General features: G+C 72.3%; 55 protein-coding genes and 1 riboswitch (2 of these 56 running past the window's edge). Of the genes, 29 read left to right on the forward strand and 26 right to left on the reverse strand.

The window, feature by feature from the left end; translation table 11 throughout:
* Positions 1-604: the 5' portion of an ATP-binding cassette domain-containing protein gene (locus E1300_RS03565; RefSeq protein ID WP_131755408.1), read on the reverse strand. Its footprint begins 1781 nt before the window's first position; the window shows 604 of its 2385 coding nt (coding positions 1-604); it begins with the start codon at positions 602-604; its stop codon lies off the left edge, out of view.
* 177 nt (positions 605-781) lie between these two features.
* Positions 782-1714: an RNA polymerase sigma-70 factor gene (locus E1300_RS03570; protein ID WP_131755409.1), complete on the reverse strand. Its 933-nt coding sequence runs from the start codon at positions 1712-1714 to the stop codon at positions 782-784.
* A 370-nt stretch (positions 1715-2084) separates the two neighbouring features.
* On the opposite strand from E1300_RS03570, the gene E1300_RS03575 reads away from it, so the two are divergent.
* On the forward strand, positions 2085-2600 hold the full coding sequence (locus tag E1300_RS03575; protein ID WP_207399456.1) for a M15 family metallopeptidase: 516 nt from the start codon (positions 2085-2087) through the stop codon (positions 2598-2600).
* 72 nt (positions 2601-2672) lie between these two features.
* Complete coding sequence (locus E1300_RS03580; protein ID WP_131755411.1) at positions 2673-3353, forward strand: hypothetical protein; 681 nt, start codon at positions 2673-2675, stop codon at positions 3351-3353.
* Positions 3354-3453: 100 nt separating this feature from the next.
* Here E1300_RS03580 and E1300_RS03585 read toward each other — a convergent pair whose 3' ends face one another.
* Together E1300_RS03585 and E1300_RS03590 are read right to left on the reverse strand one after the other, a co-directional pair.
* Positions 3454-4728 (reverse strand): coiled-coil domain-containing protein, encoded by a 1275-nt coding sequence (locus E1300_RS03585; RefSeq protein ID WP_131755412.1) that lies wholly within the window; start codon positions 4726-4728, stop codon positions 3454-3456.
* A 791-nt stretch (positions 4729-5519) separates the two neighbouring features.
* Positions 5520-5894: a winged helix-turn-helix transcriptional regulator gene (locus E1300_RS03590; RefSeq protein ID WP_242618924.1), complete on the reverse strand. Its 375-nt coding sequence runs from the start codon at positions 5892-5894 to the stop codon at positions 5520-5522.
* Between the two features lie 107 nt (positions 5895-6001).
* Between E1300_RS03590 and E1300_RS03595 the strand changes: the two genes are divergently transcribed.
* Positions 6002-6871, forward strand: coding sequence for an MBL fold metallo-hydrolase (locus E1300_RS03595; protein ID WP_131755413.1), 870 nt, complete (start codon positions 6002-6004; stop codon positions 6869-6871).
* A gap of 29 nt (positions 6872-6900) precedes the next feature.
* On the opposite strand, the gene E1300_RS03600 is transcribed toward E1300_RS03595, so the two are convergent.
* Positions 6901-7167 carry a hypothetical protein gene (locus E1300_RS03600; RefSeq protein ID WP_131755414.1) on the reverse strand — a complete coding sequence of 89 codons (267 nt, stop codon included), beginning with the start codon at positions 7165-7167 and terminating at the stop codon, positions 6901-6903.
* A gap of 83 nt (positions 7168-7250) precedes the next feature.
* A complete protein-coding gene (locus E1300_RS03605; RefSeq protein ID WP_207399457.1) occupies positions 7251-7997 on the reverse strand; it encodes a TetR/AcrR family transcriptional regulator in 747 nt (248 codons plus the stop codon).
* Between the two features lie 125 nt (positions 7998-8122).
* Here E1300_RS03605 and E1300_RS03610 point away from each other — a divergent pair, with 125 nt between their 5' ends.
* From E1300_RS03610 to E1300_RS03620, 3 genes are all read left to right on the forward strand, one after another.
* Complete coding sequence (locus E1300_RS03610) at positions 8123-8686, forward strand: dihydrofolate reductase family protein (RefSeq protein WP_131755416.1); 564 nt, start codon at positions 8123-8125, stop codon at positions 8684-8686.
* 540 nt (positions 8687-9226) lie between these two features.
* A complete protein-coding gene (locus E1300_RS03615) occupies positions 9227-9766 on the forward strand; it encodes an RNA polymerase sigma factor (protein WP_131755417.1) in 540 nt (179 codons plus the stop codon).
* On the forward strand, positions 9763-10464 hold the full coding sequence (locus E1300_RS03620) for a hypothetical protein (protein ID WP_131755418.1): 702 nt from the start codon (positions 9763-9765) through the stop codon (positions 10462-10464). The genes E1300_RS03615 and E1300_RS03620 overlap by 4 nt, the downstream gene beginning before the upstream one ends.
* Positions 10465-11540: 1076 nt before the next feature.
* Here the strand turns inward: E1300_RS03620 and E1300_RS03630 are convergent.
* Positions 11541-12551 (reverse strand): PhzF family phenazine biosynthesis protein, encoded by a 1011-nt coding sequence (locus E1300_RS03630; protein ID WP_207399458.1) that lies wholly within the window; start codon positions 12549-12551, stop codon positions 11541-11543.
* Positions 12552-12748: 197 nt separating this feature from the next.
* Positions 12749-13042, reverse strand: a complete 294-nt coding sequence (locus E1300_RS03635) for a DUF1330 domain-containing protein (protein ID WP_131755419.1) — start codon at positions 13040-13042, stop codon at positions 12749-12751.
* Positions 13043-13229: 187 nt separating this feature from the next.
* Between E1300_RS03635 and E1300_RS03640 the strand changes: the two genes are divergently transcribed.
* Positions 13230-14132, forward strand: a complete 903-nt coding sequence (locus E1300_RS03640) for a LysR family transcriptional regulator (protein WP_131755420.1) — start codon at positions 13230-13232, stop codon at positions 14130-14132.
* Between the two features lie 155 nt (positions 14133-14287).
* On the opposite strand, the gene E1300_RS03645 is transcribed toward E1300_RS03640, so the two are convergent.
* Positions 14288-15487 carry an MFS transporter gene (locus tag E1300_RS03645; RefSeq protein WP_165502662.1) on the reverse strand — a complete coding sequence of 400 codons (1200 nt, stop codon included), beginning with the start codon at positions 15485-15487 and terminating at the stop codon, positions 14288-14290.
* A gap of 19 nt (positions 15488-15506) precedes the next feature.
* Complete coding sequence (locus tag E1300_RS03650) at positions 15507-16394, reverse strand: MBL fold metallo-hydrolase (protein WP_131755422.1); 888 nt, start codon at positions 16392-16394, stop codon at positions 15507-15509.
* A gap of 159 nt (positions 16395-16553) precedes the next feature.
* On the opposite strand from E1300_RS03650, the gene E1300_RS03655 reads away from it, so the two are divergent.
* The 3 genes from E1300_RS03655 to E1300_RS03665 all read left to right on the forward strand — a co-directional run bounded on the left by E1300_RS03655 (position 16554) and on the right by E1300_RS03665 (position 19848).
* On the forward strand, positions 16554-16982 hold the full coding sequence (locus tag E1300_RS03655; protein ID WP_131755423.1) for a MarR family winged helix-turn-helix transcriptional regulator: 429 nt from the start codon (positions 16554-16556) through the stop codon (positions 16980-16982).
* Between the two features lie 458 nt (positions 16983-17440).
* Positions 17441-18871: an MFS transporter gene (locus E1300_RS03660; RefSeq protein ID WP_165502663.1), complete on the forward strand. Its 1431-nt coding sequence runs from the start codon at positions 17441-17443 to the stop codon at positions 18869-18871.
* A gap of 245 nt (positions 18872-19116) precedes the next feature.
* Positions 19117-19848, forward strand: a complete 732-nt coding sequence (locus E1300_RS03665) for a dienelactone hydrolase family protein (RefSeq protein ID WP_131755424.1) — start codon at positions 19117-19119, stop codon at positions 19846-19848.
* Positions 19849-20032: 184 nt separating this feature from the next.
* Here the strand turns inward: E1300_RS03665 and E1300_RS03670 are convergent, their stop codons facing one another.
* Genes E1300_RS03670 through E1300_RS03680 form a run of 3 tightly spaced genes read right to left on the reverse strand, consistent with a single transcriptional unit; the run spans position 20033 to position 22106 of the window.
* The gene (locus tag E1300_RS03670) at positions 20033-21178 is read right to left on the reverse strand and encodes an RNA polymerase sigma factor (protein WP_131755425.1); all 1146 of its coding nucleotides are present in this window, start codon (positions 21176-21178) and stop codon (positions 20033-20035) included.
* Positions 21175-21582, reverse strand: coding sequence for a YciI family protein (locus E1300_RS03675; protein ID WP_131755426.1), 408 nt, complete (start codon positions 21580-21582; stop codon positions 21175-21177). Before E1300_RS03675 ends, E1300_RS03670 begins: the two co-directional genes overlap by 4 nt.
* Positions 21583-21608: 26 nt before the next feature.
* The gene (locus E1300_RS03680) at positions 21609-22106 is read right to left on the reverse strand and encodes a pyridoxamine 5'-phosphate oxidase family protein (protein WP_131755427.1); all 498 of its coding nucleotides are present in this window, start codon (positions 22104-22106) and stop codon (positions 21609-21611) included.
* A gap of 232 nt (positions 22107-22338) precedes the next feature.
* On the opposite strand from E1300_RS03680, the gene E1300_RS03685 reads away from it, so the two are divergent.
* Complete coding sequence (locus E1300_RS03685) at positions 22339-23604, forward strand: site-specific integrase (protein WP_131755428.1); 1266 nt, start codon at positions 22339-22341, stop codon at positions 23602-23604.
* A 111-nt stretch (positions 23605-23715) separates the two neighbouring features.
* Here the strand turns inward: E1300_RS03685 and E1300_RS03690 are convergent, their stop codons facing one another.
* The 3 genes from E1300_RS03690 to E1300_RS03700 form a co-directional block, all read right to left on the reverse strand.
* Positions 23716-24879, reverse strand: a complete 1164-nt coding sequence (locus E1300_RS03690) for a sensor histidine kinase (protein ID WP_207399459.1) — start codon at positions 24877-24879, stop codon at positions 23716-23718.
* 35 nt (positions 24880-24914) lie between these two features.
* On the reverse strand, positions 24915-25571 hold the full coding sequence (locus E1300_RS03695) for a response regulator transcription factor (RefSeq protein ID WP_131755430.1): 657 nt from the start codon (positions 25569-25571) through the stop codon (positions 24915-24917).
* Positions 25572-25662: 91 nt separating this feature from the next.
* Positions 25663-26232, reverse strand: a complete 570-nt coding sequence (locus E1300_RS03700; RefSeq protein WP_131755431.1) for a DUF4240 domain-containing protein — start codon at positions 26230-26232, stop codon at positions 25663-25665.
* 247 nt (positions 26233-26479) lie between these two features.
* On the opposite strand from E1300_RS03700, the gene E1300_RS03705 reads away from it, so the two are divergent.
* Positions 26480-26767, forward strand: coding sequence for a hypothetical protein (locus E1300_RS03705; protein ID WP_131755432.1), 288 nt, complete (start codon positions 26480-26482; stop codon positions 26765-26767).
* 164 nt (positions 26768-26931) lie between these two features.
* Positions 26932-27516: a TetR/AcrR family transcriptional regulator gene (locus E1300_RS03710; protein WP_131755433.1), complete on the forward strand. Its 585-nt coding sequence runs from the start codon at positions 26932-26934 to the stop codon at positions 27514-27516.
* 86 nt (positions 27517-27602) lie between these two features.
* Here E1300_RS03710 and E1300_RS03715 read toward each other — a convergent pair whose 3' ends face one another.
* Positions 27603-27986, reverse strand: a complete 384-nt coding sequence (locus tag E1300_RS03715) for a TIGR03618 family F420-dependent PPOX class oxidoreductase (RefSeq protein WP_131755434.1) — start codon at positions 27984-27986, stop codon at positions 27603-27605.
* Between the two features lie 89 nt (positions 27987-28075).
* Here E1300_RS03715 and E1300_RS03720 point away from each other — a divergent pair, with 89 nt between their 5' ends.
* The 10 genes from E1300_RS03720 (at position 28076) to E1300_RS03765 (ending at position 37940) form a co-directional block, all read left to right on the forward strand.
* The gene (locus E1300_RS03720) at positions 28076-28543 is read left to right on the forward strand and encodes a winged helix-turn-helix transcriptional regulator (protein WP_131755435.1); all 468 of its coding nucleotides are present in this window, start codon (positions 28076-28078) and stop codon (positions 28541-28543) included.
* A 541-nt stretch (positions 28544-29084) separates the two neighbouring features.
* A complete protein-coding gene (locus E1300_RS03725) occupies positions 29085-29975 on the forward strand; it encodes a Vgb family protein (protein WP_131755436.1) in 891 nt (296 codons plus the stop codon).
* A gap of 106 nt (positions 29976-30081) precedes the next feature.
* Positions 30082-30870, forward strand: coding sequence for an RNA ligase family protein (locus tag E1300_RS03730; protein ID WP_131755437.1), 789 nt, complete (start codon positions 30082-30084; stop codon positions 30868-30870).
* Positions 30854-31978, forward strand: a complete 1125-nt coding sequence (locus tag E1300_RS03735; RefSeq protein WP_131755438.1) for an AAA family ATPase — start codon at positions 30854-30856, stop codon at positions 31976-31978. The genes E1300_RS03730 and E1300_RS03735 overlap by 17 nt, the downstream gene beginning before the upstream one ends.
* A 111-nt stretch (positions 31979-32089) precedes the next feature.
* The gene (locus E1300_RS03740; RefSeq protein ID WP_131755439.1) at positions 32090-32860 is read left to right on the forward strand and encodes an SDR family oxidoreductase; all 771 of its coding nucleotides are present in this window, start codon (positions 32090-32092) and stop codon (positions 32858-32860) included.
* A gap of 96 nt (positions 32861-32956) precedes the next feature.
* Positions 32957-35050, forward strand: coding sequence for a sensor histidine kinase (locus E1300_RS03745; RefSeq protein WP_131755440.1), 2094 nt, complete (start codon positions 32957-32959; stop codon positions 35048-35050).
* A gap of 131 nt (positions 35051-35181) precedes the next feature.
* Positions 35182-35670, forward strand: a complete 489-nt coding sequence (locus tag E1300_RS03750; RefSeq protein WP_131755441.1) for a phage holin family protein — start codon at positions 35182-35184, stop codon at positions 35668-35670.
* On the forward strand, positions 35667-36203 hold the full coding sequence (locus tag E1300_RS03755) for a DUF3618 domain-containing protein (protein WP_131755442.1): 537 nt from the start codon (positions 35667-35669) through the stop codon (positions 36201-36203). Before E1300_RS03750 ends, E1300_RS03755 begins: the two co-directional genes overlap by 4 nt.
* 72 nt (positions 36204-36275) lie before the next feature.
* Positions 36276-37370: a YihY/virulence factor BrkB family protein gene (locus tag E1300_RS03760; RefSeq protein ID WP_131755443.1), complete on the forward strand. Its 1095-nt coding sequence runs from the start codon at positions 36276-36278 to the stop codon at positions 37368-37370.
* A gap of 9 nt (positions 37371-37379) precedes the next feature.
* Positions 37380-37940 carry a GNAT family N-acetyltransferase gene (locus E1300_RS03765; protein WP_131755444.1) on the forward strand — a complete coding sequence of 187 codons (561 nt, stop codon included), beginning with the start codon at positions 37380-37382 and terminating at the stop codon, positions 37938-37940.
* 15 nt (positions 37941-37955) lie between these two features.
* Here the strand turns inward: E1300_RS03765 and E1300_RS03770 are convergent, their stop codons facing one another.
* Positions 37956-38939 carry a helix-turn-helix transcriptional regulator gene (locus E1300_RS03770; protein WP_131755445.1) on the reverse strand — a complete coding sequence of 328 codons (984 nt, stop codon included), beginning with the start codon at positions 38937-38939 and terminating at the stop codon, positions 37956-37958.
* Between the two features lie 115 nt (positions 38940-39054).
* On the opposite strand from E1300_RS03770, the gene E1300_RS03775 reads away from it, so the two are divergent.
* Positions 39055-39795, forward strand: coding sequence for an alpha/beta fold hydrolase (locus E1300_RS03775; RefSeq protein WP_131755446.1), 741 nt, complete (start codon positions 39055-39057; stop codon positions 39793-39795).
* A 6-nt stretch (positions 39796-39801) separates the two neighbouring features.
* Here E1300_RS03775 and E1300_RS03780 read toward each other — a convergent pair whose 3' ends face one another.
* Complete coding sequence (locus tag E1300_RS03780) at positions 39802-41100, reverse strand: cytochrome P450 (RefSeq protein WP_131755447.1); 1299 nt, start codon at positions 41098-41100, stop codon at positions 39802-39804.
* Between the two features lie 236 nt (positions 41101-41336).
* Between E1300_RS03780 and E1300_RS03785 the strand changes: the two genes are divergently transcribed.
* Positions 41337-42371: an alpha/beta hydrolase gene (locus E1300_RS03785; protein WP_131755448.1), complete on the forward strand. Its 1035-nt coding sequence runs from the start codon at positions 41337-41339 to the stop codon at positions 42369-42371.
* A gap of 177 nt (positions 42372-42548) precedes the next feature.
* Here the strand turns inward: E1300_RS03785 and E1300_RS03790 are convergent, their stop codons facing one another.
* The 3 genes from E1300_RS03790 to E1300_RS03800 all read right to left on the reverse strand — a co-directional run bounded on the left by E1300_RS03790 (position 42549) and on the right by E1300_RS03800 (position 47026).
* Positions 42549-44414 (reverse strand): glycoside hydrolase family 3 protein, encoded by a 1866-nt coding sequence (locus E1300_RS03790; protein ID WP_131755449.1) that lies wholly within the window; start codon positions 44412-44414, stop codon positions 42549-42551.
* A gap of 87 nt (positions 44415-44501) precedes the next feature.
* A complete protein-coding gene (locus tag E1300_RS03795) occupies positions 44502-45728 on the reverse strand; it encodes an AI-2E family transporter (protein ID WP_131755450.1) in 1227 nt (408 codons plus the stop codon).
* Positions 45729-45841: 113 nt separating this feature from the next.
* On the reverse strand, positions 45842-47026 hold the full coding sequence (locus E1300_RS03800) for a hypothetical protein (RefSeq protein WP_131755451.1): 1185 nt from the start codon (positions 47024-47026) through the stop codon (positions 45842-45844).
* Positions 47027-47206: 180 nt separating this feature from the next.
* A riboswitch (S-adenosyl-L-homocysteine riboswitch) is annotated at positions 47207-47294 on the forward strand.
* Between the two features lie 15 nt (positions 47295-47309).
* On the opposite strand from E1300_RS03800, the gene metH reads away from it, so the two are divergent.
* On the forward strand, positions 47310-50945 hold the full coding sequence (metH, locus tag E1300_RS03805; RefSeq protein ID WP_131755452.1) for a methionine synthase: 3636 nt from the start codon (positions 47310-47312) through the stop codon (positions 50943-50945).
* A 54-nt stretch (positions 50946-50999) separates the two neighbouring features.
* On the opposite strand, the gene E1300_RS03810 is transcribed toward metH, so the two are convergent.
* On the reverse strand, positions 51000-51596 hold the full coding sequence (locus E1300_RS03810; RefSeq protein ID WP_131755453.1) for a TetR/AcrR family transcriptional regulator: 597 nt from the start codon (positions 51594-51596) through the stop codon (positions 51000-51002).
* Positions 51597-51729: 133 nt separating this feature from the next.
* Here E1300_RS03810 and E1300_RS03815 point away from each other — a divergent pair, with 133 nt between their 5' ends.
* On the forward strand, positions 51730-52467 hold the full coding sequence (locus tag E1300_RS03815) for an SDR family oxidoreductase (RefSeq protein WP_131755454.1): 738 nt from the start codon (positions 51730-51732) through the stop codon (positions 52465-52467).
* A 98-nt stretch (positions 52468-52565) separates the two neighbouring features.
* Here E1300_RS03815 and E1300_RS03820 read toward each other — a convergent pair whose 3' ends face one another.
* Positions 52566-52931, reverse strand: a complete 366-nt coding sequence (locus E1300_RS03820) for a YybH family protein (RefSeq protein ID WP_131755455.1) — start codon at positions 52929-52931, stop codon at positions 52566-52568.
* Between the two features lie 137 nt (positions 52932-53068).
* Between E1300_RS03820 and E1300_RS03825 the strand changes: the two genes are divergently transcribed.
* Positions 53069-53314, forward strand: a complete 246-nt coding sequence (locus E1300_RS03825; RefSeq protein WP_131755456.1) for a VOC family protein — start codon at positions 53069-53071, stop codon at positions 53312-53314.
* 29 nt (positions 53315-53343) lie between these two features.
* A complete protein-coding gene (locus E1300_RS03830; RefSeq protein WP_165502664.1) occupies positions 53344-53787 on the forward strand; it encodes an acyl-CoA thioesterase in 444 nt (147 codons plus the stop codon).
* A 196-nt stretch (positions 53788-53983) separates the two neighbouring features.
* Here the strand turns inward: E1300_RS03830 and E1300_RS03835 are convergent, their stop codons facing one another.
* Both E1300_RS03835 and E1300_RS03840 read right to left on the reverse strand, forming a co-directional pair.
* Entirely contained in the window at positions 53984-54943 is a 960-nt protein-coding gene (locus tag E1300_RS03835) for an ARPP-1 family domain-containing protein (RefSeq protein WP_131755458.1), read from the reverse strand.
* 170 nt (positions 54944-55113) lie between these two features.
* On the reverse strand, positions 55114-55668 hold the 3' end of the coding sequence (locus E1300_RS03840) for a VWA domain-containing protein (protein ID WP_131755459.1). It continues 780 nt past the right edge of the window; only the last 555 of its 1335 coding nucleotides appear in the window; the start codon falls outside the window, past its right edge; its stop codon occupies positions 55114-55116.

Raw genomic sequence — 55668 nt, forward strand, 5'->3', positions numbered from 1 at the left:
CGATCGACTTCGACTCGTCGTAGAGCTGGGTGAGGTCGATGTCGGAGACCGTCCCGCGGCCCTCGCAGCGCGGGCACATGCCGCCGGTGCGGGTGAACGTCGCCCGCTCGGCCTTGCGGTTGCCGCGCTCGACCGTGATCGCCCCGCTCGCCCGGACCGACGGCACGTTGAACGCGTACGCGCTCGGCGGCCCGATGTGCGGCCGCCCGAGGCGGCTGAACAGGATGCGCAGCATCGCGTTGACGTCGGTGGCGGTGCCGACGGTGGAGCGGGGGTCGGCGCCCAGCCGCTGCTGGTCGACGATGATCGCGGTGGTCAGCCCCTCCAGGACGTCCACCTCGGGCCGCGCGAGCGTCGGCATGAACCCCTGCACGAACGTGCTGTAGGTCTCGTTGATCAGCCGCTGCGACTCCGCCGCGATCGTGCTGAACACCAGCGAGGACTTGCCCGACCCGGAGACGCCGGTGAACACCGTGAGCCGCCGTTTGGGGATCTCGATGCTGACGTCCTTGAGGTTGTTCTCGCGCGCGCCGTGCACGCGGATCAGGTCGTGGCTGTCGGCGGCGTGCCCCGCGGGCCGCGCGTCGTCGGTGCTCTCGGCCATGCTCTCCGTGTCTCCATCCGCCGGGCGGAGCCGCTCTCGCGGTCCCCCTGCCGGCCTCGCCCGGTTTGGTCTCAGTGGCTCTGAGCAGTATGTCCGGTGTCGGTCGATGGAGATGAGGCTAGCCGCAGCCCGGTGACCAGCGCTTCTCGATTCCTGATCACTCGAAGCGGCGGGGGCTCAGCGGCTCAGCACGGTCTCCCGCTGGACGTGCGACAGCTTCTCGGGGTTGCGGACGAAGTAGCACCCGGTGATCAGGCCGTCCTCGATCCGCATCGCCACCACGGTGTCGACCTCCCCATCGATCCGCAGGACGAGCCCCGGGCGGCCGTTGACCTCGACCGCCTCGAACGTCGCCTGGGCGTCGAGCCTGCGCAGGCCGCCCGCGAGGAGGCGGGCCACCTTGCCGGCCCCGACGATCGGCCGCTGCACGGCCTGCTTGACCCCGCCGCCGTCGCTGAGCAGCACGACGTCCGGCGCGAGGACGTCCACCAGGCCCTGGAGGTCGCCCGTCTCGACCGCCCGCTGGAACGCCTCCATCGCCGCCCGGGTGTCGGCGGCGGAGGCGACGTCGTGCGGCCGCCGCGCGGCGACGTGGGCCCGGGCCCGGTGCGCGATCTGCCGGACCGCCGCCGGGTTCTTCCCGACGGCCTCGGCGATCTCGTCATAGCCCAGGTCGAACACCTCGCGCAGGACGAACACCGCGCGCTCGACCGGGCCCAGCGTCTCCAGCACCAGCAGCATCGCCATCGACACGCTGTCGGCGAGCTCCACGTCGTCGGCCACGTCCGGCGCGGTCAGCAGCGGCTCGGGCAGCCACGGCCCCACGTAGGACTCCCGGCGCCGCCCGAGGACGCGCAGCCGGGTCAGAGCCTGCCGGGTCGCGATCCGCACCAGGTAGGCGCGCTGGTCCCGCACGGTGTCGAGGTCGACCCCGACCCAGCGCAGCCAGGTCTCCTGAAGGACGTCCTCGGCGTCGGCGGCCGAACCGAGCATCTCGTAGGCGACGGTGAACAGCAGGTTGCGGTGAGTGACGAACGCCTCGGTGGCCCGATCCAGGCGGGGGCCGTCCGCCTCGGCCGCCTCCGCTGATCGTTCGCTGTGCTCGCTCATTCCCGGCTCCTGCTGATCGGCTTTCGACTGTGGCACACGCACAAGACGCCGCCTTCCACCGCCCTGTGACACCCGCGCCTGGGTGACACACGTCACAACCAGAGCCGGTCTTCACCTGCGGTCCCGCGATGGCTCCCGCTCCATATCGTCGGCATATCAAGAAGCGCATACGGGTCGGCAACAGCGCGCTGCCTTGACTGGCGGCATGACGCGAACTCCCTCACCAGCGCATACGAGGACCCGCCGGTTCCTTGGCGCCGGCCTGGCAGCCGTCGTAGCGGCGACCATCGCGATCTCCGGCTGCCTGCTGCACGGCTCCTCGTCCTCCTCGGCCGCACCACGCCTTAAGGCCTCGCTGCCCGCACCGTCCATGGAATCCCTCTCGGCCGCGCCTTCCTCGAAGACACCCCGTGCCCCGCGCCGCGGCGCGCTCGGCGAGGCCGACGGTGTCGTCCCCGACGGCGTGACGGTCTTCGATGACACGACCGCGGCCGTGACCAGGCTCAATCCGAAGCTGCTCACGAGCCTCCGCCGGGCCGCGTCGGACGCCGCCGATGACGGCGTCACGTTCTACGTCAACAGCGGCTGGCGCTCCCCGGAGTACCAGGAGCGGCTCCTGCGCGACGCGATCGCCAAGTACGGGTCCGAACACGAGGCCGCCCGTTGGGTGGCCACCCCGGCGACGTCCCCGCACGTGTCGGGGAACGCGGTCGACATCGGGCACTCCGACGCGTCGGCGTGGCTGTCCCGCAATGGCGCCAGGTACGGGCTCTGCCAGATCTACCGGAACGAACCCTGGCACTACGAACTGCGCGCCGACGCCGCCGATCGTGGCTGCCCGCCCATGTACGCCGACCCCACGCACGACCCGAGGATGCAGCGGTGACGAGTGTTCACGGTGATCCGTCCGCACCCCCTACAGTGCCGGTGGTACCGGCCGGCTCGCGTGAGGAGATCTGTGACGGGGAACGACGCCTGGGACCCTTTCGGCACGCTCCGCCGCGCCCTGTGGATCACCGGCGGGCAGTGGGCCGGCAAGTCCACCGTCGCCCGGACGCTGGCCGTCCGGTACGGGCTGACCGCCTACCACTACGACCACCACGACGCCCGCGGCCACAACGACCGCCGGATCGCGCGCCGAGCCCGGCTCGGGCAGCCTCTCGCCGACCCGGACCCCGACCAGACCTGGGTGAACACCACACCACAGGACATGGCCGCCGAGACGCTGGCCGGCTTCCCCGTCCGGTTCGAGTGGGCCTTGGACGATCTGCGCTGCCTGGTCTCCGGGCGTCCCATCATCGCCGAGGGCTGGGGGCTCCGCCCTGAGCTGGTCGCCCCGATCATCGACTCGCCCCGGCGGATGGTCGTCATGGTGCCCACCCCGTCCTTCCGCGAGCGCCAGTTCCGCGAACTCCCCCGCGCCGCCACCCTCGGCGCCCGCGTCAGCGACCCCGACCGAGCCGTGCGCAACCGGCTGGAACGGGACCGCCTCGTCGCCGACGACGCCGTCCGCTCCGCCGAGCGCCTCGGCATCCGCGTGATCGAGGTCGACGGATCCCACGACGCCGCAACCGTCGCGGACATCGTCGCCGACCATTTCCGCCCCTACCTGCCACCGGCGGAGCCCCACACCCCCTGATCGACCAGAACGTCCAGCCGCCCCCCGGGGTGGGCCGCCAGCCATAGAAGCACGCCAAAACGCACCATGCCGCGCGCTCCATAGGCCCCTCTCAGCGCTCTCAGCGAGGCTCCGGCGGTCTAGCCTGGCCATGGTCGGAGATGGTCTCGCCGCCGAGGCCAGTCTGCCGGGTGTCTGAGACATTGGCCGCGCGTTGTTCGGCCAGTGCAGCGCGTTCGCGCTGCTCAGCGGCTTCGGCGCGGGCGGCATCGCGCTCGCGTTCGAGGGCCTGGAACTGTGCGGTGCGGGCGGCGCGGTCAACCGCGAGATCGGTGCGTGCGTCGTCCCGTTCGTTGCGCAGTTCAGTGGCCTCCTCCTCGGCTCGACGACGCTGAGCCTCGGCTTGGGCAACGGCCTGTTCGGCCTGCGTCCGGACGGCGTCCATCTGTGCGGCGGCCTCCCGCAGGAGCCGTTCGCTTTCCTGCTCGTGCCGCTGCACCTGCGCGGTGAGGTCGGCGATGGTCGCGGTATCGGCGGCGTGCTGGCGGCGTGCTTCGGCCAGATCGGCGGTTACGGCTTCCAATCGGGCCGCTCGCTCATCGCGGTCGGCGCGGAGCGCGCGCAGTTCCTCGTCCAGTTCACGGAGGCGGGTTACGGCGATAGCAACCTCGCTGCGGGCGGTGTCACGCTCGCTGCGGGCCTCCTCTCGCGCAGCCACGGCCAGGTCGCGTTCGGTCTCGGCTGCGCCGCGCACGCGTTCGTGTTCGGCGATCCGCTCGGCCGCCTCGCGGTCGCGCCGGTCGGCTTCAGCGACCGCCCGGCGGGCGTCACGCTCGGCTTTCTCTCTGGCCTCGGTAGCGTCCCGGGCGGCGGCGCGGGCGCGGGCCTCGCTGCGCGCGGCGGTGTCGGCGGCCTGTTCGGCGGCTCTGGCCTCGGCGCGAGCGTCGGCCTCGGCGCGCTCGGCCGTCGCGACGCGCTCCAGCAGCCCGGTACGGATCTCAGTGCCGAGCTCCAGCAGCGCGGCGATCTCGGCGGCGGTGTCGCGCAGGCCGGGCACGAGCTGATCGAAGGCCTCCTGGAACCGGTGGAGCGCACCATCGGTGACGGTCGCGGCGGCGCGGCGCCGTAGCTGGGAGGCGCGGTCGGCGTGCGCCTTGGAGCAGTACTTGGGCGGCTTGCCCCCTTTGCGGCGGCCCTCAGCGTCCACCGCCGGTGGAGGCGCCGGACGGTCGCACGGCTCCCACTCGTTCAGCGCACAACGCCAGCCCTCCCCCGCCCCCACGCGAAGCCCGCCAGGAACGCCCTCCTCATCCTCACGTGAAGCCACGGCACCAGTGCGACCACTCTCGTCGCGGCCGCCGTCCTGGTCAGGGCTGGTACGCAGCTCATCACTCATGCCCGACAGTGTCTCACAATCGCGATCACGTTTCGCGATTATGTATCGCGATGTCGCGACCGATTTTCAGAGCCCAGCTCTGAACTAGAAGAAGGGATAGTTCTTCGCACCTTGACCACCCCACGGACGTTCGGCTCGCTCGGCTCACCTAGCGCGCTCAAGGCCCTGGCATGAGCACGAGTGGCAGCCGTACGGCACGTCTGCGACGCCCTGGCAGGTGTGTCCGCGTGCTCGCCGTCATCAGCACCGACGTGGACGCGTGGACGCCCCAGCCGACCCACCGTGGTCGACGCCGAGTTCCCCGACCACACGACGCGTCCTCGTCCCCCCGGTCAGGACCGTGAGTTCGAGAGAAGACGGCTGGCATACGCCAGAGAAAGATCGTCAGGACGCGTTGTAGCTAATTGGAGTGGGGATACAACGACGGCTGAGCGTTCGGCTCGGCCGTCGGTGGCGTAGCGGTGGTGCTTGGCGGCGGCCAGCCCTGGTCCGCGGCGTCGGCGGCCTGCGCGACGGTGCTCGGCTTGGCAGCCGGCGCACCACCCGTGCCAGTTTGGGTGCCTTTACCGGTTGAGATGGACAAGCTTGTCGAGCACTGGACTGCGCTTCAGGACGAGCTGAAAGCTCATGGCGGGCAAGCGCAGTCCGATGCTGACGCGGTGGCTGGCGGCTGAGCTTGCGCACGCCGAACGCCACCCGGATCGGGTGCGGGAGGAGTTACCGCCGCACTGCCGTGACGAGCGGATCGAGCGCTGAGCTCCGACTCGTGGGTCGCACCGCGGCACCACCGGTCATGGTTGCATCATGTCGCCTGCCGGTGGATCCATGTGCAGGTCGGCGGCGTGCTCGACGGCCCATCGGCCCAGTGCGGCGAGTTGCTCGCGCAGCGACGCCCCGACTCCGGTCAGCGCGTACTCCACGCGGCCCGCTCTGCCGGATGCCGGAGTCCGGCTCACCAGCCCCTCGGCCTCCAGCGCTCGCAGGGTGCGAGTGAGCACGCGGCGGCTGATCCCCTCGATGGCTCGGTCCAGTTCGTTGAAGCCGTGCGGCCGCTCGGCGAGCAGCCGGATCACTGCGGGACTCCACTTGTCGCCGACCCGCCGCAGGACGCCCGTCACCGGGCACGCGCCGTATTCGGCGGTGGTGACGACGGGCCGGCGCGTCACTGCGCCGTCCGTCGCTGCTCCGGTTGTCACCGGGCCAACGGCCGCCATGTCAGTGGACATGAAGGTGCCTTCTTTCGGTCCCGCCGGGTCGTCATGAGGATCAGCGTATGCACACGTTCGACATCGGCGCGGTCTCGGTGACCAGGATCCCGCACTTCGAGAATCTGCCTCTGCGCCCCGCCGCGCTGCTCCCCGGCACCGGCCCCGACCTTTGGGAGGCGAACCGTGCCTGGCTCGCTCCCGATCACTGGGACCCCGTCTCCGGCCGCGTCCGCATCTCCGTCCACAGTTGGCTGCTGCGCAGTGGCGGGCGCACGATCCTCATCGACACCGGTCTGGCCCCCGACCCGGGCCGGGAGGGCGTCCCCGTCGGCGCGGACCTGCCGGCGGCGCTGGCCGCCGCAGACGTGGCGCCCGGCGACATCGACCTCGTGGTGTGCACGCATCTGCACGCCGACCACGTCGGCTGGAACACCCGCGAGGACGACGGCGAGCACGTCCCGTTCTTCCCGCGGGCCCAGTATCTGTTCTCCGCGCCCGACCTCGCCTTCTTCGACCCCGAGACGCTGGTGGAGGAACCCGGGCGCAGCGCCGTTGTCCATGCCCGGTCGGTAGAGCCGGTGCTGCGTTCCGGGCAGGCGCTCATCTGGGACGACCATTGCCTCATCGACGAGAACCTGCGGCTCGACCCCGCACCCGGACACACGCCGGGACACGGCGTGCTCGCTCTGGAGTCCGAAGGTGAGCGTGCGCTCTTCGTCGGTGACCTGCTCCACACGCCCGTCCAAATTCTGGCACCGGACGCCTCCAGCTGCTTCTGCCACGACCCGTCGGCCGCCGCCCGAACCCGCCGCCGCATCCTCGAACGGGCCGCGGACACCGCCGCGCTGGTCCTGCCGGCTCATTTCTGCGGGCCGGGCGCCCTTGAGATCGGCCGCGACGGAACGCGGTTCACGGTCCGACGCTGGGCCGCCTGATCACCGTCTCCGGGCCCTTACCTGGCCCGTTAACGGCACCCGCAGTTGTGGGCCTGCGGGGCGGCGCCTTCCCACGCCGTCATCGGCTCCCCGCGCCCAGGCAAGGCCGCTTCCGCTCCCCATAGCCAGCGTGGCCGGACCGCCCGCAGCTCGTCGTCCTCGTCGCAGGGGTGCGGCTCGATGCGGTGGTCGGCCTCGGTCAGCACCTCGACGGCGCGCTCGCGCGCGGCCGGTTGCCAGGCGGGGTCGGTGAAGTCGTCGCAGAAGCCCACGGTGAGCGAGTCATGGCATTCCACCGAGAACCCGACGCAGGAGGGGAACTCCGTGCAGCCCGCGCCGCTGGGCGGATCGTGTTCGGGGACCCGCTGGTGGTTGCTGCTTACGGAAGATTTGAGCGCGGAGCCGTTGGGTCGTCGCCGTTGCTGTGGGTGCGTTGAGTGATGGTGCGTTCGAGGCCGTCAAGGAGGGCGAGGAGGCCGAACTCCCGGGTCGTGGTGGTCGAGGGGATGGCCACGGTGTTGGCCAGCAGCGGGAAACGGTCGGCGTTGAGGAGTAGCAGGTCGCGCATGACGCGAGCGGCGCTGCCGTCCGTCCAGGTCTGAGTGCCTTGGGTGGCGGGCGGGTGTGTGGCGCGGATGTGGTGGGACACCATCATGACCGCGTCGAGCCGTTCGCGTTCGGTCAGGGGGGTGTCGGTGAGGGCGCTGAGAGCTGTTTCGGACCATGCGGTCTCACGCGGGCCCATGACGCGGTCGCCCACGGTGACCGACGGCAGCCAGGGGTGGCGCCGCCAGGCGGCGGACAGTCCGCGGGCGTACTCCTCCAGCTTGGCCCGCCAGCCGGCCGCCCCGCTCAGGTCGGGGGGTGTCCCGACCGCCGCCTCGATCATGATGGCCATCAGCTCTGTCTTGCCGTTGACATAGCGGTACAGGGCCATCTTGGTGAGGCCGAGCTCGGCGGCGATGCGGTGCATGGAGACCGCCTCCAGGCCCTCGGTATCGGCGACCTCGACGGCGGTGTCTGCCAGCCGGGCGAGATCGAAGGCGGGCCTGGGGCCTCTGACGCGCGGCTTTCGCAGGCCCCACAACAGTTCCGCCAGTGTCCTCGGATCCTCGTTGACCGCCACGTCGCCTCCCTTGCCATCCCCCGAAACTGTATCTACCGTACACAGTGTCCTAGGGACACAGTTAATTCCAAGCCCGGGAGCAGGCGGCGGCCGAGGGGCCATCGCCGCGAGACAAGGAGTGGGCCATGTCCAAGTCAGTGCTCGACATGTCGATGTCCCTCGACGGGTACATCGCCGATCCCAACGACTTCCTTGGCGGCGACGATGGCGAGCGGCTGCACAAGTGGGCCGACTCGGACCAGCATCCCGAGCCGGTCAAGCAGTTCCAGGACGAATGGAACGGGGCTGGCGCGATCCTCGCGGGACGGCGGACCGCTGAGCTCATGGACCACTGGGGCGGCTCTCACGGCGGTCTTCCGATCTTCGTCCCCAGCCACCGGCCGCCCGGCCCGGCCGCCAGGTGGGGCTATCCGCTGGTGACCTACGTGAACGACGGGATCGAGAGCGCGATGGCGCAGGCGAAGGCCGCCGCCGGGGAACGGGACGTCCAGATTCGTGGCGGCGCGTACACGGTGCAGCAGGCTCTCAAGGCGGGAGTGCTGGACGAAGTGCAGATCCACCACATTCCAGTACTCCTGGGCGCAGGGCGCCGGTTGTTCGACACCCTGCCGTCGGAGATCGAGTTAGAGATCGTTCAAGTGCTCGACACGCCCGAGGCCACCCACATCCGCTACCGCGTCCGCCGCTGAGCCGATTCCGCGATCTGAAGGTGTGGATCACGGCATTCGCGAACGGAGTCTTGGTGCGATGCCCGCGCTGCGCCGGGTGCGCCGTGGTGTTCGCTCATCTGGGCGTTCCTGTGCATCGGCGCGTCCTTTGGAGTGGGGACGAGTTGAAACGCTGAGGCGGTCGCGCGGCTCAGATCGTGCGCTGGCCAACGACGAGTTCCAGTCGTCTTCGATTCTGCGCAACCACGGCGGTCGACCCGTACTTCGGCTCGCCCTTGTGGCACCAGGGCGGGTTTCGCGGTCACCTCTTGTGGGCGTACAACCTCCGACGCCCCGCTCGCCACGGCCTGAGCCAGGCCTGTTCGCCCCATCGCCTCTGACACCCTCGACCATCTCTCTGGACCGCTCACCTCGCTGACCCGTGATCAACACGCGGCCCGCTTCTGTCGTATGCCGGCGCGCACCCCTTCCTCGAATGACCGGGCGGCGCATCGGCGTGTAACGCTTCCCTGCGGTTCTCCCAAGGTGGGCAAAGCGACTTGGCAGGGAGGACGGCGATGCATGTTCGACATCGGCACTGACCCGGAGGCCTTCGACGCCTTCTACCGGCGGCACGTCCGGATGGTGACCGGCTTCGTGGCCCGCCGGGTGCTCGATCCGCATCTTGTGGACGACCTCACCACCGAGGTCTTCCTGGCCGCCATCGAGACGGCGGACCGGTACCAGGCCAAGCTCGGCAGCGAGACGGCCTGGCTGGTGGGCATCGCCCGCAATGTCCTGGCCGCCGAACGCCGCCGCGGTGCCCGGCAGCTCGACAAGGACCGCCGCGCCGGAGGCCGCAGGCCCTTGGGCCTCGACGACATCGAACGTCTGGAGGAGCGGATCGACGCCGAGCGCGCGGCCCGGCACCTCATGGCGGCCATCGCGGACCTGCCGGACGGGCTCCGGGCGGTCCTGGAACTCGTCGACGTGGACGGTCTGTCGGCCCCCGAGGCGGCGGCCATCTTGAAGATCCGGCCCGGCACCGCGCGGGTCCGGCTGCACCGTGCCCGCCGCCTGCTCAACCCGGCGGCTGTAGCGACCCTGGAGGGAGCATCATGACCGATCTGGACGCTCTCGAAGAACGCCGCCTGACCGAGCTCAAGCAGATCGTGGCGGCCCGCGCCGCAGCCACGCCGCCGCGCCGTAGCCGATCACGGATCCGGGCCTCGGTCGGGACGTGGGCTCCTACCTGGGGCGTTGCCGGACACCTCCGGCCGCGCTTGTGGGTCGCGGCCTCCGCGGTCGCGGTCGCCGCGGTCACGGCTACGCTGGTGACCTCGCTGGGCGGCACCGACCCGGCGTACGCCGTCACCAAGCACACCGACGGCACTGTCGACATCGACATCCGCGACTTCCACGACGCCGACGCGTTGTCTCGGCAGCTCAGCAAGCTCGGCGTCCCCGCCAGGGTCTTCTACATCGAGGGGCCCTACCTTTGCCGCCAGCCGTATGCCTACAAGATCGACGATATCCCGAAGGGCCTTTACAGCCAGCCCATCGACGTGCCCGGCGACCCGGAACTCATGCGGCTCCAGATCAACACCCGGCTGATGCGACCCGGCCAGTACTTCGTCTTCGTCCTCACCGTCACCAGGCACCAGGGCGGCACCGATCAGGGCGTCGGCGAGTACCTCGTGGCCGGACGGCTGATCCCGTGCCGGTTCTATCCGGCCCCCACCCCGGCCCGTCCGCCGGGCCTTCCGAAGAACGTCGTGGTCGGCGGCCCCATCGGAGACATCCTGTTCGCGGGCGACTAGCCCGGGCCTGATTCGTCGCTTGGACGGTCACCCGGTCGACGATCAGCTCCACCGTCGGCCGACGGTGACCGTCCGAGGCGGCGGCTCCGGTCCCGATCACCGCCACCCATTCGGGTCGGACGCTGCCGGACGTAGCGGCCGTCATCCGCCGATGTCGAACTCGGCTTCGACGTCAGCGGTAATGACGCCGAAGCGAGGTCACGCCAACGTCAGCCGAGAAACTCGTCCAACGCGGCCTATCGATCCGATCCTGGTCGACCCCCTGGGCCCGCATGGTCCACCTCACGCGCTCAAGGCGCTGGCATGTGCGCGGTTGGCAGCCGTACGGCACGTCTTCGACGCTCTGGCCGGGTTGCCGCCGCGTACTGGCCGTCATCGCACCGACGTGGAGCTCTGAACACCCGCGCTCGCAGCCGACTCACCGTGGTCGACGCCGAGTTCCCCGACCACACGACGCATCCTCCGAGGGTGTGCGAGGGGTGGCGGCCCAGGAGGCGAGTAGGCGGAGGCCTTCTTCGGAGGAGGAGCCGGGTTCGGAGGCTATTTCGAGACCCCTCGTAGGCGAGGGTGAGGTCGCCGACGGCCTGGTGGTGGAAGCGTTTGGTGCCGGTCCCGTGGTGGCGGACGTTATGTGCGCCTCAGCGGGTGCGGAACTCGTTGCTGCGGGTGGACACTTCGCCGACCAGGTCGTGCAGGTCCTTGTCTCAACCTCGACGCCGTCAAGTAGGTCGCCACCGCGTCGTTGACGCTTGCGTGGAGACGGCGCCGAGAGTGGAGCCGGTACCGCCGCGCAAGGGCAACTATTGGTGGCAGCACGAGACCGCGCGCATCTACTCTTCGCACCTGGACGACGATCGGTGGTATCCGTCCGGCACCTTCCTGGAGGAGCGAGTGGCGCGGGCGCGTCTACCGTCCGGACTGCGCTGGCCGCACGGGCTGGCCCTTCGCCTCACGCTTCACCTGCACGGATAGCCGCGCTCTCGACATCGCGTCCTGCTGACGGCCGCACCAAGTGCCAACACTTGACCGCAGCGGACGGCACCCGGTCCCATGTGCGGATCGCAGAAGAGGACGGTCTAGCCGGCGCCTCGGTGTCCGTCGCGGACTACCGCCAACCCGCCGACCCGGGTCGTGATACCCGCCGGCCCGCGTCGGGCCGAAGCGAGCACGCTGGCCGGTCGACCGAGTGTGTCGCCCTGCTCCACCTCGATCGCGATCGTCTGTGCCCCTGTCGTGCCGAGCAGGTGGGCGGCCAGGCAGCCGGTGCTGTTGGCGTTGGCGACGTCCTCGTCGACACCGATCGCCGGCGCGAACATCCGCGCCGCACCCGGTCGGTCGTCCACCGGCGGTGCGTACACGAAACAGCCGAGGAGCCCGTACCGTCGGCACGCCGCTGTCAGCCTGCCGAGGTGCGGACGGACTCGGAGCAGCGCCGACCGGTCGCAGACCGGCACCAGCATGCGCGGTGCGCCGGGCGCGGCGATCCGTGGCGCGTCGGTCGGATGCGGATCGTCCGCGGTGAGCCCGAGCGCGGCGATGATCGCGGCGCGCTCGTCCGGTGCCGGGCGACGCAGCGCGACGAGGCCCTGGTCGAACCACACCTCGATGCCAGCGGGGCGGCGGATCGCGACGGTGTCGAACGTGCGCCCGCCGGTGTGCTGGCGGTCGGTCAACTCGCCCAGCGTGGTGCGGGCCAGCCGGACCGCCTGCACGGCAACGGTGCCGTGACCGCAGCCGGAGAGTTCGGCGGTGGCGGTGAAGAACCGGACCGGCAGCCCACCGTCCGGCGTCCGCGCCGGGGCGAGGAACGCCGCGTGCGAGGTGCCAGCCGCGGCGGCAACCGCACGCCGGTCCGCGTCCGTCGCCGCCGGGTCGTCGTCGGTGACGGCCGTGGGGCTGCCGCCCCAGCCGTCGCGCCGTACGCACGCATCGACCACCGTGACATCCGGCCAGGACATCGGCCCACCTTCGACGCTCAACGAACCGGCGACCGCGAACGGCGTCCGCCGATAGGCGAACCGACCGCAACGACCGACCGAACGCGTGCCGGAGCCTACCTGCCTGCCTCGGCCGGTGCCGTCCTGCACCGGATCGTGGATGATGAGCGGACTGCCGGTGGTGCAAGTCGGCGACATCGGCGGTCAACCGCTGGCCTTGCGGCGCCGGGACGGCCAGGTCGTGGCCAGTCTCCCGCGCGCAAAGGCGACACGAGCACCCACGAACCCCGCCACACCAGCGAAGGCCGAAATGGTGGATCCTCAGTGAAGATCTGACTCGATTTGAATCAGTCGATGCCTTCGACGATGCGGAAGTCGCGCTCTACGCCGCCGGGGAGGACGGCCAGCGCCTTCTGGTACGCCTCGCTCTCGTATGCCAAGACGGCCTGTTCAAAGCTGTCGAACTCGACGAGAACGACGCGTTGCGGGATACCGGCCTCGTGGGCGACGACTCGACCGTCACGGGACAGGACGCGCCCGCCCCTAGCCTGGACAGCCGGACGGGCCAACTCGCCGTAGGCGGTCAGAGTCTCAGGGTCGGAAATGGCGGGGTAGACACTGACCCAGTAGCCCTTAGCCATGGAGACCTCCTGTGTTCGGCCGGACACGTCCGACCTCGAATTGGCACTCATATCGATCGATTCCGACGACGGGTACTGCGGTCAGTGGAATCGTCATATGCGCAGGTTAGGGCTTGATGGGCGGCCGAGGGAAAGACTGGTACGGCATAGACTCAGAACAGATCGTTATCAATCGGCAGGAGGGCACGTGGCGCCGGATACGGTGAGCCTGCGGTATTTCCTCGTGCTGGCGCAGGAGTTGAACTTCACCCGCGCGGCCGCACGAATCGGTATCGCACAGCCCGCGCTCAGCGCCCGGATGCGCCGATTGGAGGCGGAACTCGGTACAGCCCTGCTGGTCTGGAACACGCGTAGCGTCGTACTGACCACGGCCGGTGCGGCTTTGGCGGAGTCCGCGCCGCCCGCACTGGCGGCGCTGGACCGGGCATGGGACACCGCTCGGAGCGCGGCGGCCGGAGAACTGGGCACACTGCGCATCGGATACAGCCTCAGCACCGGGGCCGAGACGGCACCGGCCCTGGTGGACGAGCTGATGCGCGGCACCAGCGGACTTGAGGTCACCGCGGTCCCGATGGCGACACCGGAGATCTCCCCCGCGGTCGCCGACGGCCGCATCGATGCCGGGATCACCCGTGGTGAACAGCCGGGCCGTGGCGTGCGCCGGTATTTGCTGCGGCGTGAGCGCACCGGGGTCCAGCTGGCGCAGAACCATCCCCTGGCCGAACACCCGGAGATCGAGATCGCTGACGCGGCCGCGTATCCGCTGCGACTCCCGGACCGTGCGACCAACCCCGTGATCCACGATCAGCTGTCCGCGCTGTTCCGGGACACCCGACCACAGCCCCGATTCCACACGTCCGCGGTCTCCTTCGACATGGCTCAGCGCGACCTGCGCGACGGGGTCACCCTCGCCCCGTCCGGAGAAGCCGCGGTCACGGCACAGCCGGCCGGTCTCACCTGGCGACCGCTGCGGGGCGCGCCCAGCCTGACGATCCACCTGGTCCTCCCTCGCGAGCAGTCGCCACTGCACCGCCGCATCCGCGCCGTCGCCAAAACCCTGGCCGACGAGCTGCACTGGCTGCCGGACTGACGCATAGGAGGTCAAGCGGAACGGGCGCCCACGGTGGCGAGACCGAAGACCTTGCGCCCGGCAGGTTCCGCGCTGATGACGAGGACGGCGGTCTTGTGTGGGCTGGAGCGCGTCGGTCCTCGTCGCCGTACGGTCGAGCAGGCCGGCCTGCCTGGTCATCCTGCTCGCCGTAGCAGCAGCGTCCCGGTGGTCATCGCTGTTGCCGCAGCGACGGCGGCCACTGCGGCGGCGAGAACGGTGGCCGGGAATCCGTAGGCGCTGGAGAGGGCACCGAAGGTGAACGGCGCGATGGTGGCACCCGTGTAGACGCCGATCTGCACGGTGTGCCCGGCGTCCTCGGTACGGCCGGGTACCAGGCGCAGGGTGGTGGCGAGCAGGAGCCCGGTCCAGCCCCAGCCCGCGGAGAAGGCCAGAATTGCACCGAGGACGAACGTCGTCGGCGGCCCGATCGCGACCAGTGCCAGTCCGAGCCCACCGGTGAGCATCATCGCGACGATGACCGCGGGATTGCGGTGGGGAGCCCGGTCGGTGAGCGCCCCGGCGATGATCCGTACGGCGATGGCGAACACGGCGCTGAGCGACAGCAGGTGGCCCGTGACCGTGGTGCCCAGCCCGGAGTGGGTGCCCAGTTCGACGAAGTACGTGGCCACCGCGTTGTTGCCGGTCGCGGAGAGCGCCGCGGCCAGCGCCCAGAGCGCGAGGACCCGTCCGACCGTCCGTTGCTCGTCGCCGACTGCGCCGGCTTCCTTCCTTGGGGGCGGCGGGCTGCCGGGCGCCCGGGCCAGCGGGGCGAGCGCGGCCGGGACGAGCGCGGCGATACCCGCGACGAGCAGGGCGCTCCGCCAGCCGTACGCCGGGAGGACCAGGGCGACCAGCAGGCCGGGGACCAGGGCGCCCGCCCCCAGCGCCGCGCCGATCACGCCCGCGGCCAGCGAACGCCGATGCTCCGGGACGCGCACCGCGATCAGCCGGCCGGCCACCGGCTGGACGAGTGCGTTGCTCAGCCCGCCCACCAGCAGTGTTGCCGTCAGCATCCCCGGCCCGGTCGCCCGCGCCGCCACCAGCATGACCGTCGAAGCGACCAGCGCCGCGGCGGCGAGGACCGTGGGCACCGGCAACCGCGCCGCCGCCCGCTTGGCAACGGGAGAACCGAAGGCGGTGGCGGCGTAGAAGAGGCTCATCGCCAGCCCGACGGTGCTGCGGGCGGTGTGCAGGTCCGTCTCGATCGTCGAGGCCAGTGCTCCGACGGTGAAACCGGGCATCACCGCCGCGGTCGCGGTCAGCGCGGCCACGATGACTCCCGGCCAATGCCGTGCGGACGAGCAGCTGGGCAGGCTGCGGGTGGTCGTCGTCATGGTCAGTCTCGGGGGCGGGTCAGACGTCCAGGGCGCGCCAAGCGGGGCCGGCGCCGTCCCGGCGGACCTGGCCGAAGACCACATCGGCGAAGTGGATGCCGAAGCCGATCGTGTCAGGCTCCTCCAGCTCGGCGACGAGACGATGACGATGCTCGGCGGACTGAGCGGGATCATGGTCGTAGAGGCAGGACCAGTCGGGGTGGTCCACCTGGATCGGTGAATGCAGGGCATCGCCGAAGGCGATCAGCCGGGTACCGCCCCCGGTGATGACGTACTGCGCGTGCCCGGCCGTGTGTCCACCGGTGATCTGGACCCGCACGCCTGGGAAGACCTCCTGCCCGTCCGTCACCGTATGCACGCGCGGTGCCAGCGCGGTGGCCTCGTCCTCGCTGATGCCCTGCGCGAGCAGGTCGCGTTGGGCCCATTCGGGTTCGGCCACCAGATACTCGGCCTGGGTGAACGCGGGCTGGTCGCGGCCCGGGGCGGGATGCCAGGCCCAGCCGAGGTGATCGATGTGCAGGTGGGTGAAGGCCACTGCTTCGATCTCCTCTGGCCTGCGGCCGAGCTCGGCCAGGCTGTCCAGCAGTGCGCCACCGTGAACGGCGCCGTTCGGGCTTCCCGGCTCGGCAGGCAGCGACACCGGCCCCCACCCCGCGTCGATCAACAGTGCGCGGTCGCCGTTCTCCACCAGGAGGCCACCGGTACTCGCCACAAGATGGCCGGAGGCGTCCAGGTACTGCGGGTGGGCGGCCCAAACCTCATCGGTGGTGTCCGGCAGCCAGCTGCGCGGCCTCCCCTGGATAGCGCCGTCCGGCACGAAGGAAACCCTCGTGTCGCCGAGCCATACCGAGCGGATTCCCGCTGGCCGCCGCAGCCGTTCATCCTGGTCGACCGTGGAGTCCGCCATGGTCGCGCTCCCTTCCTCGGGTCGGGTCGTTGTCGCGTCCCTCGTCGACGCCACGTCACCATAAGCATCAAGCTTGAACTAGTCAAGCTTCAACTATGTTTGCTTGAACTAGTAAGGCTTCAAATATGCAGGCTTGATGGACTTGCTAGGATCGGACGCATGACCAAGTCCCCAGAACCGCAGGCCATCGCCGAGCGGGAGCTGTGCGGCCTGGTGAACGGACTGGCTCAGCAGATCGCCGCTCACGTACGCGAACGCGCGGTCACCTTGGGTCTCACCTCGGCCCAGGCGACCGCGCTGCGCGAGATGACCGGACCGATGACCATGCGGGAGCTGGCCGAACGCATGAGCTGCGAGCCCTCCAATGCCACCTTCATCGTCGACAAGCTGGAGAAACAGGGCGTCATCGAGCGCCGCGCGCACCCCACCGACCGTCGCGCCAAGCAACTCGTCCTCACCCCGGAGGGCAACGCTCTCCGGGAACGGCTCCTCGAACTCCTCGCCCAGGACTCGCCGCTGGCCGGTCTCACCACCCAGCAGCAGCGCGCCCTTCAGGACCTGCTCGAACAAGCCATCGTCCGTCCCTGAGTTGACGCCGACACACGCTTGTCAGCCCCACTCGGGTCTGCGGAATCAGTGCGGCCTCGCCACCTCGGACGAGCATCGAGATCTTTGACGGCGTCGGCCTGGCCGAGGAGCTGCTGCGGTACGACACCGCGCGCCGCATCGCCGCCACCGGCCGGGCCGGCAGCACGCCCACGCCCGCGAAACGGCGGTTCACGGGGGCGCGCCCGCCCTTCGCTACGCGCTCGTCAACGGTGCGCCCGCCATCCTCTTCGTGCTCGGCGGCCTGGTCATCGGTGCCGTGACGTTCGAACCGGGCACGCTGCCCATGACTCGATGGTGACCCGATGTCCCAGTGCTCGCGTCTCGCGAGTTCTCTGAAGAAAAGTTCGAGGGCTGTGTCGGATTGGGGCGGGGGTGTTCGTAGCAGGGGTGAGAGGCCGCCCAAGGGGGCGCCCAACGGCATAAGAAGGACGTTCCTCATGACTACCTTGATGGAGCCGGGCACGGTCGCCCCACATCGCTCCAGCCGCCGGATGTGGGCGATCCTCGGGCTGGTCCTGCTCGCCGACGCCCTCGACGTGATCGACGCGACGGTCACGAACATCGCCGCTCCCACCATCGCCGGCGATCTCCACGGCGGCGAGGGCCTGGTCAAGTGGCTGGGACCGGCGTACATGCTCGCCATGGGCGTCCTGCTCGTGGTCGCCGGACGGCTGGGCGACAAGTTCGGCCAGCGCAGGCTGTTCCTGCTCGGCGTCGGCGGGTTCACCGTGGCGTCGGCGGTCGCCGGGTTGTCGCCCGACCCGGGCCTGCTCATCGCCGCCCGGGTCGCGCAGGGGGCGTTCGGGGCCCTCCTCATCCCGCAGGGCATGGCGATCATGACGAAGGCGTTCGACCGCGACATGCTCGGCAAGGCGTTCGGGCTGTTCGGCCCGGTGCTCGGCCTCTCCAGTGTCGGCGGCCCGGTCCTCGCCGGGTTCGTCATCAGCGCCGACCTGTTCGGTCTGTCCTGGCGCCCGATCTTCCTCGTGAACGTCGTCCTCGGCATCGCCGGTCTGGTCATGGGCGCCAGGATCCTGCCGCGCGACGGTGACGGCGACCGGTCCACGGTCGTCGACGGCTGGGCCTCGGGCCTGCTCGCGGTGACGATGTTCGGGCTGCTGTTCGGCCTGATCGAGGGCTCGACCAACGGCTGGGGCGCCGTCCCGGTCGTCTCGATCGCCGTCGGGGTCCTGTTCTTCGCCGCCTTCGCCCGCCGCCAGCGCACCGCGGCGCACCCGCTGATCACGCCCTCGCTCATGAGGAACCGCGGTTTCACCTCCGGGCTGGTCGTGTGCCTGGTCGCCGTCGCCGCGGGCAGCGGCCTGCTGTTCGTGCTGTCGCTGTTCCTTCAGGAGGGGCTGCACGTCAGCCCGCGGGGCACCTCGCTCGGTCTGGTGCCGCTCACCCTGGGGCTCGTCGTCGCCGGGTTCGCCGCCATGGGCGGCCTGGTCGCCAAGCTCGGCCGCACCCTGGTCTTCATCGGCCTCGCCGTCGACCTCGTCGGCTGCGGCTGGGTCCTCGCTCTCGTTGAGCACTCCGGGACGGACGTCGGCCTCTGGGCGCTGGCCCCGGCGTTCTCCGTGATCGGCGTCGGCATCGGCCTCAGCTTCGCCGCGATCCCCACCGTCGCTCTCGGCGACGCCAAGCCGGACGAAGCCGGCAGCGCCAGCGGCTCGTTCAGCTCGATCCAGCAGCTCGCGTCAGCGATCGGCTCCGCGGCGGTCACGTCGGTCTTCTTCCAGGCCGCGACCTCCGGACTGGCCCACGCGATGGAGGTCAGCCTCATCGTCGTCCTGGCCGTCACCGCCCTCAGCCTCCCGGTCGTCGCCCTGATGCCCCGCACGGCACCAGCAGAGCCCGAGCAGTGAACGACCGGCCCGAACCATACGAGGACGGCCGACCGCGGGTGCCCCCAACCCGTCGGTCGGCCGTCTCCGTCTAAAAACCGTTGGCCGACGGCGGCGGCCACTGCTACGTTCTGCCGCAGGCCGTGCCGGAGAACGAGGAGGTGGTACCCGTGAACGTTTCGACATGGGTGCTCCCCTCAGGGGTCACGGTCGGACGGTAGGTCGTCCGGGAGCGCCGTTCCTGAGCACTCCCGAAAGGCACGACCATGCATTTCACCTCCGAGCGGCGCCTCGACGACGGCGTCCTCGAACGCGACTTCACCCTCGGCGAGATCCCCGGCGTCCTGTGGACGCCCGGATCCGCATCCGGACCCGCGCCGCTCGTCCTGATGGGCCACCCCGGCGGACTGCCCAGGATGCGCCCCCGGCTGGCGGCCCGCGCCCGGCACGCCGCGGCGGACGGCTTCGCCGCGGCGACCATCGAACTCCCCGGGAGCGGTGACCGGCCCCGCTCGGCAGACGCCGAGCAGGCCCGCGCCGACCTGCGCCGGGTCCTGGAGGCCGGGGAGCCGGTCAGCGAGGACATCATCGACCGGCTCGTCCTTCCGCTCGTTGAGAAGGCCGTCCCGGAATGGCGGACCACCCTGGATGCCCTCCTCGCGCTGCCCGAGATCGGCGGTCCGGTCGGGTTCTCGGGCGGAGTGATCGCCATCGGGGTCCGGCTGGCGGTGGTCGAACCGCGCATCTCGGCCGCCGTCCTGTTCGCCGGGAGCTTCGTGCCGCGCGCCACCTTCGAGGAGGCCCGGCAGGTCACCATCCCGCTGCACGTCCTGCTCCAGTGGGACGACGAAGGGAACGACCGGCAGGCGGCCCTGGACCTGTTCGACGCCTTCGGCTCCAAGGAGAAGGCGCTCAACGCGAACATGGGCGGGCACACCGGCGTCCCGGAGTACGCGGGGGACGCCGCGGCCCAGTTCCTCGCCCGGCACCTGCGCTAGCCGCCTGCCGCCTCCGTCGTCCGGCGGAGGCGGCAGGCGCTGCCGGCCATGACGCCGTTCATCCAGGTCGGGCTTCGGCTCGGCCGTGGTCGGCGGATGCACGACCGTCCCGGCCGCGCCGGTATCGGCCGGTCGGGGCGGCGCGTTCGGCCGCCAGCGCCTCCATCGGCCGTTGGCGTCGCGTTCAGGGGCGCAGCAGTTGCCGGACGCGTGCGGCTTCCCGGGTGAGGTGGACGCGTTCCGGCATGGTCGTGGCGGCGCGGGCGGCCTCGGCGTAGAGGGCGGCGGCCTGCTCCAGGTCGCCGGCGCGTTCGTGCAGGTAGGCCGTCACGGCGGTGTGGCGGGGCAGGGCGGGGTCCAAGTCCGCCAGCGCGGCGAGGCCGGCCCGCGGTCCGTCGGCCTCGCCGACCGCGACCGCGCGGTTGAGCCGGACCACCGGGCTGCCGGTGAGGAGCAGCAGCTCGTCGTACCACTCCACGATCTGGACCCAGTCGGTCTCGGCGGCGGTGCGGGCGTCGGCGTGCAGGGCGGCGATCGCGGCCTGCGCCTGGTACTCGCCCAGCCGGTCGCGGGCCAGCGCGGTCTGGAGGACCGCCACGCCCTCGCGGATCATGCCGGTGTCCCAGCGCGACCGGTCCTGCTCGCCGAGCGGGACCAGGCGGCCGCCCGCGCCGGTGCGGGACGCGCGGCGCGCATGGTGCAGCAGCATCAGCGCGAGCAGCCCCGCGACCTCGGGTTCGTCGGTCAGCGCGACGAGCTGGCGGGCGAGGCGGATCGCCTCGGCCGCCAGGTCGACGTCGCCGCCGTATCCTTCGTTGAAGACGAGGTAGAGCACGCGCAGCACCGTCGCGAGATCGCCCGGCCGGTCGAGCGGCAGCCCCGCGAGCCGCCGCTTGGCGCGGCTGATCCGCTGCGCCATCGTGGCCTCGGGGACGAGGTAGGCCGCCGCGATCTGCCGGGTGGTCAGGCCGCCGACCGCGCGCAGCGTCAGCGCGACGGCCGAGGCCTGCGGCAGGGTCGGGTGCGCGCACAGGAAGAAGAGCCGGAGCGTGTCGTCGGCGGCGGGCGCCGGACCGGCGGGCGGCTCGGTCTGCACGGCCAGTTCCCGTCCCCGCCGGGACGCCTCGGCGCGGGCGGAGTCGAGGAACTTGCGCCACCCGACCGCGACGAGCCATCCCTTCGGGTCGCGCGGCATCTCGTCCGGCCACGTGGCCAGCGCCCGGATCAGGGCCTCCTGCACGGCGTCCTCGGCCGAGGCGAAGTCGGCTCCGCGCCGGACGAGGACGCCGATCACCACGGGCACCAGCTCCCGCAGCAGCGGCTCGTTCATTCGGCGGTCGCGGGCGCTCCGCCGAGGAACGGCCGGACCTCCAGCCATTCGCGGATCGGCTCGCCGCCGGGCCCGGGAGCGGCCGACAGCTCCCCGGCCAGCTCGACCGCGCGCTCCCAGGACTCGACGTCGATGATGTACCAGCCGGCGATGAGGTCCTTGGTCTCGGCGAACGGGCCGTCGGTCACCGGCGGGCGCCCGTCGCCGTCGTACCGGACGAACGCGCCCTCGGGGGCCAGCGCCTGGGTGTCGACGAACTCGCCGGTCTCCTCCAGACGGGCGGCGAAGTCGCGCATGAACTGCACGTGCGCGTCGACCTCCTCCGGCGTCCACTGGTCCATGGGCGGCCAGTCGGCGGCGGGGGTGGGACCGCCCCGGTAGTGCTTGAGCAGCAGGTACTTCATGGTCGTCCTCCTGGGTGGGTGTCTGGTCAGGCCTGCCGGCGTTCGGCACGCTGCCGGACGAGTTCCTCGACCGCGCTGGGGAGGGTCGTGTCGAAGTCAATCAGCTTCGCCCAGGTCGGGGTCACCGCGATCCGGACCATGCCGTCGTAGAGGGAGCGGACCTCGGCCTCCCACTCGACCCGCTGCTCGTCCGTCATCTGATAGGTGCCGTTCATCTGGAGGTACTCGTCCGGGATGCCGTCGACGACCTCCAGCTCCGCCCGGCCGCGGATCAGCAGGATCTTCGGCGGGTGGACCTCGGTATCGATCGTCAGGGCCACCGCCGGGTTGCGTCGCAGCGCGGACAGCTTCGGCGCGTTCTTCGACGTGCACATGACGATCCGGGTGCCGTTCCAGGTGAACGCGATCGGGATCGCGCGCGGGGTTCCGTCCTCGGCGACGTAGGCCAGGCGGGTCAGGTCGCGGGAGAGGAGTTCCCGGCTGAGCGGACGGTCCAGGATGTCAGCGATCTCGTTCGGCTGCATGGTCGGCCTCTTCCTCGTTCAGGCGGCCCGTCGTGGCCGCTCGTGTCCCTGGGACGGAGCCGCCGCCACGTTCTCGACACCCGAGGCCCACTTTTCGGGAGACTTTTTCAGCTGCGGCCACGGTGCCGCGTAGTGCGTGTGCCGGGTGCCTCGCGAGCGGTGAACCTGGATCATGATGGTGACGGACGCGCCGACGGTCGGCGGAGTTGGCGGGAAGGTGTGGGTCACGGCGATGGATGCGCAGCACGTTGCCGAGGTCGACGGTGTCGTGCCGTCGTCCGGGGACGCCTCCATGGCGCCCGAGGCCGGGGAGGTTCCGCCAGTGGCAGCGGCGCTGAGCGGCGTCGTCGTCCCGGCGCACCGGCCTCCCGCGCCGTCCGTGCCGGGCGAGGCAGGGGATGAGGCCCAGCGGGAGGCGGACCTGTCCCTGTCGGCGGGGGCGGCCGAGCGGATCGAGCGGGCGCTCGCGGTCAGCAGCCGGACGGCCTACGCCAAGCACTGGCGGGGGTTCGCGCGCTGGTGCTGGCTGACGGGCCGCACGCCGATGCCGGCGACCGCGCAGACGCTGGCCACCTACCTGGACCACCTGTCCCGGACGCCGACCGGGCGCGGCACGCCGATCGCGCCCGGGACGCTGTCCAACGTCCTCGGCGCTCTGCAGGCGGTGCACAAGGCGGCGGGGCAGGTCGCCGACGTGCGGCTGGCCCGCTCGGTCCTCAAGGACTACCGCCGCGAGCGCGCCGCGGCCGGGCACCGCACCCGCAAGTCGCTGCCGATCACCACCGACGTCCTGCGGACGCTGGTCGAGGCGACCCTGGACGCGGTCGCCGCGCCGGACACCGCGCCGCCGGACGCGCGCCGCATCACGCCGCTGCGCGCGCTGCACACGCAGGTCACGCTGGTGCTCGGGCTGGCGCTGGCGGCCCGCTCCAGCGAGATCGCCGACCTCGACATCGCGGACGTCGCGTTCCCGGCACCGGGCCGGATGATCGTCACGATCGGCAGCTCCAAGACCGACCAGGAGGGCCGCGGCAGCGATCAGAGCATCCAGCACGGCGCGCACGTGGAGACGTGCCCCGTCCGGCTCACCCAGGCGTGGGTGGACACGCTCGCCGCCCACGGCATCACGGACGGGCCGCTGATCCGGGGCCTGGACCGGCACGGGCGCCTCGCGGGAACGCCCGGCTACGCGGGACGCCTGCCCGCCGACGGTGTCCCCCGGATCACCAACAACGCCCTCAACGCGCTGGTGCGGACCGCGGTCGCCCGCGCCAACGCCACGGCCGTCGCCCGCGGCCGGACGGCGCCGCTCGCCGACCCCGGGCAGTGGAGCTGGCACGGCGTCCGCGCCGGGCTGGCGACGAGCGGCGGCGAGGCCAACCTGCCGCCCACGACCATCGCCGAGCGCGGCCGGTGGAAGAGCCTCATCATGGTCATGCAGTACTGGCGCGACGGCGCCGCCTGGCGCCGCCAGATCGAGGCCGAGATCGGCCTCTGATCCGTTGCCTCGGCGCGAGTGACGGCCAGCGGCGGGCGGCGGGCGGCAGCGGTCATGATGCCCGGTCGGTGGCGAGGGTGGTGACGGGTCGTGGTGGTGTGCGCTCCGCCGTCAAGCCTGGCCGACGCCGTGTGCGGCCGGGAGGGCGGCGGGATGCGGAGCGGCCGGGAGGGCGGCCTGGACGACGAGGCCGCCGCCCGGGCGCGGGGACGCGTCCAGGGTGCCGCCGTGCGCGAGCGCGATCGCGTGCGCGATGGACAGGCCGAGCCCGTGGTGCCCGTCGCCGCGCGCGGACCGGTCCAGCCGCTGGAACGGTTCGAGCAGCCGCCCCACCTGCTCGGGCGGGACCATCGGGCCGGTGTTGCTCACACTGACCACCGCCCGCCCGTCCCGCGCCCCGGTCTCCACCTCGACGATCCCGCCGGGCACGTTGTACCGCATCGCGTTGTCCACGAGGTTGTCGACGAGACGCTCGACGAGGGCGGGGTCGCCGGCGGTCACGGCGGGTGCGATCCGCGAGGTGAGGCGGGGGCCACCGGCGGGTGCCTCCGGACGGGCCGCGAGCACCTGCTCCGTGAGCGCGGCGAGGTCCACCGGGACGCGGGCGTCCAGTCCCCGCTCGCTGGTCGCCAGCGTGAGCAGGGACTCCAGCAGCCGTCCCTGCTGGTCGCTGATCGCCAGGATCCGCTCGAAGGTCGCGCGGAACGCCTCCAGGGTCGGCCGCCGGTCCGTCAGCTTCTCCTCCAGCAGCGCGCGTTCGAGCGTGAGCGGGGTGCGGAGCTCGTGCGCGGCGTTGGCGACGAACCGCTTCTGCGCGTCGAGCGCCGCCTCCAGGCGTCCGAGCAGGCCGTCCACGGTGTCGGCGAGGTCCTTCAGCTCGTCGCGGGGACCGGTGAAGGCCAGGCGCTCGTGCACGTTGCGCGCCGAGATGCGCTGCACCGTGGTCGTCATCGTGCGCAGCGGCCGCAGCACCCGCCCCGCGACGAGCCAGCCGAGCACCAGCGAGACGACCAGCATGAACCCCATCGCGAACCCGGACTGGACGAGGAACTCGTGCTGGAGCACATGGTGCTGCCGCTCCAGCAGCGTGCGGATCGCGTCCGGCGAGTCGGCCTGCCGGCCGCGCTGCGGATACGGGCAGTCCTCGGCCCTGATGCCGTAGCACGGCACCAGCACCTTGAACACCGCGTTCCGCTGGACGAGCACGAACGTGATCGCCAGCAGGGCCGCGCCCGAGACGGCGAACAGCCCCCCGTACAGCAGCGTCAGGCGCATCCGGACCGTCCGCGGGACCCCGCGCGGCAGCCCCCTCATATCCGGTAGCCGCTCTGCGGGACGGTCTCGATGACCGGCGGGGGTCCCAGCTTGGTCCGCAGCCGGTTGACGGTCGCCTTGACCGTGGTGGTGAAGGGGTCCGCCGCCTCGTCCCAGACGCGTTCCAGCAGCTCCTCGGCCGACACGACGCGCCCGCCCGCGGCGAGCAGGTACTCCAGCACCGCCATCTCCTTCGGGCTGAGCGCCAGCCGCAGCCCGGAGCGCGTGACGACCCGCCGCGCCGGGTCGAGCAGCAGGTCGCCGTGCTCCAGGACCGGCGGCAGCGCCGGCTGCGCGCGCCGCCCGAGCGCCCGGATCCGCGCGACCAGCTCCGCGTACGCGAACGGCTTCGGCAGGTAGTCGTCGGCCCCCAGGCTCAGTCCCTCGACCCGGTCGGCGATCGTGCCCGACGCGGTGAGCATCAGGACCCGGGTCCGGCGGCGCGGCTCGGCCACCAGCGCGCGGCAGACGTCGTCGCCGTGCACCTCGGGCAGGTCGCGGTCCAGCACGACCACGTCGTAGTCGGTCAGGGCGGTGCGGTCGAGCGCGGCCCGGCCGTCGAGGGCGACGTCCACCGCCATCCCCTCGCGGTGCAGGACCCGGACGAGGGACTCCGCCAGCTCTTCGTGATCCTCGGCTACCAGCACTCTCATCACCGGTCAGGATGCCCAAGCCGCGGTCACAGCCAGGTCACAGCCCCCCAAGACCGTCATGGAGCACGGCCGCCGCGGCGGCGCACCGCGGTCAGAGGAACAGCGCGGACAGCCGAGGCAGGCGCCTCCTGGTCTCCTCATCGTCCTCGACGTCCCAGTCGTCGCCCGATGGCCCCTCGGGACGCCGCATCGCCCGCAGCACGTCCTCCACGGCCGCATCGAACGTCGCCGTCTCCCCCATGACCCGCGCATAAGCGTTCTTCGGCGCGTAGTGCAGGCCCTCGCAGCCGATCCACCCCTTGTCGTCCTGACCCATCCGCACCACGGTCGGGACGTCCGCGAGCGAATCGGGGTCGGCGACCGCACGGGCGAACACCGACCGACCGAGCAGCATCAACCCGGCACGGAAGTCCATGAAGCCGTCATCACCGCAGCCGCCCTCGATGAGATACGCGGCGTTCCAGAGCGGCCGCCGGTACGCCGAGTCGGCGACGCGCACCATCATCACCTCGAACGCGACGATCGCGGCCCCGTCCAGCTCGGCCAGCCGCCGGGTCACGATGTCCACCAGCGGATCGTCCGGAGAGTCCCGGTCGTCGGCGTGCCCGCCCGCCTCGGCACGCGCCTCCTCGATCAGACCCCACCACGCTTGTTCGTCCACCGCTCCCCTGCCGCAGGCCCGCCATCCGTCCCGCGCCAGTGTGACCGGCACGTCCGACAATCCCGCCCCGCCTCCACCGCACGCACCAACGGCATCCCCGAACAACGCCATCTCCGCGCCAACGCCGACCGTCTCACCCTGCCCTGACGGACGCCGATCCTTGGCCGCGACATTGCCTTATCGGCCGGTCGCCCGGGAAATGAGCCCGATGGGAAGCACACCGCGAGGCACTTGAGGAGAAGGCAGCATGGTCACATACCTGCGCAAGATGGGACTCTCGTCCAACGTCATGTACGCCATGGGATTCGGCTCGATCGCCCTGTCCGTGGCGTCATGGGCGACCTCGCTGAAGGCCGAGCCGGGCGCCGACATGGCCCGCGCGGACCGCTGGGGCATCTTCGTGGGCCAGTGGGCGCCCACCTTCTTCGCCCTCGGCGCGGCGATGCGCCTCGACGAGCAGTGGGGCGCCAAGGGCAAGCACAAGGAGATGGAGCACCACATGGACGACATGCGCGAGCCGATGCACGTCGGCTGAACCCGCGGCGGTACCGGCCGGCGGCCCCCACACCCGCACCCTGGCGGGCCGGCCGGACCGCCCGCAACCACTCGCGTCACCCCCCCCCGCGCCGCCGTCACGCCAGGTAGCCGCGTCCGGCGATAGGGTTCGTGCACAGCCCGACCGCCAGCACGGGAGGACCGGTGGCGCGCCCCCGCACGACCAGCGACGAGGACGTCCTCGCCGCCACCGCGCGGGCACTCGGACGCCTCGGACCCGGTCGCCTCACCCTCGGCGCCGTCGCCGAGGAGACCGGCCTGGCACCGGCCACCCTCGTCCAGCGCTTCGGATCGAAACGCGGCCTGCTCCTGGCCTTCGCCCAGCGCGCCGGAGACGGCGCCCGGCACCCCTTCGAGCAGGCCAGGCAGGACGGCGCCCCTCCCCTAACCGTTCTGCGTACGGCACTGACAGCCATGACCGCGGACGTCCGGGAACCCGAGCAGATGGCCAACCACCTGGGCTTCCTCCAGATGGACATCGCCGACCCCGACTTCCGCGAGCACGCGGCCGCCCACGCCCGGACCGTGGCCAGCGAGATCGAAACGCTGCTCCGCGAAGCCGTAAACACGGGCGACCTGGCCGCCGACGCCGACACCGGACGGCTCGCCCGCTCGATCCAGCTCGCCTACAACGGTGGCCTCGTCCTGTGGGCGATCTCGGGCGAGGGCGAACTCGTCGACGCGCTGCTCGCCGACATCGACGCCGTCCTGTCCCCCTACGTGACCTGAGCGTCGACACCCCTCGCTCAGGCACCGGAACGCCGACCAGTTACGGCACGCTCAACGCCGTCGGCTGCGGACGCCCATCCGGCGGCTCAACCGATGCCGACGGTCTGCCGCTCGGGCTCGACGACCGCGACGACGCGCTCCTGCTCGCGGGGATAGGGCTGCCCGGTGTACTTCCTCGCGATCTCGTCCACGACCTCCCAGGCAGCGTCCCCCTCAAGCCACTCGACGACCCGGCCGCGGACGACGACCGGCCGGGAGGGGTCCTCGGCGGGTGCCACCGACAGCGCCACCCGCGGATCACGGCGCAGGTTACGGGCCTTCCGCGAGCCCGGACCGGTGAGGAAGACGATGCGGTCGCCGCGCGTCCCGACCCACAGCGGGACGGTGTGCGGGGAGCCGTCCGGCAGGACGGTCGCGAGGTGGGCCAGCGAGGTGCCGTCGAGGACGCGGCGGACGTCGGAGTCGAGCATCGGAATCGCCTTCCGGAGTTCCTTGAAGAGACTCCGAGAGCGTAGCACCCAGAGTCTCTTCAAGGAACTCCGAGCGCTAGACTCCGTCCATGCAACGGACGAACTTCGGGGAGATGTCCTGCTCCATCGCACGCACCCTCGACGTCATCGGCGAACCGTGGTCGCCGCTCATCCTGCGCGACGTCTGGGTCGGCGTGACGCGGTTCGACCAGCTCTTGGCCGACCTCGGGATCTCGCGCAAGGTCCTGACCGAGCGGCTTAACCATCTGGTCGACCAAGGCGTGCTCGAACGCCGCCCCTACGACAGGCGCCCCCGCTACGAGTACCACCTGACGCCGAAGGGGATCGAGCTCGTCGATCTGCTCATGGTCATGGTCGCCTGGGGAGACAAGTGGCGCGCAGGTGAGGCCGGCCCGCCCGTGCTCTACCGCCACCACGCGTGCGGCGAGGTCAGCAGCGTCGACCTCCGCTGCTCCCGATGCGGCGAACCGATGCACGCGAACGACGTCGACCTGCTGCCGGGACCTGGTGCGTCGGTGGAACCCCGGCCGGTCTGACGCACTTGTCGGCGCCTCCAGCTCGGAGGGTCACCCTGCTGGGCACCAGCACTTCATCGGAAACGAGGACTCGATCACCCTGCGCGCACTACAGTGAGTACTGAGGCGATTGCTCTGCGAGAGCGTCCCCCCATGCTCCCTGGGCGCGAGGCGAAGGACTCACCCTGCGACTCCCCTGCTTGGTGATGGTTTTTGAGCTTTTTATTGATTAGGAAATATTCAACTTGCCCTCCGCCTTTACAAAGTAAGTTTCAGTGTGAGCACACTGGCAGGTAGCAATCCTCCTCGGGACTTCAAGCCCGACCATCAACGCCTTCGATCGTCAGTGTCGGCACGACTGCTTCTGCCCTCCCCTGCGAACTGTCTGGTCCGGCTCCGCTCAGGCACTCCCCTGCCCAGGGTGGCGTGCCGCCGGGTCGTCGGAGTCAGGGGCGAAGCTGCCTAGAGTGGGGTTCGGCCGGGCACGGGAAGGAGTCCCCTACCGGATGACGCCGGCCGACGGCTTGAAGGAAGACCCGGGCCGAGACGAGGGGGATGATCCATGCCGGAAGGTTCCTACGCCGCGATCAGGGAGATCAGGGTGTCCGGCCCCGAGGCGGGCCCCTACGGGATCACGGCCGGGCCTGACGGTGCGCTGTGGTTCACGCTGGTCCACGAGAAGCGCATCGGGCGCATGGCGCCGGACGGCGACCTCATCCTCCTCCCGGCCGACCCGCTCCACGGCGGACCGATGATCATCACGGTGGGACCGGACGGCGCGTTGTCGTTCACCGAGTTCCAGGGCGACCGCGTCGGGCGGATCGGTGTGGGCGGCGAGGTCACGGAGTTCGCGGCGCCCGGCGGGCCGGGCGGCATCGCGGCGGGTCCCGACGGCGCCCTGTGGTTCACGCTGATGCAGGCGGACCGCATCGGCCGCGTCACCACCGACGGGCAGGTCAGCGGGTTCGCTCTGCCCGGCGACGGCGCGATGCCGTCCATGATCGCCGCCGGGCCGGACGGTGCGCTGTGGTTCACCCTGAACCAGGGGAACGCGATCGGCAGGATCGGCCTGGGCGGGGACGTCGCCGTCCACGCGCTGCCGACCGAGGGCGCCGCGCCGGTGGGCATCACGACGGGGCCGGACGGTGCGCTCTGGTTCGTGGAGATCGGCGCCGGGCAGATCGGCCGGATCACCACGGACGGGAAGGTCACCGAGTTCCCGCTGCCGGACCGGGCGGCCCGGCCGCACGCGATCACGGCTGGTCCCGACGAGGCCCTCTGGTTCACCGAGTGGGGCACCGCCCACATCGGCCGCATCACGCTCGAAGGCCGTATCGACGAGCATCCGCTGCCCACGCCCGGGTCGGAGCCGCACGGCATCGCGCAAGGCCCGGACGGCGCCCTGTGGGCGGCCCTGGAGACCGGCGCACTGGCCCGTATCACCGTCACCTGACGTTTCGGATCGCCGTCGGGACATGGCTCGGGACGCTGCCGTCAAGGGGCGGCCCTGGCTGAAAACCGGTTGGCCGGAAGCAGGGGCGTTCGTTAGAACGGACGGCATGATCCGCAAGTACCCCCGGACCCGGCACATCGAGGGCTCCCGGCTCCAGCCGGGCGACCACGATCTCGCGTCCGTGCCCTTCGCCGAGATCGCCGGGCGGTACCTGGTGGTCGAGGAGAAGCTGGACGGCGCGAACGCCGGCATCAGCTTCTCCGCCTCCGGTGAGCTGCGGTTGCAGAGCCGCGGGCACTACCTGACGGGCGGTCCCCGGGAGCGCCAGTTCGGGCCGTTCAAGGCGTGGGCCGCGTCGGTGCAGCACACGCTGTGGGAACGCTTGGGCGATCGGTACGTCCTGTACGGGGAGTGGCTCTACGCCAAGCACACCGTCTTCTACGACGCGCTCCCCCACTACTTCTGCGAGTTCGACGTCCTCGACCAGCGGGACGGGACGTTCCTGTCCACCGAACGGCGGCGCGAGCTGCTGGACGGCGCGCCGGTGGTGTCGGTGCCCGTCCTGCACGAGGGTCCCCTGCCGGACGTGAAGGCGCTGACGGCGCTCGTCGGCGCGTCGACCTGCCGGACCCCGGGATGGCGGGACGCGCTGCGCGCCGCCGCGGCCGCGGGCGGCGCCGACCCGGACCGGGCCACAGCCGAGTCCGACACGTCCGACGAGATGGAGGGCCTCTACATCAAGGTGGAGGAGGACGGGCGGACGGTCGACCGCTACAAGTGGGTCCGGCCGAGCTTCCTGACCGCGATCCTGGACTCGGGGACGCACTGGCAGGAGCGTCCGATCATCGCCAACGGCCTGGCCGATCCGGAGGTGCTGTATGCGGGTGTTCGATGACCTGTGCCCGGCGCCGCCGGACTGGACGGTGCCGTGGGCGGAGATCCGCGAGGCGTTCGCGTGGGTGCGGGCGCTCGCGGGCGTCCCGCAGGACGCGGTGCATCACGCCGAGGGCGACGTCGAGGTCCACACGCGGATGGCGGTCGAGGCGCTGGCGTCGCTGGACGAGTGGCGGGAGCGCCCGCCCGAGGAGCGGGTGCGGCTGTTCACGACCGTGCTGATGCACGACATCGCCAAGCCCTACTGCACCAAGGTCGAGGACGGTGGGCGTATCACCGCGCACGGGCATTCGCGGCGCGGTGATCTGATGGTGCGCCGGATCCTGTGGGAGCTGGACGCGCCGGTCGCGTGGCGCGAGCACGTCGCGGCGCTCGTCCGCCACCACCAGGTGCCGTTCTGGGCGCTGGAGCGTCCCGATCTCCAGCGGATCGCGTTCCGGGTGAGCCTGCTGGCGCGGAACGACGACCTGGTGCTGCTCGCGACGGCCGACATCCTCGGGCGGATCTGCTCCGACACCGAGGAGGTCTTGGAGAACATCGCGCTGTATCGCGAGTACTGCGCGGAGCAGGGGTGCCTGGACGGGCCGCGGGAGTTCCCGTCCGACCATGCCCGGTTCTGGTACTTCCGCAAGGACGGGCGCGACCCCGACTACGCCGCCTACGACGACACCCGGCTCACCGCGACCGTGCTGTCGGGGCTGCCCGGCGCGGGCAAGGACCACTGGATCGCCGAGCACCGTCCGGACGTCCCCGTCGTGAGCCTGGACCGGCTGCGCGCCGAGATGGGCGTGTCCCCCGCCGGGGACCAGCGTCCGGTGGCGGCGGCCGCGCACGAGCTGGCGCGGGAGCATCTTCGCGCCGGCCGGTCGTTCGTGTGGAACGCGACCAACGTGTCGCGGCAGCTCCGCGACCAGTGCACGGGCTTGATCGCCGACTACCGGGGCCGTGTCGAGCTGGTCGCGCTGGAGGCGCCGCCGCGGGTGCTGCGCGACCGGAACCGGAGCCGCCGGTCGCCGGTCCCGGAGGCGGTGGTCGACCGGCTCGTCCGCCGATGGGAGACGCCCGACCTGACCGAGGGCCACCGCGTGGACTGGCTGAGCACCGTCTGACCCCGCTCCGGTGTCCGCGGAGTGTCGCGTCGCGGCGCGCCGCGGACCGGTTCATGATCGGACGGCGCCGGGCCGCGCCGGCGGACCCGGCACCGGACGAGGGAGGACGGCATGGACGCTTCGGGACGGGTGGCGCTGGTCACCGGCGCCGGGTCGGGCATCGGCGCGGCGGTCGCGGTCGCGCTGCTGGACGCCGGCTGGCACGTGACCCTGGCGGGCCGCCGCGCCGGGCGCCTGGACGAGACGGCGGACGGAGCGCGCGACGCGGGCGGCATCGGCGACCGGGCGCAGACCGTCACCGCCGACGTCACCTCCCCCGAGTCGGTCGGTGCGCTGTTCGGCGCCGTCCGGGACCGGTGGGGGCGGCTCGACCTGCTGGTCAACAACGCCGGCGTCTTCGGGGCGCCCGCACCCGTCGAGGACTACTCCCCCGACGAGTGGGGGACGGTCGTCGACACCAACCTCACCGGCGCGTTCCTGTGCGCGCAGCAGGCGTTCCGGCTGATGAGCGAGCAGGACCCGCGCGGTGGCCGGATCATCAACAACGGGTCGCTGTCGGCGCACACGCCGCGCCCGCACTCGGTGGCCTACACCGCCAGCAAGCACGGGATGACCGGGCTGACCAAGGCCCTGTCATTGGAGGGCCGCCGGTACGGGATCGCGTGCGGGCAGATCGACGTCGGCAACGCGGCCACCGACATGACCGGCGGGTTCGGGGCGGGCGCGCTCCAGGCCGACGGGTCGGTGCGGCCCGAGCCGATCATGGACGTCCGGCACGTCGTCGACGCCGTCCTGTACATGGCGGGGCTTCCGCTGGACGCCAACGTGCAGTCGCTGACGGTGATGGCGACGGCGATGCCCTCGTTCATCGGACGGGGCTGAGGCGCGCCGACCCGGGTGGGATGCCGCTCGGGTGTCCCGGCGCCCGGGGACCCAGCTCCCAGGTCGGCGGGACGGCGCCCGCGCCATGCTGACCAGGTGACCAGCGCCCTTCCGGCGCCTCGGGGCGAGCGGCTCCTGAGGCCGCTCGCCCTCACTCTGGCCGTGCTGTGCGCGGCGGCGACGGCCGCGTTGCAGCTGGACGTCCTGGCCGGTGGCCGCCCGCCGATCCCCCTTGATTCCCCGCATTGGGAGCCGCTGCTGCCCGGGCTGCTGTTCGTACTGGCCGGAGGCGTGCTCGCCACGCGGCTGCCGCGCCGTCCCCTGGCTTGGCTGATGCTGGCGAGCGGGACGATCACCGTGGTCGCCGGGGCCGGGTCGGCGTACGCGTCGCTGTCGATCTCCGAGCGCGGCGGGGAACTGCCCGGCACGGCCGTCGCGCTGTACGCCGGTGCCCGGCTCGGTCCGGTGATCGGCTTGCTCGTCCCAATGGCGCTGCTGTTCTTTCCCGACGGCCGGCTGCCGTCGAGCCGGTGGCGGTGGCCTGCCGCCGTCGCGGTCGCCGGGCAGGCGCTCGGGGCGGCCTGGCTGCTGACAGTGCCCTGGCGGGTGCTCGCCGGGGACGAGCCGATCGCGCCTGAACTGCGGGACGTCCAGCTGGACCCGATGACTCCGCCGCTGCCGGACGGGTTCTGGCCGCCGACCCCGGCGCTTTTCTGGTCGGCGTTCCTCGCCTCGTCCGGCCTGGCGGTGGCGGTGTGCGCCGCCCGCTGCCGCCTCTCGGACCTGGGACGCCGGGCGCGGTGGCGCCGGACACTGCCTGGCGCTGCCATCATCGCCCCACGCTGGCCTTACGACGTACGACGACTGCTGGGTCGGATTCTGCTGTACACGTCCCTCGCCACGGTGGTCGTCGTCGTGGACGTCGCCGTGTTCGCCGCGGCCGCGACGCTCGTCGCGGAACCGCTCGCCGCCGTCGCCGGTGCGGGCGTGGTCGCCGTCCTGTACACGCCGTTGCGGCTGCGGCTGGAGCGTTGGGTGAACCGGATGCTCGGCAGGCGCGACGAACCGCACGATGTCGTGTCGGTGCTGGCCCGCAGCCTGGACGCATCGGTGGGCCCGGACGAGCCGCTGCTGGAGGCGGCGCGGATGGTGGCGGCGACGTTCCGGTCCCCGTACGTGCGGGTGGAAGTGAACCGTGCCGACGGCTCACCCGCCGTCGCCGAGCACGGAGAGCGCCGCGAAGACGTGGTGGTCGTCCCGTTCAAAGGCCGGGGCACGGCCGGCGGGCGGCTGGTGCTCGTCCCGTGGCCGGGCCTGCGGCCGTCGGACGAGGATCAGCGGCTGGTCGCCGCCGTCGTCCGGCAGGCCGCCGCGGCGGTCGGGGAGGCGGCGGTGGCCGGGGCGTTGCGGCGCGGTCGCGAGCGGCTCGTCATGGAGGTCGCCGAGGAGCGCCGCCGGATCCGCCGCGACCTGCACGACGGGCTCGGCCCGGCGCTGGCCGCCGCCGCGCTGAAGATCGAGACCGCCCGCCGTCTCGCGCCCCGGACCGGCGAGCCCGCCGCCATGAGCGACACGGCCTCCGCGCCGGACCTGGCGGATGCGGCGGGCACCGTGGACGCGCCGGACCTGGCGGATACGGCGGAGCGGGCCGAGGCGGCGGGTGCGGCGGACGCGGCGCTGTGCTCGGCGCGTGGGGATCTCGTGGCGGTGCTCGCCGACGTGCGGCGGCTCGTCTCCGGCCTGCGGCCGCCTCCGCTCGACCAGTTCGGGCTGGCGGGCGCCGTCGAGCAGCTCGCCGCGCGGTTCCACGGCCGGTCGCTGCGGGTGGGGCTGCGCTGCGCGGGCGACCTGTCGGCGCTGCCGGCGGCGGCCGAGGAGGCCGCCTACCGGATCGTCGGGGAAGCGCTCGCGAACGTGTCCCGGCACGCGGGCGCCTCGGGCTGCGCCGTGCGGATCGCCGCCGGGGACGGCGCGCTGGAGGTCGAGGTCACCGACGACGGCTCGGGCGTCCGGCCCGGCGCGCCCGCCGGGGTCGGGCTGCTCGGGATGCGCGAGCGCGCCGAGGAGCTCGGCGGCACGTGCGCGGTGTCGGCCCGTCCCGAGGGCGGGACCCGTGTCCACGCCGTCCTGCCGTACGGGCCGCGCCCGGACGCGCCCGCGCCCCTCGCGTCCGCCGGGAGCCCGTCGTGACCGGCGGCGGACGCCGTCCGCGCGGCTGAGCGTTTGCCCCTCCCGTCACGGGTCCTGCACGTTTAGCGCACGAGCAGGGGGAACGGGCTATCCAGGCTGAGCGAAGACGGCACTGGAGGAGGCTCGGGACTATGAGCACCGTGCGGCCGACACAGGACGGCAGAACGGGTGCCGGGACGGTCGGGGCGTCCAGGCAGGACCTCGCCCGCCCGGCATCGGACGGGCAGGGCGAGCGGGACGAACAGGGCACCGGCGAGCTGGTGAGGCAGGCGACCCAGCAGGTCTCCGAGCTCGTGCGCGCCGAGATGCGGCTCGCCACGGCCGAGCTGAAGGAGAAGGGCCGCCACGCCGGGACGGGCGCCGGGCTGTTCGGCGGCGCCGGGCTGGTGGCGCTGTACGGGGTGGCCGTCCTGGTGGCGGCGGCGGTGGCCGCGCTCGCGCTGGTCCTCCCGGTGTGGGCGTCGGCGCTCATCATCGGCGCGGTGCTGATGGCGGTCGCCGGGGTCCTCGCCCTGATGGGCCGCAAGGAGACCGCGCGGGCCACGCCTCCGAAGCCGGAGCAGGCGATGGACACCAGCCGCGAGGCCGTGCAGGAGATCAAGGAGAAGGCGCACCGATGACGAGCCACGACAGGCACGGCGCCGACGCGCGACCCGGGACCGCCGGTACCGGCGCCGACGCGAAACCCGGCGAGGCCGATACCGAGGAGCTGCGCCAGGAGGTCGACCGGGCGCGCCACGATCTCGGCGAGACCGTCGAGGCGCTGGCGTCGAAGACCGACGTGAAGGGCATGGCGAAGGACAAGGCGGCGGAGGCCACGGCCAAGGCGAAGGAGAAGGCGTCGGCTGCCAAGGACGCGGCGGTCGCGAAGGCCGTGGAGGCCAAGGACGCCGCGGCGGCGAAGGCGTCCTCGGCGAAGGACGGCGCCGCGGCGCGGGCCTCCGGGGCCAAGGACGCGGCGACGTCCGACCAGGCGAAGGCGCGGGCCGGCAAGGGCGGGGTCGCGGTGGCGGCGTCGGCCGGCGCGGCCGCGCTGCTGGCCTTCTGGGTGCGGCGCCGCCGGCACCGGTCGTCCGGGCCCGTCCCCGCCGTCAAGGTGCGGTTGAAGCGCGCCCAGTCCGTCCCGGTGAAGGTCCGCCGCCGCTCGTCCTGACCCCGCCCGCCCCGGAGGCGGCCGCCGGACGGCGGCCGTCCCGTCGGCGACACCCCTTGGAAAGAGGCAGCCATGCGCAAGCCAAGCGCTCCCACCGACCTCCCCGCGACCTCGTGGGGTGGGGCGCTCAAGCGCGTCTACGGTGAGTTCAAGCACGACAACCTGTCCGACTGGGCGGCGGCGCTCACGTACTACTCCGTCCTGTCGATCTTCCCGGCGATGCTGGTGGTGGTCTCGCTCGTCGGGATGGCCGGGCAGTCCGTCACCCAGGACCTGATCAAGAACGTCGGCGACCTCGCGCCGGGCGCGGTGAAGGACCTGCTGATCAGCAGCCTGAACGAGTTGCAGCGCAGCCGCGGCGGCGCCGGCCTGGTGGCGCTGATCGGTCTGGCCACCGCGGTGTGGTCGGCGTCGGGCTATGTGGGGGCGTTCATGCGCGCCTCCAACGTCGTCTACGACATCCCCGAGGGCCGGCCGATCTGGAAGACGGTCCCGCTCCGCATCGGGGTCACGCTCGTCACGCTCGTGCTGCTGTCGGTCTCGGCGATCGCGGTGGTGGTCTCCGGGCCGCTCGCCCGCAAGGTCGGGGACGTCCTCGGGCTGGGCTCCGCCGCCGTCACCACGTGGAACATCGCCAAGTGGCCCGTCCTGCTGCTGATCGTGAGCTTCCTGTTCGCGCTGCTGTACTGGGCCGCGCCGAACGCCAAGCGCGGGTTCCGGTGGGTGACGCCGGGCGGGATCCTCGCGATCGTGCTGTGGCTGGTCGCCTCGGCGGTGTTCGCGCTGTACGTGGCGGGCTTCTCGTCCTACAACAAGACCTACGGCAGCCTCGCCGGTGTGATCATCTTCCTGGTCTGGCTCTGGATCAGCAATCTGGCGATCCTGTTCGGCGCCGAGCTGAACGCCGAGCTGGAGCGGAGCCGCGCGATCGCGGCCGGGCAGCCCAAGGAGGCGGAGCCGTACGTGGAGTTCCGCGACACCCGGGCCTTCGATGACGAGGAGCGGCGCGAGGTCGGGCTGGACGGCGGCTCCGGCGGCGGCTCCGGCGGCGCCGCGGCCAGCGAGTCGGGCGGCGCCGCGGCGGGCGCCTCCCGGGAAGAGGAAATCCCGGCAAACAGGAGCTTTCCGGGAAATCACGGGTCGCCGAAGAAGGAACACCGTGAATAGGATCATCGTGTGCTGCGTCCCACGTACCCCATCGAGACCGAGCGGCTGACCCTCCGGCCGTTCGGCGAGGACGACCTGGACGGCCTCTACGCCTACCAGTCGCTCCCGGAGGTGGCGCGCTTCCTGTACTGGGAACCCCGCGACCTGGAGGAGTCCAGGTCGTTCCTCAAGCAGAAGATGAGCGCGTCCACCGTCGAGAAGGAGGGCGACTGGCTGGTGCTCGCCGTCGTCTGGCGCGAGACCGGGGCGCTGATCGGCGAGGTCAACCTCCAGTGGCGCAGCCGGGAGCACCGCCAAGGGGAGATCGGCTTCATCCTCAACCCGGCCTACCACGGCCGGGGGTTCGCCACCGAGGCGGCCGAGGTCGTGCTGCGGCTCGGCTTCGAGGGCCTCGACCTGCACCGCGTGGTGGGACGGCTCGACGGCCGCAACAACGCCTCGGCGCGCGTCCTGAAGCGGCTGGGGATGCGGCGCGAGGCCCATCTGCGGGAGAACGAGCTGGTCAAGGGCGAGTGGACGGACGAGATCGTCTACGCCATGCTCCAGGACGAGTGGCGCGCCCGCGGCTGAGCCCCGCGCGCCAGGTCAGCCCGACGCCGGACCGGGTGGCCGGTCGGTCGCCGGACGTGCGGCTTGGGCGTCCAGGGCGGCGGCGAGGTCGCGGACGTGGGCGCGCAGCTCGTCAGGGCGGCGGATGACGAACGGCCAGCCGAGTCCGGCGAGCATGCGGGCCATCCCGTCCAGTCGCTCGGCGCGGGTGGTCATGACCACCCCCCCGGCGTCCCCGGTGAGCGTGGCGGTCGAGGCGGGGATGCGGCGGCGCGCCTCGGCGAGGGTGGTCTCCAGCAGGACCTCGACCTCGTGGGCGTACGGGACGCGGGCCAGTGACCGGGTGACCTGCTGGACGGGGTCGATGCCCTCGGGGACCTCGTAAGTGCCGGTGCCCGGTTCGGCCGACTCGACGCGGTCCACCCGGAAGGTGCGGACCTCGCCGCTGCGGTGGTCGTGGCCCGTGACGTACCAGCGGCCGGAGTGGAAGACCAGGCCGTAGGGGTCCAGGTCCCGTTCGCTGGGCTCGCCCTGCCAGGAGCGGTAGCGCAGGCGGACGCGGCGCCGCTCGCGGGTGGCGGCGGCGAGGGTGAGCAGGGCCTCGGTGGCGGGCGCGGCGGCGTCGCGCGCGGCGAGGGTGAACCCGAGCGTCTCCTCCAGAGCGTGGACCCTCTCGCGGAGCGCGGCGGGCAGGACGCGGCGCACCTTGGCAAGGGCGCTTTCGGTCCCCTGCCCCGGCAGCCCGATCCGCCGCCCGCCGAGCAGGCCGAGGACGACGGCGGTGGCCTCGTCGTCGGTGAGCATCAGCGGCGGGAGCTTGTAGCCGGGCATCAGCCGGTAGCCGCCGTGGCGTCCGCGCTCGGCGGCGACGGGGATGCCGAGCTCGCCGAGCCGCGCGGCGTACCGGCGGACGGTCCGCTCGTCCACGCCGAGGCGCCGGGCCAGGTCGGCCCCGGTCATGCGGTGGCCAGCCTGGAGCAGCTCCAGCATGGCCAGGACGCGGGTCGTGGGATGTGACACAGGCCACTCGCTTAATCCGGGCGGGTTCCGTCCGGTATCGATCCTACGGTGGAGGCACGGCTCCGCGGGAGGCATCGGCCCGCGGGGCACCACGATCACGAGGAAGGACGCTGCCATGGCGACGTTCGTACTGGTCCCCGGTTTCTGGCTCGGCGGCTGGGCCTGGGACGAGGTGGCGGCCGAACTGCGGTCCGCGGGGCACGAGGCGCACGCCGTGACGCTCCCGGGCCTGGCGGAGCGGGCGGACGAGGCGAACCCGGGAATCACCCTGGACACCCACATCGAGGACATCGTCCGGCTCGTCGAGGACGGCGGGCTGCGCGACGTCGTCCTCGTCGCGCACAGCGGCGCGAACATGGCGGTGACGGGCGCGGCCGACCGGATCCCGGAGCGGGTCGCGCGGGTCGTCTACGTCGACAGCGGTCCGATGCCCTCGGGCCTCGCGGGCATCGACTTCCACGACCCGGAGGCGCGCGCCGCGCTGGAGAAGCAGGTCGAGACCGAGGGCGGGGGCTGGCTGATCCCGGTGCCGCCGTTCGACCCGGAGGCCGACCCGGTGAACCTCGCCGGGCTCAGCGCCGGGCACCTCGCGGCGCTCCGCGAGCGCGGGACGCCGCAGCCGTTCGCGGTGGCGGCGCAGCCGCTCGGCCGGCCGGAGCCGCTGCCCGACGTGCCGCGGACGCTGATCCTGTCCACGATCCCGCTCGCGGCGGTGCGGCGAATGGCCGAGAGCGGGAACCCGGTGTTCGCGGCGATGGCCGGGCCGGGATGGACCCACCACGAGCTGCCCACCGGCCACTGGCCGATGCTCTCCAAGCCGCGGGAGCTGGCGGAGCTGCTGGCGCGCTCCGCCTGAGCGCGGTCAGGGGGCGGTGAAGGTGCAGGGCAGGCGCTTGTAGCCGTTGATGAAGCTGGACATCAGCCGGTCGGGCTCGCCGGCGGCGCGGATGTCGGGGACGCGGGAGAACAGCTCGCGGAACATCACGGTGATCTCGCGGCGGGCGAGGTTGGCGCCGAGGCAGAAGTGCGGGCCGGGCCCGCCGAAGCCGACGTGCGGGTTCGGCGAACGGGTGATGTCGAAGACGTCCGGGTCGGTGAAGACGCTCTCGTCGCGGTTGGCGGAGTTGTAGAACAGGATCACCTTGTCGCCCTTGGCGTAGGCGTGCCCGTTCATCTCGTAGTCGCGGGTCAGGTTGCGGCGGAAGCAGATCACCGGGGTGGAGTAGCGGACGATCTCCTCGACGGCGCCCGCGATGCGCCCGTCGAAGTCCTCCAGCAGGAGCTCGCGCTGGTCGGGGTTGTCGGTGAACAGCTTGAGGCCGTGGGCGATCGCGGTGCGGGTCGTCTCGTTCCCGGCGACGACGAGCAGCAGGAAGAACGTCCCGAACTCGCGGGTGGTCAGCTTCTCGCCGTCCACGTTGGCGTTGACGAGCGCGGAGGTCAGGTCGCCGGTCGGCGCGGTGACGCGCTCCTTGCCGAGCTTGGCGGCGATCACGTGCAGCTCCCGGCCGGCGCGCGCGACCTTCGCCAGGCCGAGGCCGGTGCGGAGCCGTCCCATGTCGGGGGTGATGCCGGTGTACTCGGCGTCGGAGTTGCCGAGCACGATGTTGGTCAGCCGGACGACGCGCGGGTAGAGCTCGGCGGGGATGCCGAGCATGTCGCAGATGACCTCCACCGGGAGGCGGAGCGCGACGCGCTCGACGAAGTCCGGGCGGTCCGCTCCCCCGGCCGCGATCAGCTCGTCGACGATGCGGGCGGCGCGGGCCTGGATGTCGTCCTCGGTCTTGGCGAGCATCCGCGGGCTGAACGCGCGGGAGACGATCCGCCGGATCTTGGCGTGCCGGGGGTCGTCCATGTTGATCATCGAGTTGACGTACCGGTCGAGCCAGCCGGGCGAGTCGACGACGCTGGTGGCGTTGGGCTCGCTGCTGAACACCTCCGGGTTGCGGCTGGCCTCGGTCACGTCGGCGTGGCGCACCAGCGCCCAGTAGCCCGTGCCCCGCCCGGTGAAGGGGATCGCCGGGTCGGCGAAGAACCGCGGCGCCCCCGCGGCGCGCAGCTCGGCGAACGCCGCCGCGCGCTCCTCCAGCGGGCGGCCCCAGAACCGCAGGTCGCTCAGGTCGATGCCGCCCGTCGGGGCGTCCGCGTCCCGGACCGTCATCGCCGCCTCCTCGCGCTCGGATCGTTCCCATGCTCAAGTAACCGATCGATTACCGTCAATGGACGGGTGTGCCGTGTGATCCAGGACACGTCCGGAGCGTTACACGATCACTCACTTCCCGACAGTACGGAATCACTTTCTTGTCATCCCCCTTCGTAGATCATTTGGCCGCGTTCCACGACACTCGGCGGCAGTCGCGCGGCCACGGGGGTCGGGCAGTTCCGCGAGGTGACCTTATGACACCCTCTGTCCGCCGCCGGGCACTCCCGGTCGTCCGCTGGCGCCGCTCGGTGACCGCCGGCACGATCGTCTCCGCCCTCGCGCTCTCCGCCGCGGCGGTGAGCACCGGCACCGCGCACGCCGCGGCGCCGGTCAAGGCGGACGACGGCGCCACGATCACCGCCGAGACCAAGATCGCCGCGAACGAGGTCGACATCACGATCGACTCCCCGGCGCTCGGCAAGTCGGTCAAGACGCGCATCCTGCTGCCCAAGGGCTGGCAGCGCGGCGCAAAGACGACCTGGCCGGTGCTGTACGCCTTCCACGGCGGCCAGGACAACTACACGTCCTGGACGAAGAACACCGACATCGAGGCGTGGGCGGCGAAGTACAACGCCATCGTCGTCATGCCGGAGGGCGCGGACGGCTCGTACACCGACTGGTACAACTACGGCAAGGGCGGCACTCCCAAGTGGGAGACCTTCCACACCGCCGAGGTGCGCCAGCTGCTGGAGCGCAACTACGGCGCGGGCGCGGTCCGCGCGGCGATCGGCAACTCCTCGGGCGGCGAGGGCGCCATCGGGTACGCCGCGCGGCACCCGGGGATGTTCAAGTACGCGGCGTCCCTGAGCGGGATCCTGTCGATGCGCTCGCCGGGCATACCCGCGATGCTGATGTTCCTGAACGCCGGCAACGGGCAGGACCCGTTCGCCATCTGGGGCATCCCGTACGCCGACGACGCCAACTGGGCGGCGCACGACCCGGCGGCGCTCGCCGAGAAGCTGCGCGGCACCGGCCTGTTCTTCTCGGCCGGGACGACCGGCAGGCCCGGCCCCGGCGACCCGGACGTGGCGCCCTGGGACATCGGCCTGCTGAGCGAGATCGCCGTCGGCGCGAACAACAAGGACTTCAAGAAGCGGCTGGACGAGCTGAAGATCCCGTACACGGCGCACATCTACGGCGACGGCCGGCACAACTGGCCCGCGTGGATCCGCGAGGCGAGCGGCATCTGGCCGACGCTGATGAAGTCGATCGGCGCCAAGCAGGTCTGATCTGCGGGCAGGTCTGACCGGCGGGCGGGTCCGGCCCGCGCCGGCCTGACACGGACGAACCCGGCCCGGTTCCGGAGCGGCTGCGGCTGTCGCTCCGGAACCGGGCCGCCGCATGTGCGGGGCCGGTACGGCCCCCCCGGTACGGTCCCCCGAGACGGCCCCGAGGAGCCGGAGGCGTCAGCGACGGTAGCCGAGCCCGTGACCGAAGGGGTAGAGGGCGGTGCCGGGCTCGTCGCTGGCGGGGATGGCGACCGGCAGCCGTCCGCGCGGGTTCAGCTCGCCGAACAGGACCTTGACCGCCGAGCGCAGCGCCTCGGCGGTGTAGGAGTAGGTGGCCAGGTAGGTGCGGGCCTCGGTGAAGTAGGCGATGTCGTAGGGGTCGCGGGCCGCGATGACGACGACGGGCTTGCCGGTGGCGACGAGCGCCTTGACGAGGTTCGCCTGCCCGGGCCCCTGGTGCGGGGGCTCGGTCTGGACGTCCCAGGCGCGGTTGGTGACGGCGACGACGAGGTCCTGCTCGCGGGCGGCGGCCACGGCCTGGTCGATGCGGGCCTGGGCCGGGCTGAGGCCCGTCTCCCGGACGGTCGTGGTGGCACCGCGCTTGGCGATCTCGGCGGCGAGGGTGGCGGTGGTGGTGACGCCCCAGCCGGTGACGAGGACGTTGCGGGCGCCGGGGCGCAGCGGCAGCACGCCGGCGTCGTTCCTGACGAGTGTGGTGGTGCGGTCGGCGGCGCGCTGCGCGGCGGCGAGGTGGGCGGGGGTGCCGACGACCCGGTCGATCGCGGACTCGTCGGCGTAGGGGTCGCGGAACAGGCCGCGCCGCTTCTTCAGCTCCAGGATCCGGTAGACGGACGCGTCGATGCGGCTCTCGGTGAGCTCGCCGCTCCTCACGGCGCCGACGACGGCGGCGAGCTGGCGGGCGAACACGCCGTTGCCGGACGCGTCGGCGGGCGGCTTGAGCAGCACGTCCACGCCCGCCTTGAGCGCGAGGACGGGAATGCGCTCGTCGCCGTACTTGTCGCGGACGCCCTGCATGTCGAGCGCGTCGGTGACGACGACGCCGCGGTAGTGGAGCCGGTCGCGCAGGATGCCGGTGATGATCGGCCGCGAGAGGGTCGCCGGGTCCTCGGACGGGTCCAGCGCCGGGACGATGATGTGCGCGGTCATGATCGAGTCGGCGCCGCGGGCGATCGCGGCGCGGAACGGCGGCAGGTCGAGCCGCTCCCACTCCTCGCGGGTGTGGCCGATGCGCGGGACGCCGGTGTGGCTGTCGGTGGTGGTGTCGCCGTGCCCGGGGAAGTGCTTGACGGTCGCGGTGACGTTCCCGGCGCGGTAGCCGTCGAGCTGCGCGGTCACCATGCGGGACACCAGGCCCGGGTCGGACCCGAAGGAGCGGACGCCGATGACCGGGTTGGCGGGGTTGACGTTGACGTCGGCGTCCGGCGCGTAGTCCTGGTTGACGCCGATGGCGCGGAGCTCCTGCCCGGTGATGCGGGCGAGGGCCTTCGCGTCGCCGGTGCGGCGTCCCGCGGCGAGGGCCATGCTGCCCGCCGACTGGGTCGCGGGCGGCTGGACGCGGGCGACGATGCCGCCCTCCTGGTCGATGGCGATCGTCGCGGGGACCGGGACGCGCTGGGCCGTCGCCGCGCGCTGGACGCCGTTGGAGAACGCGGCGAGCTGCCGTGGGCTCTCGACGTTGGCGGGGCTCGCGGAGTAGTAGATGAACCCGCCCGGGTGGTAGCGGGCCACGACCTGCGCGGCGTTGTCCACGCCGTACAGCCTGCGGTTGGCGGCGACGTCGGCGGGATCGGCGGTGTCGGCGCTCTTGCCGTGGACCTGGAGCACGAACAGCTGCGCGGCCTTCTCCTCCAGCGTCATCGAGCGCAGGACGCGCAGCAGCGCCGGGTCCTTCCCCGGTGCGGCGCCGCCGGGCGCGGCGGAGGCGCCGGGGGCGCCGAGCGCGGTCACGGCGAGGACCCCGGCGGCGAGGCCGCCGGCGAGGCCGGTGAGGCGCCCGCGGCGGCGCGTGCGGGATCGGTACATGTCGGCTCCCTCCGCCCCCGAGCGGCCCGTGAGAAATGATCAAGCACTGCTGGCACGCTAACCCGGCGCGACGTCCCCGTCCACCGGTCAGCGGCGGGGCCTGCGGAAGAGGCGGCGGAGGCGGGCGCCCGGCCGGGGGCGGGCGGGGTCGGGCGCGGTGAGGGGGTGCTCCTCGACGTCGTAGCGGCGGACGTAGGCGCCGGCGAACGCCTGGACGCTCGCGCCGAGCGGCAGCGCCAGCAGCGCTCCGACGGGCCCGACGACGGCGGCGCCCGCGAGCACCAGGCCGAACGCGACGGCGGGGTGCATGTCCAGGGTCCGCGCGGTGATGCGCGGCTGGAGCAGGTAGTTCTCCAGCTGCTGATAGGCGGTGATGAACAGCAGCATCCACAGCGCGGTCGAGGGAGCCTCGGTCAGCGCGATCAGCACCGGCACCGCGCCCGCGAGATAGGTGCCGACGGCGGGGATGAACTGCGACACCACCCCCACCCACACGGCGAGGGTGAGCGCGTAGGGGACGCCGAGGCCGGCCATGGCGATGTAGTGCGCCACCGCGGAGATCACCGCGAGCAGCGCGCGCGAGTAGATGTAGCCGCCGGTCTTCTCGATGGCGATCTCCCAGGCCCACAACGCCACGCGCTGGCGGTGCGGCGGCAGCACCGAGCAGACCGTCCGGCGGAACCGCGGGCCCTCCGCGGACAGGTAGAAGGTGAACAGCAGCACGCCGAGGAACTTGAAGACCACTTCCAGCGCGGTGGCACCGATGCCCCAGACGTTGCCCGCGAGCGCGGACAGGTGCCTCGACAGCTGGTCGGTGACGGTCGGCAGCCGCTGGAACAGCGTGTCCCGCGACAGGCGGGTCCCGAACGTCCCGTTGACCCAGTCGATGGACTGGCGGACGTACTCGGGGAACCCGGCGATGAGGTGGGTGGTCTGGGTGGCCAGCAGCGAGCCGATCCCGCCGACGAACCCGCCGACCAGCAGGGCGATCACCACGAACATCAGGCCGGTGGCGAGGCCGCGCCGCCAGCCGCGCGCGGCCAGCCAGTTGACGGCGGGCTCGATCGCGAACGCCAGGAACAGCGAGATGAGCAGCAACAGCAGCAGCTCGCGCAGCCGCTCGGCCAGCCACAGCCCGACCACGAACAGCAGGACGGTGGCGCCGGCCAGCAGGAACGCCCTGGGAAGCCAGGGCGGCATCCGCCGCGGATCGGGCCGCCCGTCCGCGGCCGCCACCGCGGCTCCGCCGCCCTCGCCGCCGTCTCCCCGGCCGTCCTCCCGGCCGCTCCCGGCGTCGTGGGGCGTCTGCGGCATGTCCGCACGCTAACCGCGCCGACCGGCCGCGCCCGTCCGTCGGGCCACTCCCCTGCCGAACCTTTGCCGAGCCCATGCCGCCGCACCGCAGGAGGGGCGTCCGGCAGAGCCGATCAGTTCGCGGGCGGCGAGGCGGACAGGACCGCGCCGCGCTCGTCGTCCATGCCCGCGACGAGGAACCGCCCGGTGCCCGGCACGCGCGCGAAGGCACGGACCTCGAACGTGCCGAAACGGGGAGCGCGGACGGCGGCCCGGGTCCAGGCGCCCGCGGGGGTCCGGTAGGCGAGGGCGGACTCGTAGGCGTTGACGTCGAGGGAGCCGATGAGCCAGACGCCGCCGTCCGCGTCGGTCACGGGCGCGGCGGCCTCGTTCAGCCGTCCCGCCTTGGTCGTGACGTTCTCGGCCGTCCAGCGCGAACCCGCCGGATCCCCGCGCAGGAGGTAGGACGACAGGACCGGCCCGACCGCGCCCCGTGGCCCGGCAGGCCCGCCGTTCGGCTCGGCGGGCGGGGCGTCCTGGCCGCTCGGGATCGAGCGCGGCGGCTCGTCGCCGGTGACCTCGGCCGTGAGCCAGACGCCGCGCGCGGTCGCGGTGACCTGCATGAGCTGGTGCCGTCCGCCGGGCGGCAGAGCGCGGCCCAGCGACACGGGGCGCCACCGGGCGCCGTCGTGGTGGAACAGCCGCTGGTCGAACGAGATGGCCCAGACGTCGCGGGCCGACCGGGCGCTGACCTCGGTCGGCGGGAAGGGCAGGGCGGCTCGCGACCATCCGGCGGCGGTCCGGGTCCATGCCACGCCGTGGGCGGGCCCCGTGACGCCGTAGACGCGGACGTCCTGCGGGGAGAGCACCTCGATGTCGGTCACGCTGAAGCCGGGAAGGCGCCGATCGACCGTCCAGCGGGCGCCGTCCCAGTGCAGGACGGTCGCACCGGAACCGGAGCCGCCACCGGTCACCGCCCACACGTCGGACGCCGAGGACGCTCCGGCCGCGAGGACGGCGCCGACGCGTCCGCCCGACGGGTCCGACCTCGTCCAGTCGCGGCCGTTCCAGTGCCAGGCCGCGGGCCAACCGGCCGCGTCCTCGGGGCGGCGCCCGCCGAACACCCAGACGTCGTCGGGTCCAAGGGCCACGATGCGGGGGTCGGTCCGCACGGCCGTGTCCTCGAACGCGGTCGTCCACGTGACGCCGGGACGCGTCCGTGCGACCCCGGCGGCGGCCGGGCCTCCTCCCTTCTGCTCCCCGCAGCCCGCCGCGAGGAGGAGCAGCGTGGCCCAAGCGGTCAGTGATCGGAATCTCATGACATCCTCCTAGTGGAACGATCGGTTCATCGTGGCGGCGTGGGGCGGCGGCGCGGATGAGTACGCGCACCTAGACGGCCCGCGGCCGGGTACTCATCCGGGGCGCGGCGGCGGGGCGCGGTCGCGGCGATCGCGGTGGAAACCGACGGCCACCCCGGCGGGCACGGTAAGATCAGGCCTCAAGCCGAGAGGCGCTGCAACGGGCCGCCGGGACTCGCCGGCCCGCCACGCTCGGCCTGGATGACGGAAACAAGGGCGCCTCCCGAGCAGAGGGAGGTGTCGGATGCAGGAAGCACAGGCCGTCCGGGAGTCGCGCGAGGAGCGCACGCGGAAGCTGCGGGCCGTCCTGGACGAGCGGATCGCGGTGCTCGACGGCGCGTGGGGCACGATGCTCCAGGGCGCCGACCTCAAGCCCGAGGACTACCGGGGCGACCGGTTCGCCGACCACCCGATGGACGTCACCGGCGACCCCGACCTGCTGAACCTCACCCGCCCGGACGTCATCCTCGACGTGCACCGGCAGTACCTGGCGGCGGGCGCCGACATCACCACCACCAACACCTTCACCGCCACGAGCATCGCGCAGGCCGACTACGGCCTCCAGGAGTACGTGCGCGAGATGAACCTGGCGGGCGCGCGGCTGGCGCGGCAGGCCGCCGACGAGGCCGGCGGCAGGTTCGTCGCCGGGTCCGTCGGGCCGCTGAACGTGACGCTGTCGCTGTCGCCCCGGGTCGAGGACCCGTCCTACCGCGCCGTCACCTTCGACCAGGTCAAAGCCGCGTACGCGGAGCAGATCGAGGCGCTCGCCGAGGGCGGCGTCGACCTGCTGCTGATCGAGACGATCTTCGACACGCTGAACGTGAAGGCCGCGATCTCCGCCGCCCGGGAGGTCGCGCCGGACCTGCCGCTGTGGATCTCGGTGACGATCGTCGACCTGTCCGGCCGGACGCTGTCGGGGCAGACCGTCGAGGCGTTCTGGAACTCGGTGAAGCACGCCGACCCGCTGGTCGTCGGCGTGAACTGCTCGCTGGGCGCCACCGAGATGCGCCCGCACGTGGAGGAGCTGGCCCGGCTGGCCGGCACCTACACCGCCTCGCACCCGAACGCCGGGCTGCCCAACGCGTTCGGCGGCTACGACCAGACCCCGCAGGAGACCGGGCGGCTGCTCGGCGACTTCGCGTCCGAGGGCCTGGTCAACATCGCGGGCGGCTGCTGCGGGACGTCCCCCGAGCACATCGCGAAGATCGCCGAGGCCGTCGCCGGGAAGGCGCCGCGCACCGTCGCCGACCCGCCGAAGCGCAGCCGGTTCTCCGGGCTGGAGACGTTCGAGATCGGCCCCGACACCGGCTTCGTCATGATCGGCGAGCGGACCAACGTCACCGGCTCCGCGCGGTTCCGCAAGCTGATCGAGGCCGGGGACTTCGCCGCGGCCGCCGAGGTGGCGCTGGAGCAGGTCCGCGGCGGCGCGAACCTCCTCGACGTCAACATGGACGCCGACCTGCTCGACAGCGAGCAGGCCATGACGTCCTTCCTCAACCTCATCGCGACCGAGCCGGAGATCGCCCGCATCCCGGTCATGATCGACAGCTCGCGGTGGAGCGTGCTGGAGGCCGGGCTCAAGTGCGTGCAGGGCAACGGCGTGGTCAACTCCATCAGCCTCAAGGAGGGCGAGGAGCAGTTCCTCGAACAGGCCCGCAAGGTCCGGAGCTTCGGCGCCGGGGTCGTCGTGATGGCCTTCGACGAGCAGGGCCAGGCCGAGACCGCCGACCGCAAGGTCGAGATATGCGGCCGCGCCTACGACCTGCTGACCCAGCAAGCGGGGTTCGCGCCCGAGGACATCATCTTCGACCCGAACGTGCTGGCCGTCGCGACCGGCATGAGCGAGCACAACGGTTACGCCAAAGAGTTCATCGAGGCGCTGCCGCGGATCAAGGAGCGCTGCCCGGGTGCGCTGACCTCCGGCGGCATCTCCAACCTGTCGTTCGCGTTCCGCGGCAACAACGTCGTCCGCGAGGCGATGCACTCGGCGTTCCTGCTGCACGCCGTCCGCGCGGGCCTCGACATGGGCATCGTCAACGCCGGGCAGCTCGCCGTCTACGCCGACATCCCCGCGGACCTGCTGGAGCACGTCGAGGACGTCCTGTTCGACCGCCGCGAGGACGCCACCGACCGGCTCATCGAGTTCGCGCGGACGGTGTCGGGCAGCGGCACCAAGCGCGAGGTCGACCTGTCCTGGCGCGAGCAGCCCGTCGAGGAGCGCCTCGCGCACGCCCTCGTCCACGGCATCACCGACTTCGTCGAGGACGACACCGAGGAGGCCCGGCAGGCCGCCGCGCGCCCGCTCGACGTGATCGAGGGCCCGCTGATGGACGGCATGAAGATCGTCGGCGACCTGTTCGGCTCCGGCAAGATGTTCCTGCCGCAGGTCGTCAAGAGCGCCCGCGTGATGAAGCGGTCGGTGGCCTACCTCGAACCGTTCATGGAGGCCGAGAAGGAGCAGGCCCGCCTGGAGGGCCGCCTCGACACCCGCCGCGGCCAGGGCAAGGTCGTGCTGGCGACGGTGAAGGGCGACGTCCACGACATCGGCAAGAACATCGTCGGGGTCGTCCTCGGCTGCAACAACTACGAGGTCGTCGACCTCGGCGTCATGGTCCCCGCCGGGAAGATCCTCGACACGGCCGTGGCGGAGGGCGCCGACGCCGTCGGGCTGTCCGGGCTGATCACCCCGTCGCTGGACGAGATGGTCGCGGTCGCCGCCGAGATGGACCGGCGCGGGCTGAAGATGCCGCTGCTCATCGGCGGCGCCACCACGTCCCGGCAGCACACGGCGGTGCGGATCGCGCCCGCCTACGCGAACACGGTCGTGCACGTCCTGGACGCGTCCCGGGTCGTCGGCGTCGTGTCGGACCTGCTGGACCCCGACCGGGCCGGCGTCCTCGACACCGCCAACCGGGCGGAGCAGGAGGCGCTGCGCGAGGCGCACGAGAACCGCCGCCAGCAGCCGATGCTCACCCTGGAGCAGGCCCGCGCGAACGCCGAGCGCCCCTCGTTCGACGAGCTGCCCGTCCCGGAGTTCACCGGCCTGAAGACCGTCACGCCGTCCCTCACCGAGCTCCGCGAGATGATCGACTGGCAGTTCTTCTTCCTCGCCTGGGAGCTGAAGGGCAAGTTCCCGGCGATCCTGGACCAGCCCGTCGCCCGCGAGCTGTACGACGACGGCCAGGTGCTGCTCGACCAGATCATCGCCGACGGCTCGCTGCGCGCCGAGGGCGTCTACGGGTTCTGGCCGGCGCACTCCGAGGGCGACGACCTCGTGCTGGACGACGGCACCCGGATCCCGATGCTGCGCCAGCAGACGGCGAAGCCCGACGGGCGCCCGAACCGCTGCCTCGCCGACTTCGTGGCCCCGTCCGGCGACCACCTCGGCGGGTTCGCGGTGGCCGTGCACGGCGCCGACGAGCTGGCCGCCGCCTACGAGGCGGAGCACGACGACTACCGCGCCATCATGGTGAAGGCCCTCGCGGACCGGCTCGCCGAGGCGTTCGCCGAGTTCGTCCACCTCGAAGCCCGCCGCGCCTGGTTCGAGCCGGACGCCAAGCCCGAGCTGGAGGACCTGCACGCCGAGCGGTTCCGCGGCATCCGCCCGGCGCTCGGCTACCCGGCCTGCCCCGACCACAGCCGCAAGCGGATCCTGTTCGACCTGCTCGGCGCGGACGCGCACGGCATGGCCCTCACCGAGTCGTTCGCGACGACCCCGGCGGCGGCCGTCAGCGGCCTGATCTTCGCGCACCCCGACGCGCGGTACTTCACCGTCGGACGTCTCGGCCGCGACCAGATCGAGGACTACGCGGCCCGTGCCGGGATGACCGTCGAGGAGACCGAGCGCTGGCTGCGCCCGAACCTGTCCTACGAGCCCTGATCCGCCGGGCGCCCCGCGCCCGTCCCGCGGCGTGTGACAGCGGTGTCCTGAGCGTCAGCCTGCCTGCGTCGGTTCCCCTCGTGGACCGGCCTGCAAGCCGTCCAGGGTGAGGTCGAGCAGGCGTTCTGCCTGCTGCCGCCGTTCGGGACCCGCCGACGTGAGGGCGATGCCTTCGAGAGCGGTGGCGATGTCGGCGGGGCCGATGTCGGTGCGGATCTCGCCGGCGGCGGCGCACGCGTCCATGAGGACGGTCAGGGCGGCGTGGATCATCTCCCGGCTGTGGCCGTAGGGGTTGCCTCCCGTCGCGGCGATGGCCCGCAGGGCGTCGATCATGCCGTACTTGGCGGTCACGTAGTCCAGGAAGAGCCGCGTCCAGGCGCGCAGGGCCGCGAAGGGCGGGTCGGCCGCCAGCAGCGCGGGGGCCGCGTCGCACAGCTGGGCGACCTCGTTGCGGTAGACCGCCTCGACCAGCGCCTCGCGGGTGGGGAAGTTGCGGTACAGCGTGGCAGTGCCGACCCCGGCCTCCTTGGCGATGCGCTCAAGGTGGACGTCGAGCCCCTCCCTCGCGAACATGTCCGCCGCGGTCGCGAGGATCTTCTCCCGGTTGCGCCGCGCGTCAGCTCGCAACGGGCGCTGTGCTTCCTGGGCCATCAGTGCCTGTCCTCCTGAACGCCCGACTTGCTAAGTGGAGGCGTGCCCACTTAACCTCCCAAGAGTGGAGACGCCTCCACTTCGACTGTAGGTCACCGTACCGGCGTGCACCTACCTCACGGAAGGACCGGCCATGTCAGGCATCGAGGGCAAGGTCATCGCACTGACGGGCGCCAGCAGCGGCATCGGGGAGGCGACGGCGGCCTACCTGGCCGAGCGGGGAGCCCGCATGGTGCTCGGGGCCCGGCGCGAGGACCGGCTGAACGCGGTCGTCGACAAGATCACCGCACAGGGCGGCTCGGCTGTCGGGATCAAGGTGGACGTCGCGAATCGCGAAGACCTCAAGCGCCTGGTCGATGTGGCGGCCGACCGTTTCGGCCGGCTCGACGTCCTGGTCTCCAACGCCGGCACCATGGCGGTCTCGCCGTTCGACGAACTGCGCCAGGACGACTGGGACGCGATGGTCGCCACCCACATCACGGGCCTGCTGAACGGCATCGGGGCGGCGCTGCCCCTCTTCCGGCGGCAGCGCTCCGGGCAGTTCGTGAACGTCTCCTCCACCGCCGCCTACGTCGTGAAGGCCCCGCAGGGCGTCTACGCGGCCACCAAGACGGCGGTGAAGGTGCTGACCGAAGGACTGCGGCAGGAGTCCGGGCCCGACCTGCGCGTCAGCCTCGTCTCGCCCGGCCTGACCAACACGGAGGGCGTCGGCAAGGGGGCGGACCCCGAGACGGCGGCGCTGATGGTGAAGGCACGCGAAGAGATCGGCCTGCCGCCTTCCGCCATCGCCTCGGCCATCGGCTACGCGATCGAGGCACCGGACGGCGTCGACGTCAGCGAGATCGTCGTCCGCCCCACGGCCCAGACCTGACCTAGCCGCAGCCGTTCACGCTGCCCCTCGCAGGCGTCCGGCGGACCGCTCGGCGGTCCGCCGGACAGCGCGCCTCCGGTCCCGGCAGAGTGCCGCGCTCAACCGGTGGGGGTGACGAACTCGGGCTGGTCGAGGACGCGGAGCCAGCTCCCGTCGGGCTGGCGGCGGACGACCTGAGCGCGGGCGCCCGCCCCGTCCTTCGGCGGGGTCGAGGTGAGCGCGATGTCGCCACTGATCAGCGTGGGCAGCGGCTCCTCGGGCTCGAAGTGCGGGCGAGCCTCCAGCACCTTCTCCCACAGCGCGCGGATCGCCTCCCGTCCCACCGTCTGGGAGCCCGGCGGGTAGGCCAGGACCGCATCCTCCTCGTACAGCGCGGCGACCCCCGCGGCGTCACCGGCGTTGGACCGCTCGACGAACAGCCGGGTGATGTCCTCGGGCCGCATCGCCTTCTCATATTCCGTCATGGCCATCTCCTTCGCTTCCGGTCCTTCAACTCTGACGCGACCCCGTCCAGAAGTCCAAGAGATAGTTCAACTAGCTGCCAGCACTCTCAATTATGGGTATCCCGACGGTTTGATCGGGCAGTACCCCTCCCGCCACCGTGCTCGACGCACCGGATCCGCGGGCGCTGGCCGGTTTCTACCGCCGCTTGCTGGGGTCGAAGGTCGTGGCGGACAGCGCGGAATGGGTGGCGCACCTGGACATCGAGGTGGACGATCTGGACGCGGCCGGCGCGCGAGCAGAGGCCGAGGGTGCGGTGCTGGCTGACTTCCAGCCGCAGGAGCACGTCCGGGTCTATCTCGATCCGGCCGGGCATCCGTTCTGCCTGTTCCTGCCCGGCGCCTGAGGTCGCGCGGATACGGCAGGATGCCCGTCATGGGTGAGGTTTTCACACACCGGATCCGGGTGCGGTACAGCGAGTGCGATCAGCAGGGCGTCGTGTTCAACGGTCACTATCTCTTCTATTACGACGTGGCGCTGACGGAGTTGTGGCGGGCGGCGGTCTGCTCACCGGACGCGATGGTGGCGGCGGGCTACGACCTGGTGGTGGCGGAGGCGCGGATCCGGTACCGGGAGGGCGCGCGGTTCGACGAGCTGCTGGACGTGCGGCTGCCGATCGCGCGGCTGGGGGTGACGAGCATGATCGTGCGTCCGGAGTTCCGGGTGGGCGAGCGGCTGATCGCCGACGGGGAGGTACGGCACGTGTTCATCGATCCGGCGTCCAAGGGGAAGACGGAGATCCCGCCGGACGTGCGGTCGGCGCTGGGTCCGCTGGCGGAGCTGGATCCCGCGCTGGACCGCCCCGCGGACTCCCGATGAGCCCGGCCGGGAGTGCGGCGCGGGGGCGGGACGGGATGGGCGGTCGGCGCTTCGTCAGGCTCAGGATCGCTCTGAAAACGACGTCCCAGACTTGGAATCAGGGTTCTGCCTGACGTGCCCGGCACAGTTCCCGTGTGTCTGATTGAAGTGGGTGGGACGGTCCCGGGGCAACCCCTTTTCGGGACTGCCCCGGGTCTCAGCGTGCGAACAGGGACGCGTAGACGGTGCGGTCGCCGTCGGTGACGATCTGCCCGGCCAGGTGGGGGGCGGTGACGGTCGACAGGCGCAGGTCGACGTAGCGGTCCTCTTCCTGGAGGTCGACGGGGCCCGCGGGTGCTTCGGCGAGCCAGCCGGCGACCTCGGCGAGGCGGGCGGAGCGGTCGCGTTCCAGGGCGCCGCGCAGTTCGGGAAGGCTGCGGGCGTCGTAGGGGGCGGCGCCGTCCGCCGGCGGGTCGGGCTCGGCGTGCCAGGCGGCGACGCCGTAGGCGAAGCAGACGAGCGCGGTCCACATCTCGGCGAAGTAGACCGGGTCGGGGGCGATCTCCAGGCCGGCGAACCGTCCGGCGACGAAGAACAGCGCGCCGACCTGGCCGGGCTGGAGTTCCAGGCGGCTCTGGAACTGCGTCAGGACGGGGCGCTTGCGGGAGAGGATCTGCTCCAGGTGCCCGCGCCGCGCGAGCCCGTAGCGGACGTTGAGGTCGGCGATGTCGGCCCACAGCTTGCTGTAGCCGTGGACGCCGCGCAGCCGCAGGGCGGCGTCGCGCAGCTCGGCGGGGAGGACGAAGAACCACTGGTCGCGTTCGGTGAGGTAGCCGCCCTGGCCCGCCTGGACGCAGCAGGCGTCCTCGAACAGCAGCCGCTGCCCGGGGGCGAGGAACGCCGACCGGCAGAGGGCGTGGTTCTGCGCGGCGTCCTGGATGTAGCCGATGTGCAGGGGGACGATGGCGACGCCGGAACCGGCGGCGTTGCTGAGCTCCACCTGCCCGTAGCCGACGACCCGGGACAGCTTGAGGCCGGTGCGGGGCGGCGCGAAGCCGGGGTGGGCGGGGCCGGAGATCGGGACCATCGTGAGGGCGCCGGCCTGCTGCGGCGTGCCGAGGCGGTGCCCGGCGAGGCTGAGCGGACCGGGGACGAGGGTGTCGAGCGCCGTCTCCATGCGGTGCTCCTTCCGTTGGGGGGCGCGGGCGGGCGGCGGGCTCGTCGCGCGCGGGGCGCTGTGCGCGGCGCCCGGGCGGGGCCGGACGTGTGGTCGACCGGGCGGGCCGGACCTGTGGTGCGTGCGGACGGGCTGGGCGTGGTGCGTGCGGGCGGGGTCGTTCGGCCGGTTCAGCGGGGTGCGGCGGCGAACTCGGCGGTGAGCTCGGCGGCGCGGCGGTCGAGGGCGTCCAGGCGGGTGTGGAGGGCGGAGCGCAGCCAGGGCGCGCCTGCGGCGCAGTGCCCGAACATCCAGGGCAGGAGTTCGGCGAAGTCGTCCTGGTGCCAGAACCCGCGCTGCGGCAGCGCCGGGGCGGGCCGGCGCAGGCGCAGGTCGTCGCTGCCGGTGAACATGGCGTGGCAGAACACCACGGGGGTGGTGACGCCGGCGCGCGGGAGGGTGGCGACGACGCGGGCGAGGTCGCCGGGGAACAGGTTCTCGTAGCCGTCGGAGACGACGGCGACGAGGTCGGGTCCGGCGGCGAGCGCGTCCAGGACGCCGGTGGCGAGGTCGGTGGCGCCGCGCGGGGCGCGCTCGTCGCCGCCGACCTCGACGACCTCCAGCCGGTCGCAGATCTCGCCGAGCAGCATCCGCAGGGCGGCGGCCTGCGACAGCACGGCCCACTCGCGCTCGCCGTAGCCGCGCATGGAGGCCGAGGCGTCCAGGACGAGCGCGACCGTGCCCTC

This window comes from Actinomadura fibrosa (genome assembly GCF_900659615.1).
GTDB lineage: Bacteria > Actinomycetota > Actinomycetes > Streptosporangiales > Streptosporangiaceae > Spirillospora > Spirillospora fibrosa.

Excerpts from the sequence above, each read along its gene's own strand:
- E1300_RS03730 (WP_131755437.1), top strand. The coding sequence starts at position 30,082 with ATGATCCGCAAGTACCCCCGGACCCGGCACATCGAGGGCTCCCGGCTC.
- E1300_RS03740 (WP_131755439.1), top strand. The coding sequence starts at position 32,090 with ATGGACGCTTCGGGACGGGTGGCGCTGGTCACCGGCGCCGGGTCGGGC.
- E1300_RS03685 (WP_131755428.1), top strand. The coding sequence starts at position 22,339 with ATGGATGCGCAGCACGTTGCCGAGGTCGACGGTGTCGTGCCGTCGTCC.
- E1300_RS03755 (WP_131755442.1), top strand. The coding sequence starts at position 35,667 with ATGACGAGCCACGACAGGCACGGCGCCGACGCGCGACCCGGGACCGCC.
- E1300_RS03835 (WP_131755458.1), bottom strand. The coding sequence starts at position 54,943 with ATGGAGACGGCGCTCGACACCCTCGTCCCCGGTCCGCTCAGCCTCGCC.
- E1300_RS03780 (WP_131755447.1), bottom strand. The coding sequence starts at position 41,100 with ATGACGGTCCGGGACGCGGACGCCCCGACGGGCGGCATCGACCTGAGC.
- E1300_RS03675 (WP_131755426.1), bottom strand. The coding sequence starts at position 21,582 with ATGAAGTACCTGCTGCTCAAGCACTACCGGGGCGGTCCCACCCCCGCC.
- E1300_RS03705 (WP_131755432.1), top strand. The coding sequence starts at position 26,480 with ATGGTCACATACCTGCGCAAGATGGGACTCTCGTCCAACGTCATGTAC.
- E1300_RS03820 (WP_131755455.1), bottom strand. The coding sequence starts at position 52,931 with ATGACGGAATATGAGAAGGCGATGCGGCCCGAGGACATCACCCGGCTG.
- E1300_RS03585 (WP_131755412.1), bottom strand. The coding sequence starts at position 4,728 with ATGAGTGATGAGCTGCGTACCAGCCCTGACCAGGACGGCGGCCGCGAC.
- E1300_RS03750 (WP_131755441.1), top strand. The coding sequence starts at position 35,182 with ATGAGCACCGTGCGGCCGACACAGGACGGCAGAACGGGTGCCGGGACG.
- E1300_RS03595 (WP_131755413.1), top strand. The coding sequence starts at position 6,002 with ATGCACACGTTCGACATCGGCGCGGTCTCGGTGACCAGGATCCCGCAC.
- E1300_RS03725 (WP_131755436.1), top strand. The coding sequence starts at position 29,085 with ATGCCGGAAGGTTCCTACGCCGCGATCAGGGAGATCAGGGTGTCCGGC.
- E1300_RS03800 (WP_131755451.1), bottom strand. The coding sequence starts at position 47,026 with ATGAGATTCCGATCACTGACCGCTTGGGCCACGCTGCTCCTCCTCGCG.
- E1300_RS03650 (WP_131755422.1), bottom strand. The coding sequence starts at position 16,394 with ATGGCGGACTCCACGGTCGACCAGGATGAACGGCTGCGGCGGCCAGCG.
- E1300_RS03775 (WP_131755446.1), top strand. The coding sequence starts at position 39,055 with ATGGCGACGTTCGTACTGGTCCCCGGTTTCTGGCTCGGCGGCTGGGCC.
- E1300_RS03810 (WP_131755453.1), bottom strand. The coding sequence starts at position 51,596 with ATGGCCCAGGAAGCACAGCGCCCGTTGCGAGCTGACGCGCGGCGCAAC.
- E1300_RS03715 (WP_131755434.1), bottom strand. The coding sequence starts at position 27,986 with ATGCTCGACTCCGACGTCCGCCGCGTCCTCGACGGCACCTCGCTGGCC.
- E1300_RS03830 (WP_165502664.1), top strand. The coding sequence starts at position 53,344 with ATGGGTGAGGTTTTCACACACCGGATCCGGGTGCGGTACAGCGAGTGC.
- E1300_RS03655 (WP_131755423.1), top strand. The coding sequence starts at position 16,554 with ATGACCAAGTCCCCAGAACCGCAGGCCATCGCCGAGCGGGAGCTGTGC.
- E1300_RS03690 (WP_207399459.1), bottom strand. The coding sequence starts at position 24,879 with ATGCGCCTGACGCTGCTGTACGGGGGGCTGTTCGCCGTCTCGGGCGCG.
- E1300_RS03720 (WP_131755435.1), top strand. The coding sequence starts at position 28,076 with ATGCAACGGACGAACTTCGGGGAGATGTCCTGCTCCATCGCACGCACC.
- E1300_RS03815 (WP_131755454.1), top strand. The coding sequence starts at position 51,730 with ATGTCAGGCATCGAGGGCAAGGTCATCGCACTGACGGGCGCCAGCAGC.
- E1300_RS03680 (WP_131755427.1), bottom strand. The coding sequence starts at position 22,106 with ATGCAGCCGAACGAGATCGCTGACATCCTGGACCGTCCGCTCAGCCGG.
- E1300_RS03795 (WP_131755450.1), bottom strand. The coding sequence starts at position 45,728 with ATGCCGCAGACGCCCCACGACGCCGGGAGCGGCCGGGAGGACGGCCGG.
- E1300_RS03570 (WP_131755409.1), bottom strand. The coding sequence starts at position 1,714 with ATGAGCGAGCACAGCGAACGATCAGCGGAGGCGGCCGAGGCGGACGGC.
- E1300_RS03735 (WP_131755438.1), top strand. The coding sequence starts at position 30,854 with ATGCGGGTGTTCGATGACCTGTGCCCGGCGCCGCCGGACTGGACGGTG.
- E1300_RS03635 (WP_131755419.1), bottom strand. The coding sequence starts at position 13,042 with ATGGCTAAGGGCTACTGGGTCAGTGTCTACCCCGCCATTTCCGACCCT.
- E1300_RS03660 (WP_165502663.1), top strand. The coding sequence starts at position 17,441 with ATGACTACCTTGATGGAGCCGGGCACGGTCGCCCCACATCGCTCCAGC.
- metH (WP_131755452.1), top strand. The coding sequence starts at position 47,310 with ATGCAGGAAGCACAGGCCGTCCGGGAGTCGCGCGAGGAGCGCACGCGG.
- E1300_RS03620 (WP_131755418.1), top strand. The coding sequence starts at position 9,763 with ATGACCGATCTGGACGCTCTCGAAGAACGCCGCCTGACCGAGCTCAAG.
- E1300_RS03575 (WP_207399456.1), top strand. The coding sequence starts at position 2,085 with ATGGAATCCCTCTCGGCCGCGCCTTCCTCGAAGACACCCCGTGCCCCG.
- E1300_RS03760 (WP_131755443.1), top strand. The coding sequence starts at position 36,276 with ATGCGCAAGCCAAGCGCTCCCACCGACCTCCCCGCGACCTCGTGGGGT.
- E1300_RS03670 (WP_131755425.1), bottom strand. The coding sequence starts at position 21,178 with ATGAACGAGCCGCTGCTGCGGGAGCTGGTGCCCGTGGTGATCGGCGTC.
- E1300_RS03785 (WP_131755448.1), top strand. The coding sequence starts at position 41,337 with ATGACACCCTCTGTCCGCCGCCGGGCACTCCCGGTCGTCCGCTGGCGC.
- E1300_RS03665 (WP_131755424.1), top strand. The coding sequence starts at position 19,117 with ATGCATTTCACCTCCGAGCGGCGCCTCGACGACGGCGTCCTCGAACGC.
- E1300_RS03610 (WP_131755416.1), top strand. The coding sequence starts at position 8,123 with ATGTCCAAGTCAGTGCTCGACATGTCGATGTCCCTCGACGGGTACATC.
- E1300_RS03790 (WP_131755449.1), bottom strand. The coding sequence starts at position 44,414 with ATGTACCGATCCCGCACGCGCCGCCGCGGGCGCCTCACCGGCCTCGCC.
- E1300_RS03615 (WP_131755417.1), top strand. The coding sequence starts at position 9,227 with ATGTTCGACATCGGCACTGACCCGGAGGCCTTCGACGCCTTCTACCGG.
- E1300_RS03695 (WP_131755430.1), bottom strand. The coding sequence starts at position 25,571 with ATGAGAGTGCTGGTAGCCGAGGATCACGAAGAGCTGGCGGAGTCCCTC.
- E1300_RS03645 (WP_165502662.1), bottom strand. The coding sequence starts at position 15,487 with ATGACGACGACCACCCGCAGCCTGCCCAGCTGCTCGTCCGCACGGCAT.